Source organism: Pseudoalteromonas sp. NGC95, from assembly GCF_015864705.1.
Lineage (GTDB): Bacteria > Pseudomonadota > Gammaproteobacteria > Enterobacterales > Alteromonadaceae > Pseudoalteromonas > Pseudoalteromonas arctica.
In genome coordinates, this window is sequence record NZ_JADYWR010000023.1 from 1 (window position 1) to 57671 (window position 57671).

The window sequence follows — 57671 nt, forward strand, 5'->3', positions numbered from 1 at the left end:
AATCTGACTTTTAGATCACCTTTTTGTAGAGTAGGCCAGCTTGTAGTGTGTGGGAAACGGCTCACCTTTTGTTAAATCACCGGCAATAGCCCTGTCTACCGCGCTATAATGTTAAGAACTGGGCCATTTAATATAACTTTTAGATTACCTTTGTAGAGTGGCCCAACTAGCAGTGTGTGGAAAGCTGTTCACCTTTTACACAGAACAACTTATAGGGACCTAATAGTGAAGTCTCGGTTCATAATGTGGGAAGTAGATCACTTTATTACCTAACTTCCCGTTTTCAGTTACTTAAACACAGATAAACTAGGGGAATTACCACATAACATCAGTATAAGAACTGCTGGAAAAGTTAAACCGCAAGCCCCATTAAAAATGAGGGGGCACCGCTTCATCTCGCAATTTTTCGAGTAAGTCAGACCATCGCTGCATCATAGCTCTGCGTTGCTTTAGAAATTTTGCGTGATTATACGAGCGAGATGTTGAGTTACCTATTTGGTGAGCTAATTGCGTTTCAATATGGTGATAATCTTCTTCTAGCTCGTTTAGTATGGTAGAAGCTGTGCCACGAAATCCGTGTGATACTATTTGCTCGCTGGTGTATCCAAGAGCCTTTAATCTGTTATTTAATACATTCTTACTCATTGGCAGACATGGATTTTTTTCCGAAGGAAACACATATTCAGAGTAATTAGTGTTTTGATGAATTGCTCTTAAAAGAGCTGAGGTCTGCTGCGTAAGTGGAACAATATGTTCATTTCGAGCTTTCATCAAAAAGCTAGGGATCTTGATATATGCACTCTCAAAGTCTATATACTCCCATTTTAGATGCCGAAGTTCATGTGGGCGAATAAATAAGTGTGGCAGCAGTTTAAGTGCCTCACGAGAGCAATAGTTGCCAAAAGTGTTATTCTCGATATCGTATATCAGTTGACCTAGTTGCTTAGAGTCAGTAATAGCCGCATGATTTTTAACTCTCGGCATTTTACCTACTAATTGTGTGTAGTCGAAATTAATCAGTGGGTTGTTGTCTGTTATATTTTTTGTACTAGCATATTTAAAAATTCGATTTAACATTGACAACAACGGAGGTACTTTTTTCTTTGTATTAGCATCTACTAACAGATTAACGATTTTGATTAAGTGTTGTTTTGTTATTTGATCTATTTGTAGCTTACAGAGATTTTTTAGGTCATTGTTCAGCCATCGGGCAAGCTTTTTATAATTGTCCTCACTCCACTCGGTTTCGTTTAGTTCTAGCCATTGATGTGCAATTACGCCAAAGTTTAAATGTTCACAATAACTTTGATGTTTCTTAAGCTTTCGCTCAGCCATTGGATCAATTCCATCGAGGAGTAAAAGGCGAGCTTCATCAGCTTTTTTTCTTGCGTCTTTGAGGGGGGTTGTGGGGTATTTTCCTAAAGCCATTAATTTATGTTTTCCCCCGTACTTGTATTTAAGACGCCACAGTTTCGATCCTGTGCTATTTACTAATAAATACAAGCCATTACTATCGAACTTCTTGAGTTGTTCTTTATCTTCTGGGCACTTTAGCGCTTTGATTTTTTCATTGTTTAGCATGATTTCTTAATACCTATTTGATTAGAGTAGGGGTGTTTTATTAAAAATTAGATCTATTTTTATCTCGATGTTTGTGAAGTACCCCACATAAGTACCCTAAACTTTCGAAATTTAAAAAGATCTAATGAAACCTTGTGAACTTATCAAAGTTATAAAAAAACCCGCAAAACAATGTCTTGCGGGCCTTATAAAGCTTTATGAACGCTTATGCGATCATGGGGGAGCGGTTTACATCATTCCGCCCATACCACCCATTCCGCCCATGCCACCCATATCAGCGCCACCAGCTTCATCTTTTGGGATTTCAGCTACCATTGCTTCAGTAGTGATCATTAGACCCGCAATAGACCCTGCAAACTGTAATGCAGAGCGTGTTACTTTAGTTGGATCTAGGATACCCATTTCAATCATGTCGTTGTATTCACCAGTTGCTGCGTTGTAACCAAAGTTACCTTCGCCGCCTTTGACTGCGTTAATTACAACAGATGCTTCTTCGCCAGCGTTAGTTACGATTTGACGAAGTGGTGCTTCCATTGCACGAAGTGCAACTTTAATACCGTGGTTTTGATCTTCGTTGTCGCCAACTAAATCAACCAGCTTGCTAGCTGCACGTACAAGTGCAACGCCGCCGCCAGGTACTACGCCTTCTTCAACCGCTGCACGAGTTGCATTTAATGCATCTTCAACGCGGTCTTTTTTCTCTTTCATTTCCATTTCAGTAGCAGCACCTACTTTGATTACTGCAACACCGCCGGCTAGTTTAGCCATACGCTCTTGTAGTTTCTCTTTATCGTAGTCTGATGTTGCTTCTTCGATTTGTGCTTTAATTTGTGAAACACGACCGCTAATACCCGCTTCTTCACCAGCACCATCAATGATTGTTGTATCATCTTTAGTGATAATTACGCGCTTAGCTGTACCTAGGTCTTCAACTGTTGCTTTTTCAAGCTCTAAGCCGATTTCTTCAGAAATAACAGTACCGCCAGTTAATACAGCGATATCTTGTAGCATTGCTTTACGACGGTCGCCAAAACCAGGTGCTTTAACTGCTGATACTTTAACAATACCGCGCATGTTATTAACTACTAATGTAGCTAGTGCTTCGCCTTCAAGGTCTTCTGCGATGATTAGTAGTGGTTTGCTTGCTTTAGCAACCGCTTCTAATGTTGGTAATAATTCGCGGATGTTAGATATTTTTTTATCTACAAGTAGAATAAATGGGTTATCTAGTTCAACAGTGCCTTTTTCTGGGCTGTTGATAAAGTAAGGAGATAAGTAACCACGGTCAAACTGCATGCCTTCAACAACATCTAGTTCGTTTTCAAGTGATTGACCTTCTTCTACAGTAATAACACCACTGTTACGGCCTACTTTTTCCATTGCTTGTGCAATGATGTCGCCAATCTCTTTATCAGAGTTAGCTGAAATAGTACCTACTTGTGCAATTGCTTTAGTATCAGAACAAGGAACAGATAACGCTTTAAGCTCTGCAACAGCAGCAATAACTGCTTTGTCGATGCCGCGCTTAAGATCCATTGGGTTCATGCCCGCTGCAACAGCTTTAAGGCCTTCATTAACAATAGACTGTGCAAGTACTGTAGCGGTAGTTGTACCATCGCCGGCTGCATCATTTGCTTTAGATGCAACTTCTTTAACCATTTGTGCGCCCATGTTTTCAAACTTGTCTTCAAGTTCGATTTCTTTTGCTACAGATACACCATCTTTGGTGATAACTGGAGAGCCAAATGATTTATCAAGTACAACGTTACGGCCTTTAGGACCTAATGTAACTTTTACTGCGTTTGCCAGGATGTTTACGCCAGTTAGCATTTTAGCGCGTGCGTCACCTGCAAAAAGTACTTCTTTTGCTGCCATGTTTTAAATTCCTCTAAATTCTTAAATGTTTATAAACGAAAAGTAGGTTTAGCCTACAATGCCTAAAATATTATCTTCACGCATGATCAGGTACTCTTGACCTTCGATCTTTTCAACTTTTTCAACATATGAGCCAAATAACACAGTGTCACCGGCTTTAACTTCTAACGCTCTCACGTCACCGTTTTCTAAAACGCGACCATTACCTACGGCTACAACTTCTCCGCGAGTTGATTTTTCAGCTGCAGAGCCAGTTAATACAATACCGCCAGCAGATTTTGTTTCTTCTTCTAGACGTTTAACGATTACGCGATCTTGTAAAGGACGAATGTTCATGTTTTTTAGTTCTCCTAACAGTTTCTGAACAGTACAGAAAAAAGCTTTTCTAATTTGCATTCATTAATGGGGGTAGAGTGAAAAATTCCAAGAGAAAAAACGATAAATTTTTAATCTTTTCGCTCATATTCACCATCAATAGTGGTTGGTCGTTCCATTTGCCCTTGCTCTCGTTCAGCATGTTGCTGCCCAGCAAACGGCGATGGCCCTTGTTGCATGCCTGCGCTCATTCTAACAGTTGCTTGGCTAGCAAGGCCTGCAGCCAATTTGTTACGAATTGCAGGGGTTAATAATAGTAGCCCAAATACGTCAGTCATAATGCCAGGAGTAAGGAGTAATACACCTGCAATTACAACGCATATACCGGTAAATAATTCTTTGGCTGGCATTTGCCCTTGCGCCATTTGCGCTTGTACGTTTTGCAGCGCCCCCATACCTTGTGTTTTAACCATTTTGGCACCTAAAATCGCCGTAATAACAACAAGTGCAATTGTTGCAAATCCGCCAATCACGTCGCTTACTTGAATCAGCAAAGCGATTTCGATAATAGGGATGATAATAAACAACACAAATAAAAATCTAAACATAGCGCTCTCTAAATAATGACACTCAAAAGAGTTGATGAAATATAAATGAGGGTGACGAGGTCTCTTTTCAAGGTTAGGGCATAGGTATCGTCATTTTACTGATATTTTAGCGTCTACACATTGTATCGGCTATCAGATACTATGATGCTAGACACTGTCCAATAAGTATAGGTTCATAATGACTACGCATTTTAAAATGATTTTTACGACCTGCAAAGACGAAGCAGAAGCACGAACACTTGCAAGGGCGTTGGTAGAAAAAAAACTAGCTGCTTGTGTAAATATTTTACCTAACATGGGCTCTATTTATATGTGGGAAGGCGAAGTTGCAGAAGCAACTGAGGCTAAGCTACTTATAAAAACGAAATCAGATAAAATGAACGATGTGTTTCTAACAATAAAAGAGTTACATAGCTACGAAGTGCCAGAGATTCAGGTTTTAGAAGTTTCTACGGGAAATTTGGCGTATTTTAATTGGATGGACGAGGTACTGAATTAATGCGTTTTTTCTTTTTATTGTTGGTTACATTATTAACCGTACCTGTAAAGGCTGCGACTAATAATGTGCTTGGTGATCTACTTGGGCCTCCTCAACACACTTTTTTACCTGTAGACCAAGCGTTTGTATTTGACTTTGATCAGCAAGGCAGCACCTTGTTTGTAGGTTGGGATATAGCACCAGACTATTATTTATATAAAAAGAAAATAGAAATCATTGCCAAGGGTGCAAACATCCAAGTAGGTGACTCTGGTAGTGGCGAAATTATTGAAGATGAATTTTTTGGTAAAACAGAAGTCTTTTTTAATACCGCGAGCGTTGTTAGTAAGTTAAGTAATATCACTGAGGGAGCGGTTGTTAAAGTTCGCTATCAGGGCTGTGCAAAAGCAGGGCTTTGTTATCCACCAGAAGTGATTAGCATTCCACTTAGTGTAATTAGTGGCGCACAGATTAAAAATGTAGATCAAAATAGCGCTACCGATGAAGCGGCAACAGCGCAAAGTACATTTGCAGCACTCAACGATCCAGCAGCTGAACCTACAACAAATTCGGATGACACCGAAAAAGAACTGACTTTTACTGAGCAATTAGCCAGTCAGAGCTTAATAACTAATTTACTCATATTTTTTGCTGTTGGTGTAGGCCTTGCTTTTACGCCATGCGTATTTCCAATGTTTCCTATTTTGTCGAGCTTAATTGCGGGTCAGCAAAACCTTTCAACTAAAAAAGCGTTTGCGTTGTCGTTTGTATATATACAAGGTATGGCAGTTACCTATGCAGCGCTTGGCTTAGTTGTTGCTGCGCTTGGTGGGCAAGTGCAGGGGTATTTACAGCATCCATTTGTGTTAATCAGCTTTAGTTTATTATTTGTATTATTGGCTATGTCGATGTTTGGTTGGTACGAAATTAAACTGCCAAGCAGTATGATGAGCAAGCTAACCCAAGTAAGTAACAACCAAAAAGGCGGCAACTACGTTGGCGTATTTTTAATGGGTGTACTTTCGGGATTAATAGCATCACCTTGTACTACAGCGCCACTGTCGGCGGCACTGTTATTTGTAGCGCAAAGTGGTGATTATTTAGTAGGTGGTTTAACACTGTACGTGCTTAGTTTAGGTATGGGGTTACCACTTTTATTACTTGGTACATCTGGCGGTAAATTGCTTCCTAAAGCGGGTGGTTGGATGGAGCAAGTTAAAACCTTGTTTGGTTTTGTGATGCTCGTTGTGCCGCTTATATTACTTGAGCGACTAGTAAGCGCCGAGATTATATTATTAATGGCAGGTGTGCTTGCATTAGCAACAGCACTGTACTTACATCATTGGCAAAGTAGCCAAACACAAAGCAAGTTAAAAACTGCATTATGGTTTGCTGCAACTCTATTAGTTATTACAGGCTTTACGTTGACTAAAAACTACTTTTGGCCAGTTCAAGTACAAACAGTACAGGTAAGCTCACAAAATAATGAGTTTAAACAGGTTGCTGATTTAGCAGAATTAAAAGAAGCAGTTGCACAAGCAAACGACGAAGGTCGAATGGTTATGGTCGATTTATATGCCGACTGGTGTGTGGCGTGTAAAGAGTTTGAACATTACACCTTTCCTGATGCCAAAGTGCAAAGTGAGTTTAGCCACTATCAGCTTATTCAAATTGATTTAACTGAGAGTGATAATAAAACAATTGAGCTAATGGAAGAGTACACGGTGTTTGGTTTACCGAGTATTTTGTTTTTTAATACTCAAGGTCAAGAGCTTAGCACGCAACGAGTGACAGGCTTTTTAAACGCTGATGATTTTGCTAAACACCTAGCTATAGTGCGCACCAGCGCACAATAATAGTGCAATAGTGCCACTTGAATTGATTTAGAGAGTGGCACCTTCTTAACTCTTCTTTTATTTGTACCTCCAACACTGATAAGACCAGTATTTTGCTGCTATTTACGTCGAAATCACTATAATAGTTGGTTAACGTGAGAAATTGTTGCTACATTGCTTTTTCTGCTTACTTAAAAGTGAAAAACTAGTTAGTAACCGCTTAACTCATTACTTATAGGATATATCGCGTATTATGGCTGCAAAATTTAACCTTTTAGTTATAAATGGTCCAAATTTAAACATGCTGGGCAAACGTGAACCGGATAAATACGGTTTTCAGACGCTGAGTGAGATTATGGAGGAGCTAACCAGTGCTGCTAATAGTCTAGATGTTGAGTTAACGCATTTTCAAAGTAATAGTGAGCAAGCACTCATCGAACGAATTCACGATGCTTGGCAAGCGGTTGATTACATAATTATCAACCCAGCTGCATTTACGCATACGAGCGTCGCATTACGTGATGCACTGTTGAGTGTTGATATTCCGTTTTTTGAGGTGCACTTAAGTAATGTGCACGCACGTGAAGCCTTTCGTCATCATTCGTATTTTTCTGATGTGGCACAAGGCGTGATATGTGGATTAGGCGCAATGGGTTATCACGCAGCATTGAATGCGGCTGTGAGCCGGTTGCAAAGCGCAATTTAATTTTAAATTAACACACAAACAAAATAGGCGGGTCGTGTAATGGATATTCGCAAGATAAAGAAGCTTATCGAATTAGTAGAAGAATCAGGTATTGCTGAGCTAGAAATCACTGAAGGTGAAGAATCAGTACGTATTAACCGTAACAACATGAGCGCAGGCCCTGGTTACCCGCAATTTGCTCCACAGCAATATGCACCAGCGCCAGTAGCACCAGTTGCAGCGGCTCCTGTAGCTGTTGAAGCAGCAGCACCAGCTGAGCCTACGGGTCATCAAGTTAAATCACCAATGGTTGGTTCTTTTTACTCAGCTGCGTCTCCTGAAGCTCCAGCATATGTAGAAGTTGGTCAGCAAGTTAAAGTTGGCGATACACTTTGTATTATCGAAGCTATGAAAATGATGAACCAAATTGAATCAGATAAAGCCGGTACAGTAAGAGCTATCTTAGCTGAAAATGGCGAGCCAATAGAATTTGATCAACCTCTATTCATCATTGAATAATAGCGTAACCTAAAAGGCCAACTCTAATGTTAGATAAAGTAGTCATTGCAAACCGAGGTGAAATTGCACTTCGTATATTGCGCGCCTGCAAAGAGCTTGGGATCAAAACGGTTGCTGTGCATTCAACGGCAGATCGCGATCTTAAGCATGTATTGCTTGCAGATGAAACCATCTGTATTGGTAGACCATCAGCAACTGAAAGTTATTTAGATATTCCGCGCATTATTGCTGCGGCTGAAATAACTGACGCTGTAGCGATTCATCCTGGTTACGGTTTCCTTGCAGAAAATGCTGATTTTGCCGACCAAGTTGAGCAAAGTGGTTTTGTATTTATCGGTCCTCGTGGCGACACTATTCGCCTTATGGGTGATAAAGTGTCTGCTATTGCAGCAATGCGTAAAGCCGGCGTTCCATGTGTTCCTGGCTCTGACGGCCCGGTATCAGATGATAAAGAACGCAACATGCAAATCGCTAAGCGTATCGGTTACCCGGTAATCATCAAAGCCGCTGGTGGCGGTGGTGGTCGTGGTATGCGTGTTGTTCGCAGCGAATCTGAACTTATTGATTCAATTGCATTAACACAGCAAGAAGCTAAGCAATTCTTTGGTAATAGCATGGTTTACATGGAAAAATTCCTTGAAAACCCACGCCACATCGAAGTTCAAGTATTAGCAGACGGCCAAGGTAATGCAGTACATTTAGGTGAACGTGATTGTTCTATGCAACGTCGTCACCAAAAAGTAGTTGAAGAAGCTCCAGCACCAGGAATTACTGCTGAAACGCGTAAATTCATTGGCGAGCGCTGTACACGTGCATGTATCGAAATTGGATACCGCGGTGCAGGTACGTTTGAGTTTTTATACGAAAACGGCGAGTTTTACTTCATCGAAATGAATACACGTATTCAGGTTGAACACCCTGTAACTGAAATGGTTACTGGTATCGATTTAGTGAAAGAGCAGTTAAAAATTGCAGCGGGTCAACCGTTATCATTCACTCAAGACGACGTTGTTATTCGTGGTCATGCTATTGAGTGTCGTATTAATGCTGAAGATCCTGAAACGTTTATCCCGTCACCGGGTAAAATTACACGTTTCCATCCAGCAGGTGGTTTAGGTATTCGTTGGGACAGCCATATTTACGCTGACTACACGGTTCCACCACATTACGATTCAATGATTGGTAAGTTAATTACTTACGGTGAAAACCGTGATGTAGCTATTGCCCGTGCGCGCAATGCACTTAACGAGCTAGTAATTGACGGAATTAAAACTAATACTCCTTTGCATAAGAGAATTCTTGCAGATGAAAACTTCCAAAATGGTGGTACTAACATCCATTACCTTGAGAAGAAATTAGGATTGTAATTCTAGCCTGTAAAAGGCGTTTTATCTCAGTTAATAACCAGAGTTATTAATCTGATTTAAATAACTAAAAATCCGATATCAGGAGACTGATATCGGATTTTTTAATGCCTGTAATTTATACCAATTCGCTTAATTAAATGAGCTATTTTGAGGGCGGAAAAACGTGTTGGTAGCTAGGCAAAAAATTCGCTATTTAGTTGTTCTCGGCAATTGCTCCTGCATTGCTCTACCTTCTGCATCCATGCAGTCGTAAATGAGAATTTTTTAACGCAGGTAGCGACACGTTTAGCCCCGCAAAATGATTAAGTATTATTGCGGATTGCTATTAAGCCTTATAGGCAATAAAAAAGTCCATAAAATATACTGCAAAGAGTAAATTCGATGGACTCAATATTTATACAATATGTTGAAATAACATTAAACTAATTTAGATTCAATTAACTGCAGTGCTTCTTCTAAAATTGTTTCTACTGCTTTTTTAGCGCGTTCAGGATCGCGTGACTTTATGGTTTCTAAAATATCAGCGTGTTTAGCAACGTCTGCGCCCGGTACACCTTTAATGTGGTTTGTATAACGAATACTTACTCTAAGGGCAGTACTAATAAACTCAGTTAACTGCACAAAAAAGCGATTGTTACTGGCAACTAATATGCTGGTATGAAAAGCAATGTCAGCTTCTAGTGGATCGTCCAAGCCTTCGTCTGCTTCAGCCATGCGGGCTAAGGCGTTATCAATTTCAGCGAGTTGTTCAGCTGTTGCATTTAGTGCAGCAAGAGCGGCCGCTTGTGGTTCAAGGGCAACGCGTACTTGAGTAAACTCTTTTAATAATGAAAGTGATGGCTTGCTGCTTAAAATCCAACGTAGTACGTCGGTATCAAACATGTTCCAGCTGCTTTCAGGTAATACACGAATACCTTGCTTAGGACGGGATGAAATTAATCCTTTAGCAGAGAGCATTTTTACCGCTTCGCGGGTAGCGCTGCGACTTACATCATACTTTATACATAAATCGGCTTCAGAAGGCAGGCCTTCGCTTACAGGGTAAACACCACGCACAATAGCAAAACCCAAATCGTGGGTTAATTGTTGTGTTAAATTTTGACGGGGTTGGCTTTTCATTGCGCAGGATTCCGAGTTGATATATTGCTTTATTATATATCATATATCATATTAATGTACTTAAGGATATGATATAAACTTTTAATTAGTTAAATATTTTAGCACAGCAATAACAACTTAGTTTGGCTCTTTATACTGTAAGTGTAAGTTTATAAAGAGTTTAAATAAAATTGAAAATGCGCTGTATGGAGAGTTGAATTTGAACACCCTAGCTCAATATCATAGTCTTTCTGGTAAAGTTATTTTTATTACAGGCGGTGCATCAGGCATTGGCAGAGCAATGGTTAAGTCCTTTGTAAACCAAAATGCAAAAGTAGCATTTATAGATATTGATGATAAGGCAGCGCAATCGCTTATTCGTGATTTACCCAATGCAAAACTATGGTATAGGCAAGTTGATGTAACTGACTCTCATGCACTTCAGCAATCACTTGTGGATGCATGCGCCGCTTTTGGTGCCATTAATGTATTAGTTAATAATGTAGCGAACGACCGCCGCCAAGCGAGCGAAGACGTTACAGTGCAAGACTGGGATCAGTGCTTACAAATAAACTTAAACCCTGCATTTTTTGCCTCTCAAGTTGCTATGTCTTTTATGAAAGGCGATGGAGCCGGCAGTATCATTAATTTTAGCTCTATTAACGCGATTATGGGCCAGCCACAAATGGCAGGCTATGTAACCGCAAAAGCAGGGCTAATTGGTATGACTAAGGCATTGGCTCGCGATTACGGCGAGTTTGGTATTCGCGTTAACGCTATTTTGCCAGGGTGGGTGGCCACCGACCGTCAACTAGCAAGTTGGTTTACCGAAGAAGAGCAAGTTAAGTGGATGGAAGCCATGGCGCTTAAAAAATTAGTTACCCCTGAAGATGTTGCTAATTTGGCACTCTTTTTAGCCGCCGATGAAAGCAGTATGATCACCGGGCAGAGTATTAAAATCGACGGTGGGAGGCTTTAAAGCTTGGCTAATTCATCTCTTTTTATTGCTGTTGACTGGGGCACGAGCCATTTACGTGCTTATTTGTGCGAAGTACAAGCGCAATCAACACTTAAATTATTAGCACAACGTGATGGCCCTGGCGTTGTTAAGGCGAATCAAAATTTTGAGCAAACCCTAATCGACACGATTTCGGTGTGGAAGCAAGAATATGGCAGTTTACCTATATATATTGCAGGGCAAATTACCTCAAGCATCGGCTGGCACGAAACGCCATATTTAGAATGCCCAATTAATCCCGAAGGGCTACTTAATGCTGCGGTTAGCTTTGATTGCGATGGGCATACAATTAAAGCGCTACCAGGCACAAAGTGTACGCTGCAAAATAGCTTATTTGATGTAATGCGCGGCGAAGAGCTGCAAATTTTAGGGTTTTTAAAACAAAATCCAGAGTATCAACAAGGTAAAATATTATTATGTTTACCTGGTACACATACTAAATGGGTGCTTATAAACAACGGCGAAATCATTTGCTTTAAAACAGCTATGACCGGTGAGTTATATGATTTGTTATGTCATCAAAGTGTTTTAATTCCTAACGACTGCGCAGAAGGTGATTTTGATTTTAAAGCATTTGAGCAAGGCTGTGAGCTAACTTTAGGTAGTGATAGCGGTAACTTGGCACATGGTATTTTTAGTGTGCGTACACGCCAGCTTTCAAAGGAGTTAACGCCAGTACAAGCTAAAGCCTATTTGTCGGGTGTATTAATTGGCAGTGATGTACGAGCAGCTCGCCATGCTAGCGAATGGCAATTATTGAGTGATACACAAGTTGTGGTGATTGGCACAAAGCAGCTTAATAAGTGTTTTACCACAGCGCTTAAACAAATTGGTGTTAAGTGTGTTGAGTTTGATATTAAAACAGCCACGCTAAGCGGCTTTAATTACTTATTTAATTTAGAGTCAAAAAAATAAACCCCTCTATAATAATTAAATTATAAAGGGGTTGCAGGGAAGTTTTTAGGACTATAACAGCCAATTACTTTAGCGGTTATTAAACAATTTTAGCCGCTTTGCTTTGCTCAATATAATCATTAAGCGCAGCAACTTGTGCCTCATTAAAACGTAGTCCTAATTTGCTGCGGCGCCATAAAATATTGTATGCGTTTTCTGCCCACTCTTCATTTAGCAAGTAATCTACTTCTGCTGCAAATAAACCATGGCCAAAATCTTGGCCTAAATCACTCAACCCAGTTGCACTACCTAATATATGTTTAGCACGAGTACCATAAGTGCGTACAAAACGTTTAAGTGTTATTTCAGGTAGCCATTCGTATTTTGCTTTTAGCTCTGATTTAAGTGCTTCTACAGAGCTAAAATCACCACCAGGGAGCGAGCTATGCTTGGTCCACGCTTTGCTCATTTGTGGGTAAAAGTCTTCAAGCTTATTAACCGCAGCTTCGGCAAGTTTGCGATAAGTTGTAATTTTTCCACCAAACACACTCAGTAGAGGTGTTTGCTTAGCATCACTCGAAAGCTCTAATTTATAATCGCGAGTAACGGCTTGTGCATTAACTGATTCGTCATCAAGTAATGGGCGTACACCTGAAAAGGTATGTACTATGTCTTCGCGTTTAATCGGTTGTTTAAAGTAGGTATTAGTAATATCAATTAAGTAATCAATTTCTTCATCACTAATTTTAACGTCTTGTGCTTCACCTTTGTGTTCTACATCGGTTGTGCCAATAAGTGAGAAGTCATCTTCAAACGGAATAACAAACACAATGCGCTGATCTTTATTTTGTAAAATATAAGCTTGTTTCTCATCGTGAATGCGAGGCACTACAATGTGACTACCTTTTACAAGGCGAATATTTTGTGGTGATTTTTCTGTTAGGGCTTCATCAAATAATTTAGCTACCCAAGGACCCGCAGCATTAACAATGCCTTTGGCAGAAATGGTGTATTTAGCTTTACTCTTTTGCTGCTCAAGCGTTACCTGCCATTTACCTTGCTCACGTTTAGCATTTACACACTTAGTTTGTGTGGTAATAACGGCGCCTTTTTCCTGCGCTGCAAGGGCGTTTAAAACGACTAAGCGAGAATCGTCAACCCAGCCATCAGAGTATTCAAACCCTTTGGTAATAGAGGGTTCTAAAACGCTATTTTCACCAAATTTAATGCTTCGAGAACCCGCAAGTGTTTCGCGTTTCGCTAGGTTGTCATACATAAACAAACCAATGCGAATCATCCACGCAGGGCGTAAATGCTTTTGATGCGGCAATCTAAAGGTTAGTGGCCACATAATGTGAGGTGCGTTCTTAAGTAGCACTTCTCGCTCTGCTAGGGCTTCTTTTACTAATCTAAATTCGTAATGCTCAAGGTAGCGCAGACCACCGTGGATCAGCTTAGAACTGTTTGAAGATGTTGCACAGGCAAGGTCTGATTGTTCGCACAAGAGTACTTTTAATCCTCTGCCTGCTGCATCAGCTGCTATTCCAGTGCCGTTTACACCGCCACCGATGACTAGTAAGTCATATTCGTTATCTGCTAATTCCACCGAGCTAACCTTTTTATTTGTAATATAAATAAGACATAAGCATCATAAAGCTGCTGTTTTCATTTGACAATAGAAAACCCAGTTTTTTATTCGTTAATTTTGACGCCAATCCATTTTCAATTTAAAGCAGTAAAGCATGCATTTTAAATCTAGCATTTAGCTAAGTTAAAAAAGCAAAGTGGTTAAAGTATTAGCCTTAACCACTTAGTATTTACTATGGGCAGTTTTTATTCGTTAAGCATACTTGAGCTACGCAGTGCTGCCATTTTGCGTATAGATCGTTACGCTCGTCGGCACTCATGGTTGGCTCAAAACGACGGTCGCATGTCCACATTTTAGATAACTGCTCAGTCGACTCGTACACACCTGTTTGTAAGCCAGCTAAATATGCTACGCCTAAAGAAGTGGTTTCGGTCACAGTTGGGCGCTCAACTGTTGCGCCTAAAATGTTTGATAAAAAGGTCATAACCCAATTATTTTTTACCATACCGCCATCTACACGAAGCACACTTGGGCGAAGACCATCACGCTCCATCGCTTTTTGTAAATCTTTGGTCTGGTAACCAACTGATTGCAGCGCTGCGGCAACTATGGTGCTAATACCCGAATCGCGTGTTAGCCCTAAAATAGCGCCACGTGCATTAGGGTCCCAATAAGGAGCACCTAAACCCGTAAACGAAGGCACTAAAAATACACCATGATCGAGCGGTACATCTTTAACCATCGATTCACTTTCGCCAGCATGGCTAAGTAGTTTTAAGCCTTCAACAATCCACTGCATAGTTGCGCCAGCCATAAATATACTGCCTTCAATGGCGTAAGTTGGCTTGCCGTTTAATCTATAAGCAACAGTGGTTAATAAGCGGTTTTCTGAGGTCAGTGCTTTTTCGCCAGTGTTAAGCATTAAAAAACAGCCAGTACCGTAAGTACTTTTAGCCATGCCTTGTTCAAAACATGCGTGTCCTACAAGCGCAGCTTGCTGATCGCCTGCAATACCACAAACACGAATTGGCGCGCCAAAAATGTCAGCACTGGTTGAACCAAACTCGTCAGCTGAATCCATTACTTCTGGCAGCATAGATTCTGGAATATCGAATAACTCTAGAAGCTCTTGATCCCACTGCTGGGTGTGAATATTAAATAACATGGTGCGCGATGCATTGGTTGCATCGGTGCGGTGCTCTTTGCCGCCTGTTAGCTGCCAAAGTAGGTAAGTGTCAACCGTACCGAAGGCGAGCTCACCTGAAAGGGCTTGTTCGCGTGCGCCTTCAACGTTATCTAAAATCCAACGAATTTTAGTGGCCGAAAAATAAGGGTCGAGCAATAAGCCTGTTTTTTCGCTTATCGTTTGGCAAAGCTCATCAGTTGTTAAGCTTTCGCAATAGTCACTGGTGCGACGGTCTTGCCATACAATAGCGTTATAAATTGTTTTGCCTGTTTTTTTGTTCCACACTAAAGTGGTTTCGCGCTGGTTGGTGATACCAATGGCAATAATTTCTTCAGGCTTTACATCGTTTTTAGTTAACACTTCGCGACTAGTGCTAAGCACTGTTTGCCAAATATCGTTAGGGTCGTGTTCTACCCAACCATTTTGTGGAAAATGCTGCGAAAATTCTTGTTGTGCTGTACCAAAAACGTCTGCATCTTTTGTAAACAAGATGGCCCGAGAGCTTGTGGTTCCTTGATCAATTGAGAGTATGTATTTGGACATGATATTTGTGTTATTTATCTTATCTTATATATGACTAGATTGCCTTTAACCGAAGTTAATGGCAATGGTTTTTTCTTAAAATAGCAGATTAAAAAATAAACACGCTAATATTTTCTGGTAACTCTTTTATATAAAAGGCGTTTTATTTTTGCATTATTTTAAGGGCGTACGCGGCTATTGATTAAAACAGCCGCTTAAAGTTTATTATTACTTGGTGTGAGGTTTAGCTTGTTGCCAATCCATACCGGTAGAAAAGCGATTATCAAACCCGCGCCACTGTGGCAGCGGCTTACCATCAACAACAGCTTGGTCGCCGTTTTGTGGTAAATCTAAGTATTTACACTCGCTGGCTATGCCTTTTACGTGGCAATCCATCATGGCAAGTACAAAGTGTTTGTTGATTTCGTTTAGTGTACGCATAGACCACGAAGGCTCGTAGTAATGGCCTATATCTAGCTCACTGCTGCTTTGTGCAATAGCAGGGGCTGGGTGTGGTGCAATATTGTGGCGTGCATTTTTGTAAGTAAGCATGTACTTATCTTTGCTGCCTGTTTGTTCATAAAGACTTTTAATGCCTTCGTAGCCTGAAATGTCATCTAGGTTACCGGCTACATAAAGCGAAGGTACTTTAATATTTTCCATTGCTTTGGCATCAAATATAGCGTGCTGTCCGCCCCATGGTGCAAAGGCCACCATCGCTTTTATACGCGGGTCTACTTTTGGGTTTTGGTATTGCCCACCAGCGCAGCTGTTTAGTAATTGCTGTACTTGTTTAATTTGAGCTGGGTCTTTCATACCCGTAAACATAGCTGTAGTTTGCTCATTAAAAGCGTAACAACCACCTATTGTATTTACAGCGCCATAGCCACCCATTGAGTAACCAATTACGCCTGCGCTTTTGTTGTCTACTTGCTTGCTTGCAAAGTTGTTTTGCTCATTAAAGTAATTAATAACAAACTGCTGATCGCGTGAGCGATTTATAAGCGTGCTAAAAAAGCCAGAGAATGGCGCATTTTTAAAATCAACATCGGCGTTGGTTGAGTCAGTATGATCAATAGCTACCACAATGTAACCGTTCGACGCTAAATGCTCGCCAAGGTAGTACATAATTGTACGGTAACCGGTATAACCGTGCGAAAGCACTATCACAGGGTAGTGCTCTTTATTATTAATGGCGACATCACGCATTGCATCGGCTTGCAGAGTAAACTCTTTGCCTGAGCGAGTTTGATCGGTGTAGCTGGTAAGTGGCGCTTTTGCTGTATTTGCAGCCGGATACCACACTTCTACTTTTAAAGGACGATCTTTTTGACCTTGTGTAGCGGGGTCAAATTGCGCAGGGTTAACTAAATCAAGTGTTTGCACACCTACATTGTAGCTACCTTTAGCTGCAAGTTCTGGGAGTACTTCGCTAGTGATTGGCGGGTATAGCTGCTCTGGTTTATTAGATTTAGCAACAGCTACACTGGCAGATAAACTGCACGTAGCAAGTAATATAGCTTTTGAAAGCGCCTTGAGTGTGTGTGTCATTGTGTGTCCTTGTTGTGTATTTTTATTTTTTAATTTGTCAGTTCAGCCGACTCGACGGCATTGCTATATTGCAACTGCCATTGTGTTCGTAAGGTATCCATTATGTTCATAACTCGTAAGCTAGTACCCAGTGGTAATACACAGCTTTGGGTTTGTTTTTGTAATATACACTGCGTGACATGTGCAATTTCAAACTTAAAATTTTCATCGTCGCTAAAGTCGTATTCAAAGTATTGCGGGTCTTGGTCGTTTATGTGTAGCTCTAGCGTTTTTGCACCTACAAACTGAGGTATTCGAATATAGCCAAGCTCACCATTAATACATGCTTCTGTTGGGCCATTTTGCTGCAGTGCGCTAGCAAGAGATGCAAATTGCCCGTTACCGTAATCAACTATAGCAGTGCTTCGCTCATCAACGCCGGTTGTGCTTTTATGTACAAAGGATTTGATATGTTCAGGGGCTTTATTAAATACCACATCAGCAATCGAAATAGGATAAATACCTAAATCGAGCAGGGCGCCACCGGCTGTTACAGGGTTCATTAATCGGTGACTGTCGGCAAAGCTGCCAGGTAAACTAAAGTTGGCATTAACACTGTGCACATTACCAATAACACCTTCACTTAGGAGCTGTTGTAATTTTACTATGGCTGGTAAAAACCGCATCCAAACGCCTTCCATTAAAAAGCAGTTTTGTTGTTTTGCAAGCTCAGTGAGGTTTTGCAATTGCTTAGCATTAACGGTAATTGGTTTTTCGCTTAGCACGTGCTTATTGTGTTTTAAGCATTGGGCTATGGCTTTAAAGTGTTGATCGTGCGTATTGGCAATATAAATAGCATCTATATTTGGGCATTGCATAAGAGCTTGATAGCTCTCATAGCCTTGAATATTGTACGGTGTGGCAAATTCTTTAGCGCGCTGCATGCTCGTTGATGCAGCGCCAATAAGCTGTGCATCACTGCAATGCGCAATGCTTGTAGCAAAGGTGTGAGCTATATTGCCACACCCAATAATTCCCCAATTAACCTTTGCCATGCTTATTCCTTAAGTTTATTTAAAAAGACGTAATTTGTAATCCTGAACCCGCTGAGCATACGTAAATATCAGCATTTAAGCTAAAGCGCTCAAAGTAATGCTTTTCTACCGCAGCTTTAATAAGAGGTACTTCCGCATCGCGACACAAACATACAATAGCACCACCAAAGCCGCCACCCGTCATACGTACTGCGCCGCGATCGTCCATCGCTTCTTTACAAATTTCTACTAAGCCATCGGTTGCAGGTACGGTTACTTCAAAGTCGTGTTTAAGGGATTGATGCGATGCAGCCATTAGCGTACGAAGTGCATCCATATCGTTATTTTGTAGTGCAGTAGTTGCTGCAATTACACGGTCGTTTTCGCTAATTACGTGGTGTGCACGTTTATATTCGTTTTCGCTTAATGTCGCTTTTACTGCTTGCAGGCCAGCCATGGTGGCCTGGCGTAGTGTTTCTACACCCATTTTTACAGCAGCTTGTTCGCAGTCAATACGGCGCTGGTTGTATTCGCTATCAACTAACTTACGCGGGTAGTTTGAATTAACAATAACAATATTTAAATCATCAGGAACTTTAACTGATTTAGTTGCGAGGTTTTCACAGTCGATTAATAGTGCATGACCGTTCTCGCCTTTAGCTGAAATAAGCTGATCCATAATGCCGCATTGGCAATGCATAAAGTCGTTTTCGGCTTCTTGGCCAAATAGCGCAATTTGCTCTGGCGGTAAACCAAGCTGTGCAATATGGTTAAACATACCGCCTACAGCAACTTCTAGTGCGGCCGATGACGACAAGCCACTACCTTGCGGTAAGTTGCTGTCAATTAGTAGGTCGGCACCACGCAGTGTGTAGCCCGCTCTTTTAAGAACATAAGTAACAGCACGAATGTAGTTACCCCATTGCGATTGGCCTTCAGTGATTTCTTCATCAACACTAAAGCTGTCTTCTTCGCCTGGGTAATTTAAAGAATGCACAGTAATAATATTGTCGTCGCGCTCTTTAAACATTACTTGGGTACGAAACTCTAACGAACACGGTAAAACAAAACCGTCGTTGTAGTCGGTAAATTCGCCAATGAGGTTTACACGCCCCGGTGCTGCTGCAATACCTTGAGCAGGCGCGCCATACAGTGACAAAAATTGTTGTTGGAATTCGTTAAGCTTCATCTGTGTGTCCTGCTGTATCTTTATAGTGTGTTGTACTGGCTGCTTTTAAAATAGAAGCAGCGGTTTCTGCGCTTAAATCGCGTTGGCTTTCGCCTAGCATTTCGTAGCCTACCATGTGTTTTTTAACAGTAGCAGAGCGAAGTAGCGGCGGATAAAAGTGTGCATGCAAACGCCAATGTTGCTCATCAGAGCCTCTATTAGCAGGTGCATTGTGCCATCCCATTGAGTATGGGAAGCTGCAATTAAATACGTTGTCGTACTTAGTGGTTAATACTTTAAGTGCCTGAGCCAAAGAGTCGGTTTGCACATCGTTTAGCTGGCTAAAGTTTTGAATGTTATCTTTAGTTACTAGCATTGTTTCAAACGGCCATGCAGCCCAAAATGGCACAACAACAAGCCAATGTTCGTTTTCAAATACAACACGAGTTTTATCTGCTTGCTCTTTTTGCGCGTAATCGGCAAGCATGGCTGTGCCATGCTTTTTATAATAGGCAAGCTGCTGGTTATCTTCGGCTTCTATTTCGGTTGATAAATGCGAGTGAGCCCATACTTGGCCGTGAGGATGAGGTTGCGAACAACCCATGATCTCGCCTTTATTTTCGAAAACTTGTACACATTCGTACTGCTGTGCAAGCTCTGTGTAATTTTGTTTCCAGGTTTTTACTACTTCGTGCAATGCGTTTTGGCTAAGCTCTGGTAGTGTTTTATTATGCTCTGGAGAAAAACAAATTACGCGGCATTCGCCGCTGGCTTCGTCGGCAATAAATAAATCGCTGTCTGACTCTAAGTTTTGTAATTGCTCGCTGGCATTAGGCGTTAATGCGCCAAAGTCATTTCTAAATACGTGTGTGTATTTATAATCTGGGTTACTGTCGCCATTTGCACGGGTATTACTTGGGCAAAGTGGGCAGCTGTCATCGTGTTTTGGTAATACGTTTTCATTAACGGCTTCTGTTGCGCCTAACCATGGGCGGTTATTACGATGTGGTGACACTAATACCCAACGACCCGTTAGCGGATTTTTACGTCTGTGAGTACTTTCTAATAAAGCCATGTTAACTCTCCAACCCACTTGGGTAATTAGTTTGCCAGCGCCATGTGTCGTTTGTCATGTCGCTAAGTGTTAGTTCTGCGTGCCAGTTAAGTATGTTTTGCGCTTTCGTGGCATCGGCGTAGTTACAGGCAATATCACCTGCTCGGCGCGGCGCAATCTTATACGGAATATCTTTATTGGCTGATGCGCTAAATGCTTTGATCATATCAAGCACAGAATAACCTTGCCCTGTGCCTAAGTTGTAAGCATGAAAGGCGGTATCTGTTTTATGTTGCATAAATGCCGCAACATGACCTTTCGCTAAATCTAAAACATGAATATAGTCGCGCACGCCTGTGCCATCTTCGGTGTCGTAGTCGTCACCAAAAATATTAACCACGTCGCGTTTACCTACTGCAGTTTGAGCAATAAAAGGCATTAAGTTATTAGGAATACCATTAGGGCTTTCACCTAATAAACCACTTGGGTGTGCACCTACTGGGTTAAAGTAACGAAGCGCAATACCCATAAATTGACTGTTGGCATTACATACGTCTTGCATGGCTTGTTCAACCATAACTTTAGTCCAACCATAAGGGTTAGTTGCGCGTATAGGATGCTTTTCGTCAATAGGGAGGTAGTCTGGCTCGCCGTACACAGTAGCCGATGAGCTAAATATAATATGGTTAACGCCTTCATCTTGCATGTTTTGTAGCATGCTTAATGTGCCCGACACATTATTTTGATAATAACGCAGTGGTTGCTCAGTTGATTCGCCAACGGCTTTTAAAGCCGCAAAGTGAAAAACAGCTTCGGCTTTAGTATGTTTTAGGGCGAGTTTAAATTGTTGCTCGTCTTGAATGTCACCCAATATAAACTCAAACCGAGTACCTGTAATCTTTTCGAGTTGGTCAAGTACCCGCGCACTTGCATTAGACAAGTTATCATAAATAACAGGCGTAATACCTGCTTCATGCAATGCAATACATGTGTGGCTACCTATGTAACCCATGCCGCCAGTAACTAAAACTCTCATGTTATTTCTCGAAAAGTGTATTTATATGATAAATACTACTATTAAGGGGGTTTAAAAACAATAGTTATGATTGTTGGGTAATTCAAATAAAAGCATAAAAAACATTCAGCTTAAACACTTACCTGCCTTTTAAAGGAATGCTTTTATATTAACTAACATAGGCTTAGCTTTATCAATTAATTCTATAAACTGATTCAACTATTGGCCTAATTATCAGCAGTAAGTCGGGGTGCTAATATAGCGAAAATAAAGTAAGGAGAGATCAACATGAACAAAATAATTTTACTTACCGGCGCAACCGATGGCATTGGGCTAGAAACCGCAAAGATATTATTAGCACAAGGCCACACTGTATTATTACATGGCCGCAGCCAAGCAAAGCTCAGCGCGCTACAAACAGCTTTAACCGAGCAATACCCAAATGCAAGTACACATACTTATATTGCTGATTTAAGCGATATGAGCCAAGTTCAAACTTTGGCAAAAAATGTATTAGCCGACTTGGCCGAAAATAATAACCAGCTTGACGTACTTATTAATAATGCAGGCGTTTATCAATTAGTTGATGCTACAACAATTGACGGCCTTGATGCTCGCTTTGTTGTAAACACGATTGCGCCATATCTTCTTACAAAACTATTGTTACCTGTCCTTGGTCATGATTCGCGAGTGGTTAATGTGTCATCAGCTGCGCAATCAAGCGTTAACTTAAATGCACTTATAGGTAACACTGAACTTTCTGATAGTGCGGCTTATGCACAAAGTAAATTGGCTATTACTATGTGGTCGCGTCATTTAGGGCTTGAGCTTAAAGATACTGGGCCATTAGTTGTATCGGTAAACCCTAAATCGTTACTGGGAAGCAAAATGGTAAAAGACGCTTACGGTATAGATGGTGGGGATTTAAAAATTGGCGCAAATATTTTTTGTCGCGCAGCGCTTAGTGATGAATTTAAAGATGCCGCAGGCCTGTATTTTGATAACGATACAGGACGCTTTGCGCCTCCTCATGTTGATGCACTTGATAATGCTAAAAATCAACAACTAGTAGATACGTTAGACAGTATTTTAGCACAGCTTAAATTAGGCAAAGCATAATGAAAAATCATGTTACCTGGACAGTACAAGGCCAAATTAAAGAAGGTAAATACGATGAGTTTTTACTGGTAATGGCACAGTTAGTTACTTTGGCTAAAAGTGAAGCGGGCACTTTAATGTATGAGTGGACAGTAAGTGAAGACAAGTGCAATGTACATATTTACGAGCGTTACCAAGATGAAGGTGCTGCTAAAGCGCATCTTGCTGGTTGGGGCGAAAGTGGCCCACTATTTTTAAGCGTAGTTGATATGGATAAAGTAACGGTATTTAGTCAATTATCAGAAGAGTTTGCACAAACCTTTGCAGGCCCAAGCAGTGTATTTATGAAACCTGTGGGTGGCTTTGTAAAGTTTTAGAGAAAATACCCATTGTTGATCTAAAGAGCTCACCTCATCAGTGAGCTCTTTTTTTTTAGTTGCATTACTGCTCTTGCTGCAAGCGCTCGTATAGCCAATCTTTTAATTCTGTACGTTCGTGTTTTAGTTGATGCATTTGCTCATCGCTTATGGGCGCATCTTTGAGCTCTAACACTCTAATCTCTTTATCTAGCTTGTCGTACTTATCTGCTTTTTTTGCAAATTCAGTATCGCTTTCATTTAACTCGGCAATGGTCTTTAAGTACTCTGGAAAGTCATTTGTTAATGAGTGGTCTTCGCCTAACATATTCGCTCCTTAGTAGGATATAAATGAGCTCACAAGTAAGTGAGTTGTATAAGTGAATTACTGCCTTTCATATAATACACTGGGGCTTACATAGATATAATTCAACCATCGAGCCGTTAATTTGATGTAGCGCAAACAATCTGTTTATTTTGCTCAGTAAGGTATTTCACCAAAGTATTTAATAGAGCGATCAATAAACGCACGTACTTTAGAGGTCAATAATTTATTGTTGGGGTATACAGCCTAAATAGGAGTATTAACTGCTCGTGAAAAGCTTAGGATTCGATATTATTGCTCAAGCTGCAATGAATCTCTGGCTAGAGAAAATAAATTTAAACATCATCATGATTCAATACGTTAGTAAATCTCTTAACCAAAGTTCAGGTTAAGTAAACCATTACCTGCTAAAGGCTTTTAAGCATTTTAGCTAAAATAGTTAATTTTTAACGCTTTTTGCTAATTTATGTTGGTTAATTAATAGTGGTAGAATGCAGTGCTTAGTACCACTTGTGTGAAGTAAGTGGTCAATAATTTATAAGGTTTGTTGTGTAATGCTGTTGATGATCGACAACTACGACTCGTTTACTTACAACTTAGTGCAATATTTTCAGCGTTTAGATCAAGACGTTTTAGTGAAACGTAATGACGAGCTAAGCATTGCACAAATAAAACAGTTGAACCCGAAACACATCGTGTTATCGCCGGGGCCATGCACGCCTAACGAAGCGGGTATTTCGTTAAATGTTGTTGAGCAACTAAAAGGGCAATATCCTATTTTAGGAATTTGCTTGGGGCATCAAACTATCGCGCAAGCTTTAGGGGGTGATGTAATACGTGCTAAAAAAGTAATGCACGGTAAAACATCACCCATAGTTCACACTAACAAAGGTGTGTTTAAAGGTTTAGCTAACCCATTAACAGTGTGTCGTTATCATTCTTTAGTGGTTAAAGCACAAACTCTACCTAAAGAACTTGAAGTAACCGCATGGACTCAGACTGAGCAAGGCGAGTTTGACGAAATTATGGGGTTACTTCATAAAGAACTAGCAATCGAAGGTGTGCAGTTTCACCCCGAAGCTATTCTAACTGATCAAGGCTTAGAACTGCTTGATAACTTTTTAACTCGCTTCTAATGTTATAATACAAAGAGCATTTAATACTTTATTAATGGATGTCATGACTGAACTTGTAGCCCAGCAGCGTACTGCCAAAATACTAAGCCAACGGGCTCATGACTTATTGCTTGGGCACAGCTTTGCGCATCAGCAAATTGGTTTCATCCATACATTAGATATAGATTACGGCGAACCCATGAAGCAACGCACTTTGCTTCAGGTTGAAGTGGCCGCACAGAATAAACGCCAGCAAAGCAGTACTGCACATCATAAGTACCGCGCTCAAGCGAGTGAGCAACTACACAAAACAATTGAAACAGCTATATATAAGCAGCTCGAAGATATAGATGGCGTAATTCACAGTACTATAGGTATTGAAGATGGCATTGCCAATATACTCGACATATTAGCTGTAAAGTCAGCTTCGGTAGGGCGTTTAGAGCCACTAGTTAATGATATAAGCTGGTTGGGTAGAGAGTTAGTAACGCTCGTTAATTTACCTTACTATCGTAATCAGCGTAGTAAAAACACGTCTGTAAAAGTAGATAAACCATCGCTTGCCCTTCGTTATATTGGCCTTGATAACTTACAGCTAGTGATTCCTACATTTGCTGCTCGTCATTGGATGCCACATAGCACCGAACCATTTTCATTATTAAAACGCCGGCTACGCGACAGCGCGATGGCAAACGCGATTGCAGCGCAAAAAATTGCACAAATTAATAATGTGAATGACGTACATGCATTTACCCTTGGAATGCTTTTAGATGTAGGACGAATTGCATTAGTGCGCTTGTACTTAAAAACGTTTGAGAAAGTATGGCAACGCAAAGTGCAGTTAGCCCGAAATGAAAACCAAAAAGATTTACACACCGCATTATTAGAGCTACAGCCCGACCCGCTATTTTTAACCACTCTACTTAGCAATAAGTCGATAGAAGTAAGCGCCAAAGTAATAGACAAAATGGCTTTTAAATATTTACCGTTTAAAGGTGTAATGCAGCAGCTAGTAAATGGGGTAGATAAAGGCGATACATTACTGCCATTAACAGAAGTAATGCTAAAGGCACGTTGCTACTCTCAATATCTTAATTTAAAAGAGCATCAACTTATTGAGCCTGATGAAACTCTAAGCTGGTTTTCGTACTTTAAGTTCACTAAAACGGAACTAAAAACCCTCCAATCGAGTAATTTTACCAATTTAGCTATTCAAATTGACTAAAAATCTGAATTTTTTGTTAATTTTTTTGCGACTAACCATTCATTCTCACTCTATTGTTATATTGCATATTTGCCGATTAAAGCATGCGCGCCTTGGTGCTCATGCGGTTAGTTGTTTAAAAATAAGCATAAATAGCTATGCAAATAGTTATTCACTATCTATGAAATAATATCTTTAGCCCTTTATTTTCAAGGGATACATGAAAGTTTTTAACGAGACAGATATAAGTAATTCTGAAATAATGTGCGTCTGAAAATTGAACCACAAAGCAATTTTGCGCAATTATCAGGTTACTGATCTTGCCTATAAAGTTGGTTACAAATATTAACCAAACACCTATTTTGATGTTTTGTGTTGCTCACAATTAAGAGGAAATAAAATGACAGTCAATCGCGAATTATTTGATCACGTAATGGTTCCTAACTACGCACCTTCAAGCGTAATTCCTGTTCGAGGCGAAGGTTCTCGCGTATGGGATCAACAAGGTCGAGAGTTTATCGACTTTGCTGGTGGTATTGCAGTTAACTGTCTTGGCCATTGCCACCCTGCATTAGTAGGCGCATTAAAAGAGCAAGGCGAAAAAATCTGGCATCTATCAAATGTAATGACCAATGAGCCGGCACTTCGCCTAGCTAAAAAAATGGTTGATGCTACATTTGCTGAAAAAGTTTACTTTGCCAACTCAGGCGCAGAAGCAAACGAAGCAGCGCTTAAATTAGCGCGTCGTTTTGCACTTGATAAGTTTGGCGCAGAAAAATCACAAATCATCGCGTTCAACAAAGGTTTCCACGGTCGTACATTCTTTACAGTAACTGTGGGTGGTCAAGCTGCATATTCAGATGGTTTTGGTCCTAAGCCTGGCGACATTGTACATTGTGATTACAACGACCTAGCTGCTTTTGAAGCGCTTATCAGCGACAAAACATGTGCCGTAATGATGGAACCTCTTCAAGGTGAAGGCGGTATTGTTTCACCAACTGACGAGTTTGCTCAAGGCGTTCGCGATTTATGTACTAAACATAACGCACTGCTTATTTTTGATGAAGTTCAAACAGGTGTTGGCCGTACTGGCGATTTATACGCATACCAAGGCTTAAACATAGTACCTGATATTTTAACTTCAGCTAAAGCACTTGGCGGCGGTTTCCCTATTGGCGCTATGATCACAACAACTGAGATTGCACAGCACCTTAAAGTAGGTACTCATGGTTCTACTTATGGCGGAAACCCGCTTGCGTGTGCTGTTGCAGAAGCTGCATTTGATACAGTAAATACCCCTGAAGTACTGGCTGGCGTGAAAGCTAAAGCCGCATTATTTAATGAACTACTTAGCGCGGTTAACGAAAAATACAACGTATTTAGCGAAATCCGTGGCCAAGGTTTATTAATTGGTGCAGTAGTGAACGAGCAATACAAAGGTCGTGCAAAAGAGTTTTTAGTGGCGGGGACTGAGCAAGGTCTTATGTCATTAGTTGCCGGTGCAGACGTAGTACGTTTCACTCCATCTTTAGTAATTCCTGATGCGGACATTCGCGAAGGTATGGCACGCTTTGAAAAAGCAGTAGCAAGCGTAGTAAACGCATAAGCGACTTAAGCCAACCAATTAAGGGCAAGCACTGCTTGCCCTGCAATTCCTATTTACCGTTATTTATAAGGGAGCAAGCGGACTCATGATGATCCTTCGCCCAATCCAGCAAAATGATTATTCAGCATTACTGAAAATTGCCCACGAATCAGGGCATGGTTTTACGTCTTTGCCATTAAACGAAGAACTATTGCAAAAAAAGATCGACCATTCAGTAAGCTCTTTTGCTAAACAAACGTCACAACCTGGTGACGAAGGCTACCTGTTTGTTCTTGAAGATAGCGAAACCGGTGACGTTGTAGGAACATCTGCAATTGAGGCTGCGGTAGGGCTTGATGATGCATTTTATCATTATCACTTAAGTAAAGTGATTCACTCTTCGCGCACATTAGACGTATACAAAGCGGTTGATATTCTAACGCTATGTAACGACTACACAGGTGCTACAGAGCTTTGCACATTGTTTTTAAAAGATGGTTATCGTAAAAATTGTAACGGTAAGCTACTTTCAAAAGCGCGCTTTATGTTTATAAAACAGCATCAAGAGCGTTTTGCGCAAACAGTAATCGCAGAAATGCGCGGTGTGTCTGATGAAAACGGCAGCAGCCCTTTTTGGCAGTGGCTTGAAGAGCACTTCTTCTCAATGGATTTTCCAACAGCCGATTACCTAACAGGTATTGGCCAAAAGGTTTTCATTGCTGAACTAATGCCTAAATACCCAATTTACGTAAACTTGCTAAGTAAAGATGCGCAAGCCGTAATAGGTAAAGTACACGACAACACTCGCCCAGCAATCGAGTTATTAAAAAGCGAAGGCTTTACGTTTAATGGCTACGTAGATATTTTTGACGGCGGCCCAACGGTTGAAGCAAAAGTAGATAACATTGCGACTATTCGTAATGCAAATCACTTTAACGTTGAAATTGGCGAAATGACTGGCGACACCATGGTGTTACTAGCTAACGAAAAGCTTGAAGATTTTAGAGCAACCGTTGCACCAATGACATTTGACGAGCGCGCAAAAAGCCTTATTTTATCGCAAGAAATAGCAGATGCACTGCATTTGCAAACTGGCGATATTGTTAGTGCAACCACGATTTAATTTAGGAGAAAGTATATGACTCATCCTGCACAATTTATAAATGGTCAATGGTCACAAGGCCAAGGCACAGAATTTAATTCAGTAAACCCTGCAAATAACGACGTTATTTGGCAGGCTTCATCGGCAACTGCGGCGCAAGTAGACACCGCAGTAAATGCAGCGCGCGAAGCGTTTTATGCATGGGCTGATAAAAGCTTTACTGAGCGCTTGGAAATAATTAAAGCATTTGCAGCGCAATTAAAAGAAAACAGCGAAGAGCTTGCTATTACTATTGCACAAGAAACAGGTAAGCCACTGTGGGAAACTCGCACAGAAGCGGGTGCTATGGTTGGTAAAATTGCCATTTCAGAAAAAGCATTTTTAGAGCGCACTGGCGACGTAGAAAACGCAATGCCACTTGGCCGTGCGATGATTCGTCATAAGCCACATGGTGTTGTAGCCGTATTTGGTCCGTATAACTTTCCGGGTCACTTACCTAATGGCCACATTGTGCCAGCGCTTTTAGCAGGTAACACGGTTGTATTTAAACCGTCTGAACTGACTCCTAAAGTTGCTGAGCTTACGCTTAAACTGTGGGAAAAAGCAGGCTTACCAGCCGGTGTAATTAACCTAGTTCAAGGTGAAGTAGAAACGGGTAAAGCCCTTGCTGCTCACAAAGGGATTGATGGCTTGTTCTTTACGGGTTCTTCGCGTACTGGTCATATTTTACATGAACAGTTTGCGGGTCAACCTGGCAAAATTTTAGCGCTAGAAATGGGTGGTAATAATCCACTTATTATTACTGACGTTGAAGATACTAAAGCGGTTGTTCACGATATTATTCAATCAGCGTTTATCTCAAGTGGCCAGCGTTGTACGTGTGCACGTAAACTATTTTTACCAACGGGTAGCAAAGGCGATGTGATACTTGAGCGTTTAATCACAGCAACTAAAGCGATTAAAGTAGGTAATTATGACGATGCAGACCAGCCATTTATGGGCTCTATGATCTCATCAGCTGCAGCCTCAGGCATGGTTAAAGCGCAAAACGAGCTTGTTGAACTTGGTGGTGAAGTATTAGTAGAGCTTGAGCACACAGCTAATACTGGCTTTGTAACACCAGGTATTATTGAGTGTACAAATATTAGTGACTTCCCAGATGAAGAGCATTTTGGACCACTTTTAAAAGTATTCCGCTTTGACGACTTTGACCAAGCAATTGATAAAGCAAACGATACAACCTTTGGTTTATCGGCTGGTTTATTAAGTGACAGTGCAGCAGATTACGACCATTTCTTACGTCGTATTCGTGCAGGTATTGTTAACTGGAATCGCCCAATTACTGGCGCATCAAGCGCAGCACCGTTTGGTGGTATTGGCGCATCGGGCAACCACAGAGCAAGTGCGTATTACGCAGCTGATTACTGTGCATACCCAGTTGCTTCGGTAGAGCTTGAAAAAGTAGCTATGCCAGCAACACTAAGCCCAGGCTTAAAAATAGATTAAGTAGTAATACTACTTAATTATTATAAAAGCAGCTTCGGCTGCTTTTTTTGTATTGCTAACGCGCAAAGCTAGCAATCAACAGCGCTTTCTGCTTAAATCAAAAATAATTAATTATACAAAGGTGGTACAAAAATGGTTTTAGATAGGCAAGGGTACGATGATTTGATCATGTATCTAACTCAAAATTTAGCATTGTTTGAGAAGCCAGGCGAAATAAAACCAGGTGCCCCAACAGTAATGGAGTTAATCGAAGACGTTATTGCACAAAATGTGATGCTTATTTGCGAGCAGCACACAAACCTCAACACAGAGCAGCGTAGTCAAATTGTACGCGAAGTTGATGGCATTGTTTACGATTTAGAAGAAGTCCTCAGCAGCATCACCTCACAGCCTGTCACGGTTGAACAGCATGCCTTTATAGATGAATTTGCAGGTTTAGTAAAAAACCTCTTTGATAGCGCTTTAACACAACAATCTTAGCCATTTTATAGCCCTGCGTTGCATTTTCATTTGCAACTACGGCTAACTTGCTTACAATCAAGAAAATATTTTTTTGAGATATAACAATGCAAGCAAATGTAAAATGGGTTGAAGGCGATACGTTTATTGGTCGTTCTAATTCTAACCACAATGTTGTGTTTGATGGCGGCAGCGATAGTGCAGCACCAAGCCCAATGGAAATGGTTTTAATGTCAGTTGGCTGTTGTTCATCAGTTGATGTGGTTAGTATTTTAAAAAAAGCCAAACAAGATTTTTCAGATGTACAAGTACAACTAAGTGCAGAGCGCGCCGAAACAGCCCCACGTGTGTTTACCAAAATCAACTTACACTTTGTTGTTAAAGGCAATAATGTGTCTGAAAAGCACCTTGCACGCGCGGTTTCACTCTCTGCTGAAAAGTATTGCTCGGTTGCATTAATGCTTGATAAAACAGTAGAAATTACGCATAGCCACGAAGTTGTGCAAGATCAAGCAAAATAACGCTTTTTCCACGAGGGAAATTCGTATAAAATCCGCGAACTTTTCATTCTGCAGGTGCAGAACCCACTAATTTATAGGTTGGTTTATTATGAACAAACCCTTCGATAAACTTAAACTTCATGGCTTTAACAATTTAACCAAAAGTTTAAGCTTTAGTATTTATGATATTTGTTACGCAAAGACCGAGCAACAACGTAAAGAATATATTGAATATATCGATGAGCAGTACAGTGCAGATAGACTAACCGACATTTTAGGTGAAGTTGTTGATATTATTGGTGCTAACATTTTAAATGTAGCGCGCCAAGATTATGAACCGCAAGGCGCAAGTGTAACTATTTTGGTTTCAGAAGAACCAGTAGAAGAGCAGCAAAATTACGATGCTGACGAAGCACCAGGCCCATTACCTGATTCAGTTGTTGCGCACCTAGATAAAAGCCACATTTGTGTACACACATACCCAGAAGCTCACCCTGATGATGGTATTTGTACATTCCGTGCTGATATTGAAGTGTCTACTTGTGGCATTATTTCGCCACTTAAAGCGTTAAACTTCTTAATTCATAGCCTTGAATCAGACGTAGTAACAATTGACTACCGCGTTCGTGGTTTTACCCGCGACATAAACGGTGTTAAGCACTACATTGATCATGCTATTAGCTCGATTCAAAACTTCATGACAGAAGATACAAAAGAAGCGTACCAAATGATGGACGTGAACGTGTATCAAGAAAACCTGTTCCATACCAAAATGATGTTAAAAGAAACCGATCTAAACACGTATTTGTTCGGCCTTTCTACGGCAGATTTATCAGAGGGCGAAGAAGACGAAATTCGCTCAAAGCTGACCCGTGAAATGCAAGAAATATTCTATGGACGTAACCTGCCAGATACAGAATAATAGCAACGAATTAAATTAAAAATGGCGCTCAGTGAGCGCCATTTTTTTATACTTTATTTTACAAGCAATAGCTGTGTTTGCCGGCCATTTAAATACCAGACACCGCTTTTATCAAAAATAGCATCTTCCTCTAGCATTATTCTTATTTCTTTATTCCACTGTTTTATAAACACCGCATTGTTAAGCTCAATTGAGTAAGCCGTATTTAAATGTAGCGGATAGTCACCATCTCCCGGTACACCTTGCTGAGAATCCCACATACCTAATGTAGTGCCAGCAGCGTGGCCATGATAGCCAATAGGATGAGTATAAATAGTGGGTTTTAATCCCTGATCAATAGCGGCTTTTCGTGCTGCAGCTAAAACCTCATTACCGGTTTTACCTACCGCAAATTGATTGGTAAATATGTCTTGTAGTTTATTACCGCTTTTTAGTGCTTCAATTAAGTAACTAGGCGCACTCGTTTCGTTTTCTTTGAGCACATACGCATGCTGCTGCGTGTCGGTATTTAAGCGTAAATAAGTAATCCCAAAATCTACATGAAGTAAGTCACCGGCTTGTATAACGTTATCATCGTAGCCATTGGTAAAGCTTTCTTCATGATTAAACGACTTCGCATCGGCGCGCTGAATAGCAACACTTGGGTGAAACCATGTTTGTAGTTTGAGCTCTTTTACGCGCTCTCTAAACCACCATACCAAGTCATCGTTAGTTGTTTCACCAACCGTAATTGTTTTACCCGAAAACCCCTCTGCAATAATATGATGGGCAATAGCGACGATATGTTTATACATTTTAACTTCTTCAGGAATGCGTTGCTCTAACCACGCAACAGCAAGCGGCTCTGCAGAAATTATTTTATTGTGATAAGTGGCGGGCAAGTTAGCCATTAATGTTTTGTAATCGCCTAGCACAAGGCCATCGGCATGTGCCCAGTCGGTAGAAGTATTAAGCGCAATGTTGCGAGGTTTGTATTGCTCAATAAGTGTATTGAGTGCTTCCCACTGGCTTGGTTGTGTTTGTTTATCCCACCCTTTTTTAAATACGTTACCTATTTTATAAGGCGCAATAGCGTAAGCATCAACACCACCTTGTTTATTAAGTGCAAATAGCAAAATAGTGGTGCGTCTGGCTGAAAGCCATGTTGCTGGCAGCATTGTTTTTAATATTGGATCTTCGTTATATTCTCGACTTATAAGTAGCCACATATCAGTGTTGTGCTGCTTCATTAATGAGGGCATTAAGGCATTAACCCTAAGCTCAGTTATTTTATCTATAAATGTAGCGCGCTCTTTCATCGATAAAATAGCGGGAGCGTCATCAGCTTTAACAAAGAGGCTTAAAACAAGCGTAGTTAGCAAGCTTACATAAAGTAGGAGTTGTTTAGTAAAGTGCATAATTGTTTTATTTTTAGGCTAGTTAATTTATAACATGCCTGAAGAGCGACTATAAAAAAACAATTTGAGATAAACAGCACACAAAAAAGCCCAGCTAAAAAGTAGCCGGGCTTTTGTATAAACCGTTTTATTACTTAAGCATGCTGTATAAAAGTGCAAATACAGCAAGCGAGCCAACCGCTAATATAAATAGCGTGCTAAAGCGATTTCGGTATTTATTAAGTGCAGGTACTTTATAAACTGCAATCATTGGCATAATGAATAAAATCATCGCAATGATAGGGCCCGATAACTGATCCATCATGTCTAAAATACTTGGGTTTTTAACAGCACAAAACCAAATAGCTAAAAACATGATTAACACACCAATTTTATCGGTAACGCCAGCGCTTAAGCCTGTTTGTTTAGTTACTAATCCTGTAAAGCTTTCGCGTGCACCTAAAAAATGACCCAAAAACGACGATGTAATAGCAATAAAGGCAACAAGTGGCCCAAGTGTGGCAATAAACGAGTTATCAGTAATATTAGCAAGGTAGGATAAAACCGATACGTTAGCCGCTTTAGCCGCTGCCATTTGCTCGCCTGTAAGCGACAGCACGCAAGAGAACACAAATAACAGTACAAAGGTAATAAGTAGCAAGCTAGTGCGCTTTAAAATCGCCTCAGACTTACGTGTAGCTTGTTCGCCGTAATGACCGCGTTGCACATTTACAAAGCTTGAGATAGCCGCTGCGTGGCTAAACGAAAATACAATTATAGGAATCGATAACCACAACGTTTTACCAAAGCTGCCTATTTCAGGCACAGTCATATCTGGCATCTGCCAGCTAGGGATTAAATAAAGTGATAAAAAGAACAATATGCCCACAAGCGGATAAACTAAAATAGCAAAGGCACGTAGCATTAAGCGCTCGCCGCCCATCATTAAGCTAATCATACCTGCAACTAATACACCCGAAAGTAGCACGCGAGAAGGTGATTCCATCCCCATTTGATTAACCATAAAGCTATCAACGGTATTGGTTAAGCCCACACCGTAAATAAGCAAAATTGGGAATATAGATAAAAAGTACAACAAGGAAATTAACCGCCCCGCAGTCACACCAAAATGCTCTTCAACTACGTCGGTAAAATCGGCATCTTTATTTTTTGATGAAAGTACAAAGCGCGCTAATCCGCGGTGCGCAAAAAAGGTCATTGGGAACGCTAAACACGCCATAATAATTAACGGCCAAAAACCGCCAATACCAATGTTAATAGGTAAAAATAAAATACCCGCACCAACGGCGGTACCAAATAAACTTAATGTCCACTGCGTATCGTGCAGGTTCCATTTAGTTTTTGTATTTGAATTTTTGCTTGAATTTGTGTGTGTGTTTGGTGATGCATTTGAAAGCGTTGCATCTTGAGATGTTGTCATGTGTGTGTGCTCATCCATTATTTAAATAATAACTGCGCCGAAGGGTATAGTTTTTAGAGACATTTTTCATGTTTTGAAGAGATTTTTAGACTAATTAATTAGACTCAATTGGAGGGTAAGTGTCATGAATACTAAACAGCGGTGTAAAAGTGAGCAAAAGCCTTAAATGGCAACACCCATATTATAATTGAAGAGTAGGTTGGGTAGAGCGAAGCGAAACCCAACACGCTACAGGTCATGCTAGCAGAAAAGCCGAGGAAGGCGGTTTTCATAACGTAAAAATAGGGGAAGGTCATTTTTATTGGTTTTCATTTAAAAATCAAAGTCTGCTCTCAAAAGCTGTTAAGTAGAAGCCATTGATCTGAACTTCATAAGAGATTTTTATTAAACTCCGTTATACTTCCTGTAATTGAATATGCCAAACGAAGTAAATAGGCCACTAACTGCAATGAGCAAAGACATTCTTTTCCATACTACTTTTGCGCACGAAACCAGTAAAACATGGGTTGTATTTGTCCATGGAGCAGGTGGTAGTTCGGCAATTTGGTTTCGTCAGCTTAAAGCCTATAAAAAAGAATATAATGTGTTGTTGCTAGATCTTCGTGGTCATGGAAAATCGAATAACTTAGTACAAAACTTTGTTGATAATAATTATTCATTTAATAATGTCTCTAAAGACATCATAGATGTGTTAGATCATAACAATATCACCAGCGCACACTTTGTTGGTATTTCATTAGGCACAATTATTATTCGAAATATTGCTGAAATTGCGCCGCAATATGTTTCTAGCATGGTGCTAGGTGGAGCGGTTACTCGTTTTAATACGCGCAGTAATACATTGGTTTATTTAGGTAATACTTTTAAACACTTCCTTCCTTATATGTGGCTGTATCGCTTATTTGCTTTTATTATGATGCCGAAAAAGCGTCATAAAGAATCTCGACTTTTGTTTGTTCGTGAAGCAAAACGCTTGTGCCAAAAAGAGTTTATAAAATGGTTTAAATTAGCCATGGACGTAAATCCTTTAATGCAATATTTCAAAGAAAAAGACATTGATATTCCCATTCTGTACATTATGGGTAAGGAAGATCATATGTTCCTTGGCCCTGTTAAAGAAATGGTTAATCGTCATAAAAATAGCGTACTGCAAACTATTCACCATTGTGGCCATGTCTGCAATGTGGAACGCCCTGACTTATTCAATCAGCACTCGCTTGCTTTTATCGCCCAGCAAAATCGTTAGGATTATCGGTTTTAAAAGTGTTCAATTAATGGCAAGCATCTAGTAATAAAACTAAAACAGCCACCCTTATCAAATTAGAACGGGCCATTCTTATTTTGTTTTCGTACCAAACTAAAAACAATGCCTACCACTCAAGTAATAAACCCAATATGTCATAGCGTCATGCAAGTCTTAAAACCGAATATAATATTTATAATTGGTAATAACCTACACGCTTTGATATTAATAGAAGCTCGCAAAGTAAGAATATTCCACGTAATGATGGAAAAGAACCTCTCAAAACTTGGAGGTATTGCTTTTCACGAGAAGCTATTAGTGCCACTAATTAGGAGTGACTTACATGAGTGGGGATATGTTTGGAATAAGCCTGAATGATTGGCTTGAAGGAACAATCGCAAAGGTTAAAAATAATGAGCCTTGGAATAAAGCGTGGATAAATACCTATAAGGATTTAGGTGGCCAAAGTTTAGAAAGTGGAAAGAAATCTTGCCCAAAGAACGCCGCGAGAGTGTTATATCAAAACGGGAGAATTGCAGGATATGATGAAAATTATAAAACAGTCTCATTTCAGGAGGTTATAGAGAATGATTCTGTAAATGGCGTTTATGCTCTTATGGCTATTGATGAACTAAAACAAAATAATAGTATTGAACTTAGTTCGCTTGTAAAAGCTGTCCATTGCAAATTCGATAAGCAGTTTGGTTCAGCTCCTAACTCAGATCAAGGTGCTATAAAATTAGCATTTAAACTATGGCATTTGAATAAAATTGTTCAACAATAAGCTAAAGCTATCACTTGTCTTGCTGACAACTGATAGCTAACCACTCAAAGCTACTCTTATCCCTCTAAAGCCGAAACAATAAAATACGGATTTAAGTATTCATCTTTGGTGTTATAAATAAGCGGGCTGCCATCAAGCTTAGTGACTTTAGCACCGGCTATTTCGGCGATTGCATGGCCAGCACCCGTATCCCATTCACACGTTGGACCTAAGCGCGGGTAAATATCGGCGCTGCCCTCAGCCACTAAACACAGTTTTAGTGAGCTGCCTTTAGACACCATTTCAACCTCGTCAAAGCGTTTTACAAACTCGGCTAAATCGGGAGATGGGTGCGAGCGGCTGCCTACAACACGAATTAACCCTTTGTTAGGTTTGGTAGTTACCTTAAGCTCAATTCGCTCATCGCCTTTATCTTTAAATGCGCCAATGGCTTCGGCGGCTAAGTACGATACGCCAAGGGCAGGTGCATCTACTACGGCTAAAATAGGAGTGCCGTTTTTAATTAGAGCGATGTTTACGGTAAATTCACCGTTCTTTTTAATAAATTCTTTAGTGCCGTCGATTGGGTCAACTAACCAGTAGCTTTTCCACGTTTGGCGTACATCCCAGCTTATGTCGGCGTTTTCTTCACTGAGTATTGGAATGTCGGGTGTGAGCTGTTGAAGCCCTGCCACAATCAGTTTATGAGCTGCTAAATCGGCGTCGGTTACGGGGCTTTCATCGGCTTTGTACTCAACGTTAAAGTCCTTTTCGTAAATTCCCATTATCGCTTGGCCTGCTTTGCGGGCAAGGATGAGGGTTTCTTCTAGCAGTTCGGTTTGATTCATGGGGTTAACCTATATTATGTGCTTTTGTTTTAGATACGTTATCAGTTGTGTAACCGATTGGTCTAGGGTGTTTTTACTTGTATCTAAAATTATTTCTGGATTGTTTGGCACTTCGTAGCTTGAATCGATACCAGTGAAGTGTTTTATCTCTCCAGCGCGGGCTTTTTTGTATAAGCCTTTTGGATCGCGGCTTTCGCATACATCCAGTGGGGTATCGATGAATACTTCAATAAATTCGCCTTCGTCTACTAAGTTGCGCACCATGTCGCGCTCGGCTCTAAAAGGCGATATAAACGCAGTAAGTACTAACAAGCCAGCGTCGGTCATTAATTTAGCGGTTTCGCCTACGCGGCGTATGTTTTCAATGCGGTCTTCGTCGCTAAAGCCTAGGTCTTTACATAAACCGTGGCGTACGTTGTCGCCATCGAGTAGGTAAGTGTGCGTACCTTGCTGATTAAGCGCCGCTTCTAGTGCGTTTGCTACGGTGCTTTTGCCAGAGCCTGAAAAGCCGGTAAACCATAAAATAGCGGGCTTATGTTTTTTTTGCTCACTACGCTGTGCTTTTGTAGTTGCGTAGTTATGCCAAACTATATTTTCATTCATAGTGAGAGTCTCTTATGCTGTGAGCGCAGGTATTAAAACGGAAATACCAGCGGAATCAAGGTTAATACCGTGATTGAATAAATAATAGAAAGGGGTAAGCCCATCACTATGTAATCTTTTAAGCGATAGTTACCCGCGCTATAAACCATTAGATTAGTTTGATACCCAAATGGCGATATAAAGCTGGCTGATGCGCCAAAGGCAACCGCCATAATAAATGGTAGCGGGTCTACATTAAAACCAACCGCGAGCGAGTAAGCAACAGGGAACGACAAGGCAGCTGCTGCGTTATTAGTAATAAGCTCGGTAAATAATACGGTCATTAAAAATATGGCAATAAATGCGCCGTAAGGGCCAAAATCGCCAAGTACCATAAACATGGCGTCGGATATTTGCCCAGCAAGTCCGGTGCCTATCATTAACTTGGCAAGGCCAATGGCGCTGCCTACGACTACGAGTAACTCGATAGGAAAACGGCGCTTTACTTCGTTAAGTTTTATGGTGCCACTGAGCATTAAGCCAATCAGTAATACTAATAAGCCTTTAACCAGCGGCACTATGCCAATAATGCTTAAACCCAGTACTGCGGCAAAGCTTAGTAGCACAATATTTGATTGCTTAGGTGCAAGGTGGGCTTGCAAGTCAAACCCTGAAATATACACAAATTCGCGCTTTAAATTAGGCAAGGTGTAAAAGTTTTTACCTGGTGCGAGTATAAGCGAGTCGCCAGCTTGTAATTGCACTTGCCCAAGGCCGCCTTGTAAGCGGTCGTGACCACGGCGAATGGCAATAACGGCTGCATGAAACTGTTCTCTAAAGCGGGCTTCTTTTACGGTTTTACCTATAAATTTTGAAGACTGACTTACAACTACTTCTACTAAGTGTTCTATGTCTTTTTGATGATTCTCGTGCACTACTTTTAGGCCGTCGAAACGGGTAAGTAATGGCACCGATTTTATGTCACCTACAAACAGCAGCACGTCGTCTTTTTGAATAATTTGCTGCGGGGTGACTGCGCAAATGCGGCTGCCATCGCGAATGATTTCAGCGAGGAATAAGTCTTTTAAATCACGCAGGCCATTTTCTTCAACGGTTTGGCCTATTAATTTTGAATTTGCTTGTACTTTGCCTTCTAGGTAAAAAGGCACGACTTCTTGGTCGCTTTTACCGTTGTCGGGTAAGTATTTAAGCATCACTAAAATGGTAATTAGGCCTACGCTTAACGCGCCTAAACCCACTAAGGTAAAGTCAAAAAAGCCCAGTGGTTCCATGCCCGCATCGACTGCAAAGCCATTGACGATTAAGTTGGTTGATGTACCAATAAGCGTAATAGTGCCGCCCAAAATAGCAGTGTACGACAGCGGTAATAATAGCTTTGAAGGGGAGTGATTAGGGTTGTCTTTTATCGCGGTAATAAGCGATGCAACAACGGCGGTATTGTTAGTAAACGACGATAAAAAGGCGGTTGATAACCCCAATTTTGTTACCGATTTTACTAAACTACCTTTAGATAGCGATTGCGCTAACTTTTGAATTAGGGTGGTTTTTTCTATTGCGGTCGACACTAACACCAATAGTACTAAGGTGATAAGCGACGGGTTAGCATAATTAATCAACATGCTTTCAAGATCGATTAGCCCTGCTAAGTAGCTGGTGCCAATGGCGCTTACAAATAACCATGCTGGATTAATACGGGTGCCAAAAAGGCACCCGACTAAGGTAAGCATAATGCCTGTTAAAACGAGCTGTTCTACCATGCTTTTAAATTCCTAACAGGCTAAAGTTAACTTATAACTTAGAAATATCAAGCGCTTGCCAATGCGGAAAGTGCTTGCGTACTAAGCTGTTAAATTCAACTTCAAATTCGCTAAAGTTACTTTGCTGTGCTTGGCTTTGCAGTACTTGTTCAATCATGCCCGCAGCAACCGTTAGGTTTGATAAGCGATCGATTAGGATAAACGAGCCTGTTTCGTGATTGCTGTGGTACTCGTCTGCCAAAATAGTTTCGGTTAGTTCAAGTGTTACAATCGCAATTTCGTTTAACTGCAGTGAGTCGCTAGTGCCATGTTCAAGCGTGTTCACATCAATTGTGTAATCAATTTTTGTAACAATAGCTGAAGTGTTTTTGCTGCCTAGCTTTAGGTTATAGCTTTTACCTAATACTAATGGCGACTCATGCATCCACACAATTTTAGCTTGCAGCTGGTTAGTAACAACGGCCGTTGAATTTGCAGGTACTATTACGTCGCCTCGGCTAATATCAATTTCGTTATTTAGGGTAACGGTAATTGCTTGGCCTGCTTCAGCACTATCTAAATTGCCATCAAAGGTAACAATTTCTTTAATGCTTGATGTTTTACCCGACGGTAATACTTTTATTGCATCGCCTACGTGTATCTTGCCCGACGTAAGTGTGCCCTGAAAACCACGGAAGTTTAAATTAGGACGCACTACATATTGCACTGGTAGGCGCGCTTCAAAGCCTGTATCTGTTTCGGCTGCTGGCGAATCTTCTAGTAATTCTAGTAGCGGCTTGTCGGTGTAATACGGTGTATGTGCAGAGCGTGTTACTACGTTGTCGCCTTTAAGCGCCGACATAGGCACAAACTTAATGTTTGATACGTTAAGTTGCTCAGCAAATTTAAGGTAATCGGCCTTAATTTTTTCATACACGGTTTCGTCAAAATCAACGATATCCATTTTATTAACGGCAACAACAAACTGTTTAATGCCCAGCGAGTCACAAATAAAGCTATGGCGCTTAGTTTGTACTTGTACGCCGTAACGCGCATCAACCAAAATAATGGCGACATCGCTTGTTGATGCACCCGTTACCATGTTGCGGGTGTATTGCTCGTGCCCAGGCGTGTCGGCAATAATAAATTTACGCTTAGCCGTTGAAAAGTAACGGTACGCTACGTCAATGGTAATGCCTTGCTCACGCTCAGCTTGTAGGCCATCAACTAATAATGCAAGGTCAAGATCTTCACCTGCGTTACCTACTTTTTCGTTATCTTTATGAAGGGCTGCTAGCTGATCTTCATAAATTTGGTGGCTGTCGTGCAGTAGGCGACCAATCAATGTTGATTTACCGTCATCTACGCTGCCACACGTAAGCATGCGTAATAAGCTTTTGTCTTGTTGGCGTGCTAGGTAGGCGTCTATGCCTATTTCTTTTACTTCGTTAAATGTATCGTTATTTTGGCTAGACATTAAAAATACCCCTCACGTTTTTTCTTCTCCATTGAGCCGGCTGAATCATGGTCAATAACACGACCTTCACGTTCAGATGACGTAGATAGCAGCATTTCTTCGATGATTTCGGTTAAAGTACTGGCTGTTGATTCAACTGCACCGGTAAGTGGGTAGCAGCCTAATGTACGAAAACGTACAGATTTCATTTGCGGTACTTCACCCTCGTTAAGTGGCATACGCTCATCGTCAACCATAATTAGGGTGCCATCGCGATCAACAACAGGGCGCTCTTTTGCTAGGTAAAGCGGCACCATGTCGATGTTTTCTTGGTAAATGTATTGCCAAATATCAAGCTCAGTCCAGTTAGATAACGGGAAAACACGAATGCTTTCGCCTGGATTAACTTGGCTGTTATAAGTGTTCCAAAGCTCAGGACGTTGGTTTTTAGGGTCCCAACGGTGGTGTTTGTCGCGGAACGAGTAAACACGTTCTTTTGCGCGTGACTTTTCTTCGTCGCGGCGTGCGCCACCAAATGCAGCATCAAAACCATATTTGTTAAGTGCCTGCTTTAAGCCTTGGGTTTTCATTATGTCGGTATGTTTACCCGAGCCATGCGTAAACGGGCCTACACCCATTTCAATGCCTTCTGGATTTTTGTGTACCAGTAGGTCAAAACCGTATTCTTTAGCTATACGGTCGCGAAACTCAATCATTTCACGAAACTTCCAATTGGTGTCTACGTGCAATAACGGAAACGGAATTTTTGCAGGGTAAAATGCTTTACGCGCTAAGTGCAAAAGTACCGACGAATCTTTACCAATAGAGTAAAGCATTACTGGGTTCTCAAACTCAGCGGCGACTTCGCGCATGATTTTGATACTTTCAGCTTCAAGTTGCTGAAGGTGAGTTAAAGCCATTGTTAGTCGTCCTACTAAAATGATTAAAAGTTACAAATTTAAAATTCGGTTATGTATTTGATACATCTGTTAGCGGCTGTGCAAAGCTGCTTGTTTGTTCGTTTTTCCCAAACCACGCTAGTTGCGAGTGCAGGGCGGCTACTTCACCAATAATGAGTAACGCAGGCGATATAATGCTGTTGCGCTGGATTAAGTCGGCAAGTTCGCCTAATTGGCCTGTTACTACACGCTGATTTTTGCGTGTACCGTTTTCGATAATGGCAACAGGTGTGTCGGCTTTACGGCCATGTTTTAAAAGCTCGCTTTGTATGTGCGGCGATTTAATTACGCCCATGTAAATAGCAAGCGTTTGATTTGCTTTTGCCAGTGATTGCCAATCAAGTTCTTGACCGTCTTTTTTACAGTGGCCAGTTACAAATTGAATGGCTTGTGCATGGTCACGATGCGTTAGCGGAATACCCGCATAAGCACTACAACCTGCAGCGGCTGTAATACCTGGTACAATTTGATAATTTACGTTGTTAGCAGCCAGTACTTGTACTTCTTCGCCACCACGACCATAAATAAACGGGTCGCCACCTTTAATGCGGCACACTTTTTTGCCTTGTTTAGCAAGGTCGACCAGCATTTGGTTGGTGTCGTCTTGAACAACACTATGATCGCCTAAACGTTTGCCTACACAAATAAGGTCAGCATCACGACGCACTAATTCCATAATTTCGTCAGACACTAAAAAGTCGTATACAACCACATCGGCTTGTTGCATAAGTTGCAGTGCTTTAAGTGTTAAAAGCTCTGGATCGCCAGGGCCTGCACCTACTATATATACTTCGCCTTCAGGTTCTGCTTTAGCATCTAGCATTTGCTCTAATTGTTGCTGTGCGGCTTGAGTATCACCGGTTTGCACTTTACTCACGACAGATGAGTCGAATACGCCTTCCCAAAATTGGCGGCGGTCTGAAAAATGTTTAAAGCGTTTTTTTACTTTGTCTCTAAAGCCACCGACAAGTGTTGCAAGTGGGCCAATATGATGCGGAATAAGGGTTTCGAGCTTTTCGCGTAAGCGACGCGCAAGTACGGGCGCTGTGCCTGCACTTGATATAGCAATCGTAATTGGGTCGCGGTCAACAATGGATGGGAATATAAACGTACATTTAGGTTGGTCATCAACCACGTTTACAAATACATTGCGGGCATTGGCAAGTTCAAATACGTTGTTGTTTACTTCATCGCGGTCGGTTGCTGCAATAACAAGCATTTTTCCATCGAGATGCGACTCATCAAAATAAGCATCAATAAGCGTTACTTCATTATTATGTGCATGCTCTTTTAGTTCGTCGCAAAACCAAGGCGCTACTAAAGTAACGCTCGCTCTCGCTTTTAAAAACGCGCGACATTTGCGTAATGCGACCTCTCCACCGCCAACAACCAATACTGGTTTGTTGTCGAGTTTGGTAAAGATAGGTAAATACTGCACGTTAATAAGACCCCTAAACAAATTCAAATATAAGAAAACGCTTTATTCTGATAAGGAGAATATAGCGGCTATCAATAAGTAAAAAATAATTAAAACCAAGTTGATATAACCAAAAGTTATAATAGGTGGGCTTTTTAGGCCTAAGAGTTAGTTAACAAGGGATTGCGCCGAGTTACAAGTAAAATAAACAGCTTATAGTGTTTGGTTATGAGCTATAGCGAGTTTGGTTTAATTTGTTAATATGGAAGCATATTCTATTTTGTACTTATACCAATTGCATTAAATTAGTGATCTATTATAGCGACGAGAAAATAGCTCAATAACAAGGCTAAAATTATGATACATAGTTGTTCTATATAAATAATTTTTAACGTAGTTAGTGAGTTATTTAATACGCTAAGATGATTATGTTTTTAATAAAATTGGTATTACATAAGCAACGGAGCTCTAATGACACAACACCAAAAAGATGCCGCATTAGCAGTCGCACTGATGGATTTAACAAGCTTAAACACCAGCGATACCAACAAAAGCATTCAAGCGCTTGTTGATAGTATAAACCCGACGCTGGGCACGCCTGCCGCTGTATGTGTTTATAGCGACTTTGTTGATGATGCTAAAATCGCATTAGCGGCACGAGAACTAAGCCACGTAAAAGTAGCAACGGTCACTAACTTTCCAACGGGTGATGCGCCACTGAGTGATGTAATTAACGAAACACTTATTGCAATAGAGCGCGGCGCTGACGAAATTGATTTGGTTATTCCTTACAAAAAACTCATAGCGGGCGATGTTCAAACAGTACTTAGCTATATAAGCGAAAGTAAAAAAGCATGTGGGTCGCGCGCCCAACTAAAAGTAATAATAGAAAGCGGTGAGCTAAAAACCGAAGCGCTAATAACGCAGGCTACTCAATTGGCAATTGAAGGTGGTGCCGATTTTGTAAAAACCAGTACGGGTAAAGTGGCCATTAATGCAACCCTTGAATCAACAAAAATTATGCTAACAGCCATTAAAAATTCGGATAAACGTGTGGGCTTTAAAGCTGCCGGCGGTGTTAAAACTGTTGCCGATGCCAGTGATTATTTAGCGCTAGCACGCGCAATAATGGGTGATGATTATTTGCAAGCAAATACATTTAGATTTGGTGCTTCAAGCTTACTGAATGATGTTTATAAAACCTTAGAAAAATAACCAATATTTTAGGATTGCACATTTATATAACCGATTAAATTATTAGCAGTTTAAACAATAATGTAATTAATTAATTAGATTTTCCAATGTGGGTATCTTTTAGGCTTGTGTTAATGAACTGCGTAAGTATAATAGGCATCCACTTTGCAGGGGCGTAGTTCCAATTGGTAGAACAGCGGTCTCCAAAACCGATGGTTGGGAGTTCGAATCTCTCCGCCCCTGCCAGTCTTACTTGTTATTTGAGTAGTCTGAGATTAAAAACCGGTTTAAATTAAGTCTGTTTTTAAGTTTAGATTTTAATGGATTAACCCTGCCGTAGTGTAGGGTTGTTGTGTCTGTAGTTAAGGTAATAATATTATGAGCACGAATGTAGAAACACCATCAAGTGCGATGGAGTCAGTAAAGTGGTTAGTAGCAATCGCGCTACTTGCAGGCGCAGTTGTTGGTAATCACATGTATGCAGATCAATCTGTACTACTACGTGCTATCGGCGTTGTTGTTGCAATAGCGGCCGGATTAGCAATTGCCTCGCAAACATTTAAGGGACGTAACTTTCTTGCTTTCGCTAAAGAAGCTCGAATTGAAGTACGCAAAGTTATTTGGCCAACGCGCCAAGAAACTACCCACACGACATTAATTGTAATGGTTGCAACAGTGATTATGGCACTTATCCTTTGGGGATTAGATGGCATTTTATTCCGCGCTGTAGGCTTTTTAACTGGATTGGAGATCTGATCCCATGTCGGATGAGAACGAGAACAAAGAAATTAAGTTACGTTGGTATGTAGTACAAGCCTTTTCTGGTTACGAAAAGCGTGTAGCTCAAACGTTAACTGAACACATTAAAATCGAAGGTCTTGAATCGAGCTTTGGTGAGATACTAGTACCAACAGAAGAAGTTGTTGAGATGCGCGCTGGCCAAAAGCGTAAATCTGAGCGTAAATTCTTTCCAGGTTATGTATTAGTACAAATGGATATGAATGACGCAAGCTGGCACCTAGTGAACAGCACTGAACGTGTAATGGGCTTTATTGGTGGAACGTCTGATCGTCCTGCTCCAATAACTCCTAAAGAAGCAGAACGCATTCTTAATCGCCTTCAAGAAAATGCTGAAGCACCTAAACCTGCTACATTATTTGAACCAGGTGAAGTTGTTCGCGTTACAGACGGACCATTTGCAGATTTCAGTGGTGTAGTTGAAGAAGTTGACTACGAAAAGAGCCGCGTAAAAGTATCTGTACTTATTTTTGGTCGTTCTACGCCAGTTGAGCTTGAATTCGGTCAAGTTGAGCAAGATAAGTAATTGATTAAAAAAGCTTCGCTAATTTTTATTTAAATTTTGGCATGAAGCTTGAAAAAGGCCGCTGATTAACTTATAATCAGCGGCCTTTTTGTATTAAGGTAAAATTTATTTTTACTGTGCAAAAAGTACGAAACCAATTTTTAAACTGGGAAGCCGTTAGAGTACGCGTCCTCGCGCGCACAAGGCTGAGACCCACCAAATGAGGTATTTATAATGGCTAAAAAAGTTGAAGCTCTAATCAAGCTACAAGTTGCCGCTGGTATGGCTAATCCTAGTCCTCCAGTAGGTCCTGCACTAGGTCAACACGGTGTAAACATCATGGAATTCTGTAAAGCGTTTAACGCACGTACAGAGTCTATCGAAAAAGGCGCTCCAGTTCCTGTAGTGATCTCTGTTTACGGTGACCGTTCATTTACGTTCGACATGAAAACGCCACCTGCTGCTTACTTACTTAAGAAAGCTGCTGGTATCAAGTCAGGCTCAGGCCGTCCTAACACTGATAAAGTAGGCACAGTAACTCGTGCTCAACTTGAAGAAATTGTTGAGACAAAACGAACTGACCTTACAGCTGCCGATATGGACGCAGCGGTTCGCACTATCGCAGGTTCTGCGCGTGCGATGGGCTTGAACGTAGAGGACTAAGAAATGGCTAAATTAACTAAACGTATGCGTACTATCCGCGAAAAAGTGGAAGTAACAAAAGATTACGAAATCAATGAAGCAGTTGCTCTTTTAAAAGAGTTAGCGACAGCTAAATTCGTAGAAAGTGTTGACGTTGCCGTTAACCTTGGTATCGATGCTCGTAAATCTGATCAAAACGTTCGTGGTGCTACTGTACTACCTAACGGTACTGGTCGTGACGTTCGTGTTGCTGTATTCACACAAGGCGCTAATGCAGAAGCTGCAAAAGAAGCCGGTGCTGAATTAGTAGGCATGGAAGATCTTGCTGAACTAGTTAAAAAAGGCGAGATGAACTTTGACGTTGTTGTTGCATCACCAGACGCTATGCGTGTTGTTGGTCAACTAGGTCAAATCTTAGGCCCACGTGGTCTAATGCCAAACCCTAAAACTGGTACTGTAACGCCTAACGTTGCAGAAGCAGTTAAAAATGCTAAAGCAGGTCAAGTACGTTACCGTAATGATAAAAATGGCATCATCCATACTACTATTGGTAAGGTTGATTTCACTGCAGAGCAATTACAACAAAACCTTGAGTCTCTAATTGTTGCGCTTAAGAAGGCTAAACCTTCTCAAGCTAAAGGTGTTTACTTGAAGAAAGTAACTATCTCTACAACAATGGGCGCAGGCGTTTCTGTTGACCAAAACACTTTAAGCACAACTGTAGCTTAATCAGTGTTTACATGGCGTGAAATTTGTACTATAATTTCGCGCCATTTTGTTGATTAATTTATTAATTGGCAAAGTAAAGAATTCGGGTTGAAGTCCATAATTTCGTTAAGCTTTCGGGGTTAACGATAAATTGGGCTTCCGTCCAAGACCGTAGGTGGCTTCGGCCTTAATATTCACCTACGTAGACGGTGTAGACCCCAGATAGATTTTTCCTAATCCTTCTGGCTCTCGCCGTAAAAAGCATCTCTACCTTGTTTGGTAGGGAAGAGTAGAACAGGGGAATCCGATAATCGGTATCCCCATTAAACCAGGAGTAACACCCATGGCTTTAAATCTTCAAGGCAAAAAAGCAATAGTTGCTGAAGTCAACGAAGCAGCCAATGGTGCTCTATCTGCAGTTGTTGCAGATTCTCGTGGTGTAACAGTTGGCGCAATCACTGCCCTTCGTAAAGAAGCTCGTGCAAATGGTGTTTGGATGAAAGTTGTCCGTAACACTTTAGCAAAACGTGCTCTTGAAGGAACAGATTTTGAGTGTCTTTCTGATTCATTTGTTGGTCCAAGCTTAATCGCTTTCTCATCAGAGCACCCAGGTGCTGCTGCGCGTATCTTTTCAGATTTCGCGAAAAAGAATGAGAAATTCGAGCTTAAAACGGCCGCTTTTGAAGGAAATGTTGTTGATGCAGCAATGCTTGCTACATTACCTACATACGACGAAGCTGTTGCACGCTTAATGAGTGCTATGAAAGAAGCGTCTGCTGGCAAATTGTGTAAAACAATTGAAGCAGTACGTGTACAGAAAGAAGAGCAAGCTGCTTAATTTTAAGCTGTTTAATCTCACTTTCGGTGTAAAATTTATTTGGACGTAATGTCCGTTAATTATTAGGAAATTTGTAATGTCTGTATCTAAAGACCAAATCCTTGACGCAATTGCTGAAATGTCAGTAATGGACGTTGTTGCTCTTATCGAAGCAATGGAAGAAAAATTCGGCGTAACTGCTGCAGCTGCAATGGTAGCTGGTCCAGCTGCTGAAGCTGCTGAAGAGAAAACAGAATTTGACGTAATCCTTACTGGCGCTGGCGCTAACAAGGTTTCTGCAATCAAAGCTGTTCGTAGCGCAACTGGCCTTGGCCTTAAAGAAGCGAAAGCTCTTGTTGAAGCTGCTCCTACACCTGTTAAAGAAGGTGTATCTAAAGAAGAAGCTGAAGCACTTGCAAAAGATCTTACTGAAGCTGGTGCTGAAGTTGAGGTTAAGTAATTTAGCTTTTGCTAAGTTCGCTGCCTGAGAAATCAGGCAAGGGCTGGTGATTATTTAATCACCGGCCTTTTTGCGCTATAGAGTGATGCACTCTTTTAGTTCAAATAAAATCTGATTTTTTCTTTACTTTCAACGCTTTATAGTTTGCTAGTGTTAAAGTGGGATCTAATTAGAACAACAGTTAAATGTTGTAAAATCTTGGCATAGCTGCCAGTTAAGTCTGTTCTTACAAGAACAGGTCGGGTCAAAGATCAGCAAGCTGAGGAACCCCATGGCTTACTCTTATTCTGAAAAGAAACGTATCCGTAAGGATTTTGGTAAACGTCCACAAGTTTTGGATATACCTTTTTTACTGTCTACACAGTTAGAATCGTTTAAAAAATTCTTAGTGCCGGACGCTGATGGCGATCATGGTTTGGAAGCTGCCTTCCGTTCTGTGTTCCCTATTAAAAGCTACTCGGGAAATTCTGAGCTTCAATACGTAAGTTACCGTATTGGTGAGCCAGTTTTCGATGTAAAAGAATGTCAAATTCGCGGTGTGACTTATTCTGCTCCACTTCGCGTGAAACTGCGTCTTGTTGTTATGGACAAAGAAGCACCAGGCACAGTTAAAGACATTAAAGAGCAAGAAGTTTACATGGGCGAAATTCCGCTCATGACAGATACCGGTACTTTTGTAATCAATGGTACAGAGCGTGTTATCGTTTCTCAGCTACACCGTAGCCCTGGTGTATTCTTTGATAACGACCGCGGTAAAACCCATTCATCGGGTAAAGTATTATATAACGCACGCGTTATACCTTACCGTGGTTCATGGTTAGACTTCGAATTTGATGCAAAAGATAACTTATATGTACGTATTGACCGTCGTCGTAAATTACCGGCGTCTATCATCCTACGTGCACTAGAGTATTCTAGCGAACAAATCCTAGATATGTTCTTCGATAACACTACGTTTGAAGTAACGAATGGTAAAGTTCTTATGGAACTTGTACCTTCGCGTTTACGTGGTGAAACTGCCGCTTTTGATATCAAGAGCGAAGACGGTGAAGTATTTGTTGAAAGCGGTCGTCGTGTTACGGCTCGCCACATCAAGAGCATCGAAAAGAAAGGCATTAAGCAATTAGAAGTACCACATGAGTACATCATTGGCCGTATTGTAGCTAAAAACTATGTTGATGAGTCAACTGGTGAAGTTATTGCAAATGCAAATGACGAGCTAACTCTAGAGCTAATGGCTGAATTGGTTAAAGCCGGTTACACTAAAATTGATACGTTATATATCAATGAAGTGGACAGCGGTGCTTACATGTCAAATACATTAAACATTGACTCTGCAAGCAGCCGTTTAGAAGCACTAGTAGAAATTTACCGCATGATGCGCCCAGGCGAGCCACCGACGAAAGACGCGGCTGAAGCCTTATTCCAGAACTTGTTCTTCTCTGAAGAACGTTATGACTTATCTACTGTAGGTCGTATGAAGTTCAATAGCCGTGTTGGTTACGATACAGACACAGGCCCTGGTACATTAAGCAAAGAAGACATCGTGTCTGTTATGAAAGTATTAATTGCTATTCGTAACGGTCAAGGCGATGTTGATGATATCGATCACTTAGGCAACCGTCGTATACGTAGTGTTGGCGAAATGGCTGAGAACCAATTCCGTGTTGGTCTAGTACGTGTTGAACGTGCTGTACGTGAGCGTTTAAGCTTAGGTGACCTTGACGCGATAATGCCACAAGATCTTATTAACGCTAAGCCTATTTCGGCAGCTGTTAAAGAGTTCTTCGGCTCGTCTCAGTTATCACAGTTTATGGACCAAAATAACCCACTATCAGAAGTTACGCATAAACGTCGTATCTCTGCATTAGGTCCGGGCGGTCTAACTCGTGAACGCGCAGGCTTTGAAGTACGTGACGTTCACGTAACTCACTATGGTCGCGTATGTCCAATCGAGACTCCAGAGGGTCCAAATATCGGTCTAATTAACTCGTTGTCTACGTACGCACGTACAAATGACTACGGTTTCTTAGAAACACCTTACCGCAAAGTGGTAGACGGTGTTGTAACTGATGAAGTTGATTATTTATCAGCCATTGAAGAAGGTCAGTTTGTTATCGCACAGGCGAACTCAAACTTAACTGAAACCAATGAGTTTGTTGATGAACTTATCCCATGTCGTCACAAAGGTGAATCTACCTTTATGGGTCGCATGGACCAGCAGTATATGGATGTATCACCACAACAGGTGATCTCTGTAGCGGCAGCACTTATCCCGTTCCTAGAACACGATGATGCTAACCGTGCATTGATGGGTTCAAACATGCAACGTCAAGCAGTACCAACATTGAAAGCGGATAAGCCGTTAGTAGGTACTGGTATTGAGTTAACACTAGCGAAAGATTCTGGTGTAACTATCGTTGCTAAACGTGGTGGTGAAGTAATGTATGCTGACGCAAGTCGCATCGTTGTAAATGTACATGAAGAAGAACGCATTCCTGGTGAAGCGGGCATCGACATCTACAACTTAACCAAATACACACGTTCAAACCAAAATACATGTATTAACCAAAAACCAACTTGTATGGTTGGCGAACCGGTTACTCGTGGTGACGTGTTAGCAGATGGTCCTTCGACTGACTTAGGTGACTTAGCCCTTGGTCAAAACCTTCGCGTGGCATTCATGCCATGGAACGGTTATAACTTCGAAGATTCAATCTTGTTATCAGAGCGCGTAGTTGAAGAAGATCGTCTAACGACTATCCATATTCAAGAACTACAGTGTGTTGCCCGTGATACTAAATTAGGTCCAGAAGAGATCACTGCAGATATCCCGAATGTGGGTGAGTCTGCGCTAGGCAAGCTTGATGAATCAGGCGTTGTATATATTGGTGCTGAAGTTAAAGGCGGCGATATCCTAGTAGGTAAAGTGACTCCTAAAGGCGAGACACAGCTTACACCTGAAGAGAAGCTACTGCGTGCTATCTTCGGCGAAAAAGCGTCTGACGTTAAAGACAGCTCTTTACGTGTACCAAATTCTGTAACTGGTACTGTAATTGACGTGCAAGTTTTCACCCGTGATGGTGTTGAAAAAGATAAACGCGCGTTAGAAGTTGAAGACATGCAGCTTCGCGAAGCGAAGAAAGACTTCAACGAAGAGTTCCGTATTTTAGAAGCAGGCGTTTTAGACCGTGCACGTAAGCTACTTATAGCTGCTGGTTTTGATGAAGATAAACTTGCATCTCTAAATGCTGAAAAAGTACTTACGCAAAGCCTTGCTGAAGAAGACAAGCAAGCTGAGCTTGAGCAACTAGCTGCACAGTACGATGAACTTAAAGCTGAATACGATAAGAAGTTTGAAAACAAACGTCGTAAAATTACCCAAGGTGATGACTTAGCACCAGGCGTACTTAAGATTGTTAAAGTATACCTAGCTGTTAAACGTCGTATCCAACCGGGTGATAAAATGGCGGGTCGTCATGGTAACAAAGGTGTTATCTCGACTATCGTACCAGTAGAAGATATGCCTTACGATGACAAAGGTCGTACGGTAGATATCGTATTGAATCCACTAGGTGTACCATCACGTATGAACATCGGTCAGATCCTTGAAACACATATGGGTCTTGCTGCACGTGGTATCGGTGAACGTATTGAAGAGATGATGAAAGAGCAACGTGAGCTTCATGAGCTACGTGACTTCATCAAGCAAGCATACGAAATTGGCGAATCTCGCCAAGTTGTAGATATTGCTAGCTTCACTGATGACGAAATTCGTCGTCTAGCTGAAAACTTAAAAGGTGGTTTACCAATAGCTACTCCTGCATTTGATGGCGCGAAAGAAAGCGAAATCAAAGACATGCTTGAGCTTGCGGGCTATCCTCGTAGTGGTCAGGTTACACTTTATGATGGCCGTACTGGCGATCAGTTTGAACGTCAAGTAACTGTTGGTTACATGTACATGCTTAAACTTAACCACTTGGTTGACGATAAGATGCACGCACGTTCTACTGGTTCTTACAGCCTTGTTACTCAGCAGCCGCTGGGTGGTAAAGCACAGTTCGGTGGCCAGCGTTTTGGTGAGATGGAAGTATGGGCACTTGAAGCTTATGGTGCTGCTTACACTCTACAAGAAATGCTAACAGTGAAATCGGATGACGTGAACGGTCGTACTAAGATGTATAAAAACATCGTTGATGGTAACCATAAAATGGAACCAGGTATGCCAGAATCGTTCAACGTATTGTTGAAAGAAATCCGCTCACTGGGTATAAACATCGAGTTGGAAGAAAATTAAGCCAATTAGATGCTGCAGTTAACGCTGCAGCATCTGTTACGGCTGAATAGAATGTAGGGACGAGATTATCCGTCCTCAAGATTAACTCCGACAGGAGAGCTAAGGTGAAAGACTTACTTAAGTTTCTGAAGCAACAAAATAAGACCGAAGAATTCGATGCAATTCGCATTGGTCTTGCTTCACCAGACATGGTTCGTTCATGGTCATACGGTGAAGTAAAGAAACCTGAGACTATTAACTACCGTACTTTCAAGCCTGAGCGCGATGGCTTATTCTGTGCCCGTATTTTCGGCCCAGTGAAAGATTATGAGTGTTTATGTGGTAAATATAAACGCCTTAAACACCGTGGTGTGATCTGTGAAAAGTGTGGCGTTGAAGTAACACTCACTAAAGTGCGACGCGATCGTATGGGTCATATCGACCTTGCGAGCCCAGTTGCACATATATGGTTTTTAAAATCATTACCGTCACGTATTGGCTTAATGCTAGATATGACGCTTCGTGATATTGAACGTGTTCTTTACTTCGAATCATTCGTAGTAACTGAACCTGGTATGACAACGCTTGAGCGTGGTCAGCTATTAGGTGAAGAAGAATACTTAGATTCACTAGAAGAGCACGGTGATGAGTTTGAAGCTAAGATGGGTGCTGAAGCAGTTTTAGACTTGCTTCGTGAACTTGATCTTGCTCAATTAATTGCTGAGATGCGTGAAGAGTTACCAACAATTAACTCTGAAACTAAGCGTAAAAAAATCACTAAACGTCTTAAGTTAATGGAATCGTTCCACCAATCAGGTAATAACCCTGAGTGGATGATCATGACAGTACTTCCAGTATTGCCACCTGATCTACGCCCATTAGTACCATTAGACGGTGGTCGTTTTGCGACATCTGATCTAAATGACCTTTACCGTCGTGTTATTAACCGTAATAACCGTCTTAAGCGTCTACTAGATTTAGCAGCACCAGACATTATTGTACGTAACGAAAAACGTATGTTACAAGAAGCGGTAGATGCGCTACTTGATAACGGTCGTCGTGGTCGTGCAATTACAGGTTCTAACAAACGTCCTCTTAAATCTCTTGCTGATATGATCAAGGGTAAGCAAGGTCGTTTCCGTCAGAACTTACTTGGTAAGCGTGTAGATTATTCAGGCCGTTCTGTAATCACAGTTGGTCCTACACTTAAGCTTCACCAATGTGGCCTTCCTAAGAAGATGGCACTAGAGCTATTCAAACCATTCATCTATGGCAAATTAGAACGTCGCGGCATGGCTACGACAATCAAAGCTGCTAAGAAGATGGTTGAACGTGAAGTTCCGGAAGTATGGGATGTACTTGACGAAGTAATTCGTGAACATCCAGTATTACTTAACCGTGCACCAACACTTCACCGTTTGGGTATCCAAGCGTTTGAACCTGTGCTTATCGAAGGTAAAGCGATTCATTTGCATCCATTAGTATGTGCGGCTTACAACGCCGATTTCGATGGTGACCAAATGGCGGTACACGTACCGTTAACAATCGAAGCGCAGCTTGAAGCTCGTGCATTGATGATGTCAACAAACAACATTCTATCTCCTGCGAATGGTGAGCCAATCATCGTTCCTTCACAGGATGTTGTATTGGGTCTTTATTACATGACTCGTGACCGCATTAACGCTAAAGGCGAAGGCGCGATATTTAAAGATCCAAAAGAAGCAGAAAAAGCATACCGCAGTGGCAATGCAGACCTTCACGCAATTGTGAAAGTACGTATTAGCCAATCAGTTAAAAACGAAGACGGCGTAGTAGAAGATACTATTACTGTTATCGATACAACTGTTGGTCGTGCGATTCTGTCTCTAATTTTACCTAAAGGCATGCCGTTTGCGTCAATCAACCAGCCGCTAGGTAAAAAGCAGATTTCTGGCTTATTGAATGAGTGTTACCGTCGTCTAGGTCTTAAAGATACAGTTATCTTTGCTGACCAAGTTATGTACACCGGTTTCCATTATGCAATGAAGTCAGGTGTTTCTATCGGTATTGATGACTTAGTTATCCCACCGGTTAAAGCACAGATAATTGAATCAGCTGAAGCTGAAGTTACTGAAATCAACCAACAATTCCAATCAGGTCTTGTAACGGCTGGTGAAAAGTACAACAAAGTTATCGATATCTGGTCACGTGTAAACGAAAACTTATCACGTGAGATGATGTCTAACTTGTCGAAAGACACAGTTATCAATGCACAAGGTGAAGAAGTAGAGCAACCGTCATTTAACTCAGTGTTTATGATGGCCGACTCAGGTGCTCGTGGTAGTGCTGCACAGATTCGTCAGTTGGCGGGTATGCGTGGTCTAATGGCACGTCCAGATGGTTCAATCATCGAGACTCCAATCACAGCTAACTTCCGTGAAGGTCTAAACGTACTTCAGTACTTCATCTCAACGCATGGTGCGCGTAAAGGTCTTGCCGATACAGCACTTAAAACAGCAAACTCGGGTTACCTAACGCGTCGTCTAGTAGACGTTGCACAAGATTTGGTAATCAATGAAGATGACTGTGGCACAGAAGATGGCTTAACAATGAAACCGCTTATTGAAGGTGGTGATGTTGTAGAAGCACTTCGTGAACGTGTTCTAGGTCGTGTTGTTGCTGAAGATATTGTGATTCCAGGTACTAATACAGTGCTTGTTGAACGTAATATCATGCTAGACGAAAAACTGTGTGATCTTTTAGAAGAGCATTCAGTAGATGAAGTTCGTGTACGTTCTGTTATCACTTGTGATAATGACTTTGGTGTTTGTGCTAACTGTTATGGTCGTGACCTAGCACGTGGTCATATCATCAACGCTGGTGAATCAGTGGGTGTTATCGCGGCACAGTCAATTGGTGAGCCGGGTACACAGTTAACAATGCGTACCTTCCATATCGGTGGTGCGGCATCTAGAGCATCTGCAGAAAATAATGTACAAGTTAAAACTAACGGTACATTAAAACTTCATAACTCTAAGTACGTATTAAACACAGACGGTAAGATTGTTATTACCTCTCGTTCTACGGAAATTACTATCATTGATAGTCATGGTCGTGAGAAAGAGCGTTATAAAGTACCTTACGGTGCGGTATTAACAGTGCAAGACAATGCTGAAGTTCTAGGTAACGATATCGTTGCTACTTGGGACCCGCATAGTCATCCAATCGTTCTTGAGCATAAATCAAAAGTATCGTTCAGCGATATCGATGATTCAAATACTGAAGCACAGACTGATGAGCTAACTGGTTTAACCCGTGTAGTTGTAAAAGATCTTGCTAAAGTAAATACGAAAGAACCAAAGCTTATCATCGAAAGTGAAGAGCGCGGTCTGCAAGAAACACGTCTTCCTTCATTCACGACGATTGAAGTTATTGACGGCGTTACAGCAAACCCAGGTGACGTGTTAGCACGTATTCCGCAAGAAGGTTCGAAAACTCGTGATATCACGGGTGGTCTACCACGCGTAGCCGACTTATTTGAAGCTCGTAAGCCAAAAGAACCAGCTATATTAGCTGAAGTAACTGGTACAATTAGCTTCGGTAAAGAGACTAAAGGTAAGAAGCGTTTAGTTATTACTCCAGCTGAAGGTGATCATTACGAAGAGATGATTCCTAAATGGCGTCAACTTAACGTGTTTGAAGGTGAGCAAGTGTCTAAAGGTGAAGTTATCGCCGATGGTCCTGAATCACCGCATGACATCTTACGCCTACGTGGTGTGACTCATGTTGCTAACTATATCGTTAACGAAGTGCAAGAGGTTTACCGTTTGCAAGGCGTTAAGATCAATGACAAGCACATTGAAACAATTATCCGTCAAATGTTACGTAAATGTACCATTATGCACGGCGGTGATACTGACTTCTTAGCCGGTGAACAAATCGAAGTGGCGCGCGTTAATATCGCAAACCGTGACCTTGAAAAACAAGGTAAGATACCAGCTAAGTTTGAAATCCAGTTAATGGGTATCACAAAAGCATCACTAGCAACAGAATCTTTCATCTCTGCAGCGTCTTTCCAAGAGACAACACGTGTTCTTACAGATGCGGCAGTGAATGGTAAGAGCGATGAGCTTCGCGGTCTTAAAGAAAACGTAATTGTGGGTCGTTTGATCCCAGCCGGTACCGGTTTTGCGTATCATCAAGAACGTATGGCTCGCCGTAAACAAAGCAAAGTAGTAGTAGAAGAGCAAACAGTAAGTGCAGAAGAGGCAACTCAAGCACTTACAGACGCTCTAAATGCTGATTTGTCTGGAAATCAATAAACTGTTCTTAATCAATAGATTAAGTGATCGCAAGTCAGTTATATGCTGTCTTGCGGTTAGTTTAGGTTGACAGGTTAAACTTTGCTCATTAAAATTCCGCCACCCATTTACTTGTGTGCTTAATGCAGGCTCGTAAATAAAGGGCGGATTTTTTATTTTTTTCAGTAGTAATTTTAATTTCAGGAGCTATTTAAATGGCAACTATTAACCAGCTAGTGCGTAAGCCACGCCGTAGCAAGGTTACGAAAAGTAACTCAGCTGCACTAAAAGCGTGTCCGCAAAAGCGCGGTGTATGTACTCGCGTATATACAACTACACCTAAGAAACCAAACTCGGCGTTACGTAAAGTAGCACGTGTACGTTTAACTAACGGTTTCGAAGTAACTTCATACATTGGCGGTGAAGGTCATAACCTTCAAGAGCATAGTGTAATCCTAATCCGTGGTGGTCGTGTTAAAGATTTACCAGGTGTGCGTTTTCACACTGTTCGTGGTGCACTTGACTGTGCAGGCGTTAGCGATCGTCGTCAAGCTCGTTCTAAATACGGTGCAAAACGCCCTAAAGGCTAATTGTTTTCCGTTAGTAA

At 41.1% G+C, this 57671-nt stretch carries 50 protein-coding genes and 1 tRNA gene; 30 read left to right on the top strand and 21 right to left on the bottom strand.

Annotated features, from left to right (window positions below):
* Positions 1–369 precede the first annotated feature (369 nt).
* The 4 genes from I6E70_RS17000 to I6E70_RS17015 form a co-directional block, all read right to left on the bottom strand.
* A complete protein-coding gene (locus I6E70_RS17000) occupies positions 370–1581 on the bottom strand; it encodes a tyrosine-type recombinase/integrase (protein ID WP_165725970.1) in 1212 nt (403 codons plus the stop codon).
* A 228-nt stretch (positions 1582–1809) separates the two neighbouring features.
* On the bottom strand, positions 1810–3456 hold the full coding sequence (gene groL / locus I6E70_RS17005) for a chaperonin GroEL (RefSeq protein WP_165728306.1): 1647 nt from the start codon (positions 3454–3456) through the stop codon (positions 1810–1812).
* 48 nt (positions 3457–3504) lie between these two features.
* Complete coding sequence (locus I6E70_RS17010) at positions 3505–3792, bottom strand: co-chaperone GroES (RefSeq protein ID WP_007580032.1); 288 nt, start codon at positions 3790–3792, stop codon at positions 3505–3507.
* A gap of 110 nt (positions 3793–3902) precedes the next feature.
* Positions 3903–4379, bottom strand: coding sequence for an FxsA family protein (locus I6E70_RS17015; protein ID WP_007580034.1), 477 nt, complete (start codon positions 4377–4379; stop codon positions 3903–3905).
* Positions 4380–4557: 178 nt separating this feature from the next.
* Between I6E70_RS17015 and cutA the strand changes: the two genes are divergently transcribed.
* The 5 genes from cutA (at position 4558) to accC (ending at position 9263) form a co-directional block, all read left to right on the top strand.
* Positions 4558–4878, top strand: coding sequence for a divalent-cation tolerance protein CutA (gene cutA / locus I6E70_RS17020; protein ID WP_007580036.1), 321 nt, complete (start codon positions 4558–4560; stop codon positions 4876–4878).
* The gene (locus I6E70_RS17025; RefSeq protein ID WP_197189252.1) at positions 4878–6713 is read left to right on the top strand and encodes a protein-disulfide reductase DsbD; all 1836 of its coding nucleotides are present in this window, start codon (positions 4878–4880) and stop codon (positions 6711–6713) included. Before cutA ends, I6E70_RS17025 begins: the two co-directional genes overlap by 1 nt.
* Positions 6714–6945: 232 nt before the next feature.
* Positions 6946–7398 (top strand): type II 3-dehydroquinate dehydratase, encoded by a 453-nt coding sequence (gene aroQ, locus I6E70_RS17030; protein ID WP_007580040.1) that lies wholly within the window; start codon positions 6946–6948, stop codon positions 7396–7398.
* A gap of 39 nt (positions 7399–7437) precedes the next feature.
* Positions 7438–7896, top strand: a complete 459-nt coding sequence (accB, locus tag I6E70_RS17035) for an acetyl-CoA carboxylase biotin carboxyl carrier protein (protein WP_197189253.1) — start codon at positions 7438–7440, stop codon at positions 7894–7896.
* 26 nt (positions 7897–7922) lie between these two features.
* Positions 7923–9263 carry an acetyl-CoA carboxylase biotin carboxylase subunit gene (gene accC, locus I6E70_RS17040; protein ID WP_007580045.1) on the top strand — a complete coding sequence of 447 codons (1341 nt, stop codon included), beginning with the start codon at positions 7923–7925 and terminating at the stop codon, positions 9261–9263.
* A gap of 417 nt (positions 9264–9680) precedes the next feature.
* Here accC and I6E70_RS17045 read toward each other — a convergent pair whose 3' ends face one another.
* Complete coding sequence (locus I6E70_RS17045) at positions 9681–10382, bottom strand: FadR/GntR family transcriptional regulator (RefSeq protein WP_007580047.1); 702 nt, start codon at positions 10380–10382, stop codon at positions 9681–9683.
* Between the two features lie 199 nt (positions 10383–10581).
* On the opposite strand from I6E70_RS17045, the gene I6E70_RS17050 reads away from it, so the two are divergent.
* Positions 10582–11340 carry an SDR family NAD(P)-dependent oxidoreductase gene (locus I6E70_RS17050; RefSeq protein WP_002958845.1) on the top strand — a complete coding sequence of 253 codons (759 nt, stop codon included), beginning with the start codon at positions 10582–10584 and terminating at the stop codon, positions 11338–11340.
* Positions 11341–11343: 3 nt separating this feature from the next.
* The gene (locus I6E70_RS17055; protein WP_197152467.1) at positions 11344–12294 is read left to right on the top strand and encodes a 2-dehydro-3-deoxygalactonokinase; all 951 of its coding nucleotides are present in this window, start codon (positions 11344–11346) and stop codon (positions 12292–12294) included.
* A 79-nt stretch (positions 12295–12373) separates the two neighbouring features.
* Here I6E70_RS17055 and glpD read toward each other — a convergent pair whose 3' ends face one another.
* The 7 genes from glpD to galE form a co-directional block, all read right to left on the bottom strand.
* Positions 12374–13879, bottom strand: coding sequence for a glycerol-3-phosphate dehydrogenase (gene glpD, locus I6E70_RS17060; RefSeq protein ID WP_197189254.1), 1506 nt, complete (start codon positions 13877–13879; stop codon positions 12374–12376).
* A gap of 214 nt (positions 13880–14093) precedes the next feature.
* Complete coding sequence (glpK, locus tag I6E70_RS17065; RefSeq protein WP_197189255.1) at positions 14094–15590, bottom strand: glycerol kinase GlpK; 1497 nt, start codon at positions 15588–15590, stop codon at positions 14094–14096.
* A gap of 207 nt (positions 15591–15797) precedes the next feature.
* Positions 15798–17120 carry an alpha/beta hydrolase family protein gene (locus tag I6E70_RS17070; protein WP_197189256.1) on the bottom strand — a complete coding sequence of 441 codons (1323 nt, stop codon included), beginning with the start codon at positions 17118–17120 and terminating at the stop codon, positions 15798–15800.
* 29 nt (positions 17121–17149) lie between these two features.
* On the bottom strand, positions 17150–18154 hold the full coding sequence (locus I6E70_RS17075) for a Gfo/Idh/MocA family protein (protein ID WP_197189257.1): 1005 nt from the start codon (positions 18152–18154) through the stop codon (positions 17150–17152).
* Positions 18155–18173: 19 nt separating this feature from the next.
* Entirely contained in the window at positions 18174–19322 is a 1149-nt protein-coding gene (gene galK / locus I6E70_RS17080; protein WP_197189258.1) for a galactokinase, read from the bottom strand.
* Positions 19312–20376 carry a UDP-glucose--hexose-1-phosphate uridylyltransferase gene (locus I6E70_RS17085; protein ID WP_197189259.1) on the bottom strand — a complete coding sequence of 355 codons (1065 nt, stop codon included), beginning with the start codon at positions 20374–20376 and terminating at the stop codon, positions 19312–19314. Before I6E70_RS17085 ends, galK begins: the two co-directional genes overlap by 11 nt.
* Position 20377: 1 nt before the next feature.
* The gene (gene galE, locus I6E70_RS17090) at positions 20378–21391 is read right to left on the bottom strand and encodes a UDP-glucose 4-epimerase GalE (protein WP_197189260.1); all 1014 of its coding nucleotides are present in this window, start codon (positions 21389–21391) and stop codon (positions 20378–20380) included.
* A 267-nt stretch (positions 21392–21658) separates the two neighbouring features.
* Between galE and I6E70_RS17095 the strand changes: the two genes are divergently transcribed.
* Both I6E70_RS17095 and I6E70_RS17100 read left to right on the top strand, forming a co-directional pair.
* On the top strand, positions 21659–22489 hold the full coding sequence (locus tag I6E70_RS17095) for an SDR family NAD(P)-dependent oxidoreductase (protein ID WP_197189261.1): 831 nt from the start codon (positions 21659–21661) through the stop codon (positions 22487–22489).
* The gene (locus I6E70_RS17100) at positions 22489–22845 is read left to right on the top strand and encodes a putative quinol monooxygenase (protein WP_197189262.1); all 357 of its coding nucleotides are present in this window, start codon (positions 22489–22491) and stop codon (positions 22843–22845) included. Before I6E70_RS17095 ends, I6E70_RS17100 begins: the two co-directional genes overlap by 1 nt.
* A gap of 64 nt (positions 22846–22909) precedes the next feature.
* Here I6E70_RS17100 and I6E70_RS17105 read toward each other — a convergent pair whose 3' ends face one another.
* Positions 22910–23152: a YdcH family protein gene (locus I6E70_RS17105; RefSeq protein WP_007580070.1), complete on the bottom strand. Its 243-nt coding sequence runs from the start codon at positions 23150–23152 to the stop codon at positions 22910–22912.
* A 551-nt stretch (positions 23153–23703) separates the two neighbouring features.
* Between I6E70_RS17105 and I6E70_RS17110 the strand changes: the two genes are divergently transcribed.
* The 8 genes from I6E70_RS17110 to speD all read left to right on the top strand — a co-directional run bounded on the left by I6E70_RS17110 (position 23704) and on the right by speD (position 31542).
* Positions 23704–24285: an anthranilate synthase component II gene (locus I6E70_RS17110; protein WP_101164425.1), complete on the top strand. Its 582-nt coding sequence runs from the start codon at positions 23704–23706 to the stop codon at positions 24283–24285.
* Positions 24286–24328: 43 nt separating this feature from the next.
* Positions 24329–25489, top strand: coding sequence for an HDOD domain-containing protein (locus I6E70_RS17115; protein WP_024593401.1), 1161 nt, complete (start codon positions 24329–24331; stop codon positions 25487–25489).
* Positions 25490–25868: 379 nt separating this feature from the next.
* Positions 25869–27074: an aspartate aminotransferase family protein gene (locus I6E70_RS17120; RefSeq protein ID WP_197189263.1), complete on the top strand. Its 1206-nt coding sequence runs from the start codon at positions 25869–25871 to the stop codon at positions 27072–27074.
* 85 nt (positions 27075–27159) lie between these two features.
* A complete protein-coding gene (gene astA / locus I6E70_RS17125) occupies positions 27160–28176 on the top strand; it encodes an arginine N-succinyltransferase (RefSeq protein ID WP_007580083.1) in 1017 nt (338 codons plus the stop codon).
* Positions 28177–28191: 15 nt separating this feature from the next.
* A complete protein-coding gene (gene astD / locus I6E70_RS17130; protein WP_197189264.1) occupies positions 28192–29661 on the top strand; it encodes a succinylglutamate-semialdehyde dehydrogenase in 1470 nt (489 codons plus the stop codon).
* Between the two features lie 132 nt (positions 29662–29793).
* On the top strand, positions 29794–30141 hold the full coding sequence (locus I6E70_RS17135) for a DUF3802 family protein (protein WP_007580087.1): 348 nt from the start codon (positions 29794–29796) through the stop codon (positions 30139–30141).
* 86 nt (positions 30142–30227) lie between these two features.
* Positions 30228–30641 carry an OsmC family protein gene (locus I6E70_RS17140; protein ID WP_002958863.1) on the top strand — a complete coding sequence of 138 codons (414 nt, stop codon included), beginning with the start codon at positions 30228–30230 and terminating at the stop codon, positions 30639–30641.
* Between the two features lie 88 nt (positions 30642–30729).
* On the top strand, positions 30730–31542 hold the full coding sequence (speD, locus tag I6E70_RS17145) for an adenosylmethionine decarboxylase (protein WP_007376266.1): 813 nt from the start codon (positions 30730–30732) through the stop codon (positions 31540–31542).
* 53 nt (positions 31543–31595) lie between these two features.
* Here the strand turns inward: speD and I6E70_RS17150 are convergent, their stop codons facing one another.
* Both I6E70_RS17150 and I6E70_RS17155 read right to left on the bottom strand, forming a co-directional pair.
* Positions 31596–32939, bottom strand: a complete 1344-nt coding sequence (locus tag I6E70_RS17150) for a M24 family metallopeptidase (protein ID WP_197189265.1) — start codon at positions 32937–32939, stop codon at positions 31596–31598.
* 130 nt (positions 32940–33069) lie between these two features.
* Positions 33070–34359 (bottom strand): aromatic amino acid transport family protein, encoded by a 1290-nt coding sequence (locus I6E70_RS17155; protein ID WP_007580094.1) that lies wholly within the window; start codon positions 34357–34359, stop codon positions 33070–33072.
* A gap of 448 nt (positions 34360–34807) precedes the next feature.
* Here I6E70_RS17155 and I6E70_RS17160 point away from each other — a divergent pair, with 448 nt between their 5' ends.
* Both I6E70_RS17160 and I6E70_RS17165 read left to right on the top strand, forming a co-directional pair.
* Entirely contained in the window at positions 34808–35605 is a 798-nt protein-coding gene (locus I6E70_RS17160) for an alpha/beta fold hydrolase (protein ID WP_197189266.1), read from the top strand.
* Positions 35606–35945: 340 nt separating this feature from the next.
* Complete coding sequence (locus tag I6E70_RS17165) at positions 35946–36386, top strand: DUF6979 family protein (protein WP_197189267.1); 441 nt, start codon at positions 35946–35948, stop codon at positions 36384–36386.
* Between the two features lie 56 nt (positions 36387–36442).
* On the opposite strand, the gene cysQ is transcribed toward I6E70_RS17165, so the two are convergent.
* From cysQ to cysG, 6 genes are read right to left on the bottom strand one after another with little or no spacing between them, the layout of a single operon-like run.
* Positions 36443–37213 (bottom strand): 3'(2'),5'-bisphosphate nucleotidase CysQ, encoded by a 771-nt coding sequence (cysQ, locus tag I6E70_RS17170; protein ID WP_197189268.1) that lies wholly within the window; start codon positions 37211–37213, stop codon positions 36443–36445.
* A 9-nt stretch (positions 37214–37222) separates the two neighbouring features.
* Positions 37223–37816: an adenylyl-sulfate kinase gene (gene cysC / locus I6E70_RS17175; RefSeq protein ID WP_197189269.1), complete on the bottom strand. Its 594-nt coding sequence runs from the start codon at positions 37814–37816 to the stop codon at positions 37223–37225.
* Positions 37817–37848: 32 nt separating this feature from the next.
* Complete coding sequence (locus tag I6E70_RS17180; protein WP_010555007.1) at positions 37849–39573, bottom strand: SLC13 family permease; 1725 nt, start codon at positions 39571–39573, stop codon at positions 37849–37851.
* 31 nt (positions 39574–39604) lie between these two features.
* Entirely contained in the window at positions 39605–41029 is a 1425-nt protein-coding gene (gene cysN / locus I6E70_RS17185) for a sulfate adenylyltransferase subunit CysN (RefSeq protein WP_007580108.1), read from the bottom strand.
* Positions 41029–41928 (bottom strand): sulfate adenylyltransferase subunit CysD, encoded by a 900-nt coding sequence (gene cysD, locus I6E70_RS17190; RefSeq protein WP_008133447.1) that lies wholly within the window; start codon positions 41926–41928, stop codon positions 41029–41031. The genes cysN and cysD overlap by 1 nt, the downstream gene beginning before the upstream one ends.
* A gap of 49 nt (positions 41929–41977) precedes the next feature.
* A complete protein-coding gene (gene cysG / locus I6E70_RS17195) occupies positions 41978–43405 on the bottom strand; it encodes a siroheme synthase CysG (protein ID WP_024589588.1) in 1428 nt (475 codons plus the stop codon).
* 450 nt (positions 43406–43855) lie between these two features.
* Here cysG and deoC point away from each other — a divergent pair, with 450 nt between their 5' ends.
* The 11 genes from deoC (at position 43856) to rpsL (ending at position 57654) form a co-directional block, all read left to right on the top strand.
* On the top strand, positions 43856–44599 hold the full coding sequence (deoC, locus tag I6E70_RS17200) for a deoxyribose-phosphate aldolase (protein ID WP_197189270.1): 744 nt from the start codon (positions 43856–43858) through the stop codon (positions 44597–44599).
* A 148-nt stretch (positions 44600–44747) separates the two neighbouring features.
* A tRNA-Trp gene (locus tag I6E70_RS17205) sits at positions 44748–44824 on the top strand.
* Between the two features lie 132 nt (positions 44825–44956).
* Positions 44957–45334, top strand: a complete 378-nt coding sequence (gene secE, locus I6E70_RS17210) for a preprotein translocase subunit SecE (RefSeq protein WP_002958877.1) — start codon at positions 44957–44959, stop codon at positions 45332–45334.
* Between the two features lie 4 nt (positions 45335–45338).
* Complete coding sequence (gene nusG / locus I6E70_RS17215) at positions 45339–45902, top strand: transcription termination/antitermination protein NusG (RefSeq protein WP_007580122.1); 564 nt, start codon at positions 45339–45341, stop codon at positions 45900–45902.
* A 213-nt stretch (positions 45903–46115) separates the two neighbouring features.
* Complete coding sequence (rplK, locus tag I6E70_RS17220) at positions 46116–46544, top strand: 50S ribosomal protein L11 (protein ID WP_002958879.1); 429 nt, start codon at positions 46116–46118, stop codon at positions 46542–46544.
* Between the two features lie 3 nt (positions 46545–46547).
* On the top strand, positions 46548–47252 hold the full coding sequence (gene rplA, locus I6E70_RS17225; protein ID WP_007580124.1) for a 50S ribosomal protein L1: 705 nt from the start codon (positions 46548–46550) through the stop codon (positions 47250–47252).
* A gap of 322 nt (positions 47253–47574) precedes the next feature.
* Positions 47575–48069, top strand: a complete 495-nt coding sequence (rplJ, locus tag I6E70_RS17230; protein ID WP_002958881.1) for a 50S ribosomal protein L10 — start codon at positions 47575–47577, stop codon at positions 48067–48069.
* Positions 48070–48145: 76 nt separating this feature from the next.
* Positions 48146–48508, top strand: a complete 363-nt coding sequence (gene rplL, locus I6E70_RS17235) for a 50S ribosomal protein L7/L12 (RefSeq protein WP_002958882.1) — start codon at positions 48146–48148, stop codon at positions 48506–48508.
* Between the two features lie 271 nt (positions 48509–48779).
* Positions 48780–52805: a DNA-directed RNA polymerase subunit beta gene (rpoB, locus tag I6E70_RS17240; RefSeq protein WP_007580127.1), complete on the top strand. Its 4026-nt coding sequence runs from the start codon at positions 48780–48782 to the stop codon at positions 52803–52805.
* A gap of 104 nt (positions 52806–52909) precedes the next feature.
* The gene (gene rpoC, locus I6E70_RS17245) at positions 52910–57085 is read left to right on the top strand and encodes a DNA-directed RNA polymerase subunit beta' (protein WP_007580130.1); all 4176 of its coding nucleotides are present in this window, start codon (positions 52910–52912) and stop codon (positions 57083–57085) included.
* Positions 57086–57279: 194 nt separating this feature from the next.
* Positions 57280–57654 carry a 30S ribosomal protein S12 gene (gene rpsL, locus I6E70_RS17250; RefSeq protein WP_002958885.1) on the top strand — a complete coding sequence of 125 codons (375 nt, stop codon included), beginning with the start codon at positions 57280–57282 and terminating at the stop codon, positions 57652–57654.
* Positions 57655–57671: the final 17 nt, after the last annotated feature.

Excerpts from the sequence above, each read along its gene's own strand:
- rplJ (WP_002958881.1), top strand. The coding sequence starts at position 47,575 with ATGGCTTTAAATCTTCAAGGCAAAAAAGCAATAGTTGCTGAAGTCAAC.
- I6E70_RS17075 (WP_197189257.1), bottom strand. The coding sequence starts at position 18,154 with ATGGCAAAGGTTAATTGGGGAATTATTGGGTGTGGCAATATAGCTCAC.
- nusG (WP_007580122.1), top strand. The coding sequence starts at position 45,339 with ATGTCGGATGAGAACGAGAACAAAGAAATTAAGTTACGTTGGTATGTA.
- I6E70_RS17025 (WP_197189252.1), top strand. The coding sequence starts at position 4,878 with ATGCGTTTTTTCTTTTTATTGTTGGTTACATTATTAACCGTACCTGTA.
- secE (WP_002958877.1), top strand. The coding sequence starts at position 44,957 with ATGAGCACGAATGTAGAAACACCATCAAGTGCGATGGAGTCAGTAAAG.
- accB (WP_197189253.1), top strand. The coding sequence starts at position 7,438 with ATGGATATTCGCAAGATAAAGAAGCTTATCGAATTAGTAGAAGAATCA.
- galK (WP_197189258.1), bottom strand. The coding sequence starts at position 19,322 with ATGAAGCTTAACGAATTCCAACAACAATTTTTGTCACTGTATGGCGCG.
- I6E70_RS17085 (WP_197189259.1), bottom strand. The coding sequence starts at position 20,376 with ATGGCTTTATTAGAAAGTACTCACAGACGTAAAAATCCGCTAACGGGT.
- I6E70_RS17105 (WP_007580070.1), bottom strand. The coding sequence starts at position 23,152 with ATGTTAGGCGAAGACCACTCATTAACAAATGACTTTCCAGAGTACTTA.
- galE (WP_197189260.1), bottom strand. The coding sequence starts at position 21,391 with ATGAGAGTTTTAGTTACTGGCGGCATGGGTTACATAGGTAGCCACACA.
- accC (WP_007580045.1), top strand. The coding sequence starts at position 7,923 with ATGTTAGATAAAGTAGTCATTGCAAACCGAGGTGAAATTGCACTTCGT.
- I6E70_RS17140 (WP_002958863.1), top strand. The coding sequence starts at position 30,228 with ATGCAAGCAAATGTAAAATGGGTTGAAGGCGATACGTTTATTGGTCGT.
- I6E70_RS17120 (WP_197189263.1), top strand. The coding sequence starts at position 25,869 with ATGACAGTCAATCGCGAATTATTTGATCACGTAATGGTTCCTAACTAC.
- I6E70_RS17165 (WP_197189267.1), top strand. The coding sequence starts at position 35,946 with ATGAGTGGGGATATGTTTGGAATAAGCCTGAATGATTGGCTTGAAGGA.
- speD (WP_007376266.1), top strand. The coding sequence starts at position 30,730 with ATGAACAAACCCTTCGATAAACTTAAACTTCATGGCTTTAACAATTTA.
- I6E70_RS17115 (WP_024593401.1), top strand. The coding sequence starts at position 24,329 with ATGACTGAACTTGTAGCCCAGCAGCGTACTGCCAAAATACTAAGCCAA.
- I6E70_RS17070 (WP_197189256.1), bottom strand. The coding sequence starts at position 17,120 with ATGACACACACACTCAAGGCGCTTTCAAAAGCTATATTACTTGCTACG.
- cysQ (WP_197189268.1), bottom strand. The coding sequence starts at position 37,213 with ATGAATCAAACCGAACTGCTAGAAGAAACCCTCATCCTTGCCCGCAAA.
- rplL (WP_002958882.1), top strand. The coding sequence starts at position 48,146 with ATGTCTGTATCTAAAGACCAAATCCTTGACGCAATTGCTGAAATGTCA.
- rpsL (WP_002958885.1), top strand. The coding sequence starts at position 57,280 with ATGGCAACTATTAACCAGCTAGTGCGTAAGCCACGCCGTAGCAAGGTT.
- I6E70_RS17180 (WP_010555007.1), bottom strand. The coding sequence starts at position 39,573 with ATGGTAGAACAGCTCGTTTTAACAGGCATTATGCTTACCTTAGTCGGG.
- I6E70_RS17155 (WP_007580094.1), bottom strand. The coding sequence starts at position 34,359 with ATGACAACATCTCAAGATGCAACGCTTTCAAATGCATCACCAAACACA.
- cutA (WP_007580036.1), top strand. The coding sequence starts at position 4,558 with ATGACTACGCATTTTAAAATGATTTTTACGACCTGCAAAGACGAAGCA.
- aroQ (WP_007580040.1), top strand. The coding sequence starts at position 6,946 with ATGGCTGCAAAATTTAACCTTTTAGTTATAAATGGTCCAAATTTAAAC.
- I6E70_RS17095 (WP_197189261.1), top strand. The coding sequence starts at position 21,659 with ATGAACAAAATAATTTTACTTACCGGCGCAACCGATGGCATTGGGCTA.
- cysC (WP_197189269.1), bottom strand. The coding sequence starts at position 37,816 with ATGAATGAAAATATAGTTTGGCATAACTACGCAACTACAAAAGCACAG.
- deoC (WP_197189270.1), top strand. The coding sequence starts at position 43,856 with ATGACACAACACCAAAAAGATGCCGCATTAGCAGTCGCACTGATGGAT.
- astD (WP_197189264.1), top strand. The coding sequence starts at position 28,192 with ATGACTCATCCTGCACAATTTATAAATGGTCAATGGTCACAAGGCCAA.
- I6E70_RS17160 (WP_197189266.1), top strand. The coding sequence starts at position 34,808 with ATGAGCAAAGACATTCTTTTCCATACTACTTTTGCGCACGAAACCAGT.
- I6E70_RS17100 (WP_197189262.1), top strand. The coding sequence starts at position 22,489 with ATGAAAAATCATGTTACCTGGACAGTACAAGGCCAAATTAAAGAAGGT.
- cysN (WP_007580108.1), bottom strand. The coding sequence starts at position 41,029 with ATGTCTAGCCAAAATAACGATACATTTAACGAAGTAAAAGAAATAGGC.
- rpoB (WP_007580127.1), top strand. The coding sequence starts at position 48,780 with ATGGCTTACTCTTATTCTGAAAAGAAACGTATCCGTAAGGATTTTGGT.
- rplA (WP_007580124.1), top strand. The coding sequence starts at position 46,548 with ATGGCTAAATTAACTAAACGTATGCGTACTATCCGCGAAAAAGTGGAA.
- groL (WP_165728306.1), bottom strand. The coding sequence starts at position 3,456 with ATGGCAGCAAAAGAAGTACTTTTTGCAGGTGACGCACGCGCTAAAATG.
- astA (WP_007580083.1), top strand. The coding sequence starts at position 27,160 with ATGATGATCCTTCGCCCAATCCAGCAAAATGATTATTCAGCATTACTG.
- I6E70_RS17045 (WP_007580047.1), bottom strand. The coding sequence starts at position 10,382 with ATGAAAAGCCAACCCCGTCAAAATTTAACACAACAATTAACCCACGAT.
- I6E70_RS17150 (WP_197189265.1), bottom strand. The coding sequence starts at position 32,939 with ATGCACTTTACTAAACAACTCCTACTTTATGTAAGCTTGCTAACTACG.
- I6E70_RS17110 (WP_101164425.1), top strand. The coding sequence starts at position 23,704 with ATGCTGTTGATGATCGACAACTACGACTCGTTTACTTACAACTTAGTG.
- I6E70_RS17000 (WP_165725970.1), bottom strand. The coding sequence starts at position 1,581 with ATGCTAAACAATGAAAAAATCAAAGCGCTAAAGTGCCCAGAAGATAAA.
- rplK (WP_002958879.1), top strand. The coding sequence starts at position 46,116 with ATGGCTAAAAAAGTTGAAGCTCTAATCAAGCTACAAGTTGCCGCTGGT.
- glpK (WP_197189255.1), bottom strand. The coding sequence starts at position 15,590 with ATGTCCAAATACATACTCTCAATTGATCAAGGAACCACAAGCTCTCGG.
- I6E70_RS17015 (WP_007580034.1), bottom strand. The coding sequence starts at position 4,379 with ATGTTTAGATTTTTATTTGTGTTGTTTATTATCATCCCTATTATCGAA.
- cysD (WP_008133447.1), bottom strand. The coding sequence starts at position 41,928 with ATGGCTTTAACTCACCTTCAGCAACTTGAAGCTGAAAGTATCAAAATC.
- I6E70_RS17135 (WP_007580087.1), top strand. The coding sequence starts at position 29,794 with ATGGTTTTAGATAGGCAAGGGTACGATGATTTGATCATGTATCTAACT.
- I6E70_RS17010 (WP_007580032.1), bottom strand. The coding sequence starts at position 3,792 with ATGAACATTCGTCCTTTACAAGATCGCGTAATCGTTAAACGTCTAGAA.